This is a genomic window from Pseudomonas sp. MUP55, from assembly GCF_034043515.1.
GTDB lineage: Bacteria > Pseudomonadota > Gammaproteobacteria > Pseudomonadales > Pseudomonadaceae > Aquipseudomonas.
Window position 1 is genome coordinate 5,197,565 of record NZ_CP138214.1, and the last position, 56,467, is coordinate 5,254,031.

Consider the following 56,467-nt stretch of genomic DNA (forward strand, 5'->3'; position numbering starts at 1 on the left):
TCCGGCAACCCGTTGGTGGAAGCCCTGGCGTTGTCCTACGGCGGTTCGACCTGGATGGGCAGCTTCGTCAACCTGGTGGGCCTGGCCGGTTTGATCGCGAGCTTTTTCTCGATTATCTACGCCTATTCCCGGCAGATCTTCGCCTTGTCCCGCGCTGGCTACCTGCCGCGCAAACTCTCCGAAACCAACAAGAGCAAGGCGCCGGTGCTGGCCTTGGTGATCCCCGGCATCATCGGGTTTGGCCTGTCGCTGACCGGCCAGGGCGACCTGCTGATTCTGGTGGCGGTGTTCGGCGCAACCATCTCCTACGTGTTGATGATGGCCGCGCACATCACCCTGCGTATCCGTCGCCCTAAAATGGAGCGGCCATACCGTACGCCGGGCGGCATCTTCACCTCGGGCGTGGCGCTGGTGCTGGCCTGTGTGGCCGTGGTGGCGGGCTTCCTGGTGGATCCGCGCGTGGTGATTGGCGCGGCGATCATCTATGGAGTATTAATTGCTTACTTTGCTTTCTACAGCCGGCATCACTTGGTAGCAGGCACGCCGGAAGAAGAATTCGCGGCGATCCAGGCCGCAGAGGCCGCCTTGCACTAACTGCCGTAAACCTCGACGCGGGCGCCTTGCCCGCGTCGTCAAGGAGACACTGTATGGCAAGCTTTTCCCACGCGGTGGGTGCACAGACTTACCGCTTCGACAGCCTCAAGGACCTGATGGCCAAGGCCAGCCCGGCGCGCTCCGGCGACTTCCTGGCCGGCGTGGCTGCACACAATGATGGCGAACGGGTCGCGGCCCAAATGGCGCTCGCAAACACTCCGTTGAAACACTTCCTCGAGGAAGCGTTGATTCCCTATGAAACCGATGAAGTCACCCGGCTGATCATCGACACCCACGACAAACAGGCCTTCGCCACCGTCAGCCACCTGACCGTCGGCGGCCTGCGCGACTGGCTGCTCAGCGACGCAGCCGACGAACACTCCCTACGCGCACTGGCGCCGGGGCTGACACCGGAAATGGCCGCCGCCGTGTCCAAGATCATGCGCGTGCAGGACCTGGTGCTGGTGGCGCAGAAGATCCGCGTGGTCACCCAGTTTCGCGGCACCATGGGTTTGCGCGGGCGTCTGTCCACGCGCCTGCAACCCAACCACCCCACCGACGAGCCGGCCGGCATCGCCGCCAGCATTCTCGACGGCCTGCTCTACGGCAACGGCGACGCGATGATCGGCATCAACCCGGCCACCGACAGCATCGCCTCGATCTGCGCCATGCTGGAAATGCTCGACGCAATCATCCAGCGCTACGACATCCCCACCCAGGCCTGCGTGCTGACCCACGTCACCACCTCCATCGAGGCGATCAACCGTGGCGTGCCGCTGGACCTGGTGTTCCAGTCGATTGCCGGCACCGAAGCGGCCAACGCCAGCTTCGGCATCAGCCTGAGCCTGCTGCAGGAAGGCTACGACGCGGGCTTGAGCCTCAAGCGCGGCACCCTGGGCCAGAACCTGATGTATTTCGAAACCGGCCAGGGCAGTGCCTTGTCGGCCAACGCGCACTTTGGCGTGGACCAGCAAACCTGTGAAGCCCGCGCCTATGCGGTGGCCCGGCATTTCAAACCGTTCCTGGTGAACACCGTGGTCGGCTTTATCGGCCCCGAATACCTGTACAACGGCAAGCAGATCATCCGCGCCGGTCTCGAAGACCACTTCTGCGGCAAGCTGCTCGGCGTGCCGATGGGGTGCGACATCTGCTACACCAACCACGCCGAAGCCGACCAGGACGACATGGACACCCTGCTGACCCTGCTTGGCGTAGCCGGGATCAACTTCATCATGGGCATCCCCGGCTCCGACGACATCATGCTCAACTACCAGACCACCTCCTTCCACGACGCGCTGTACGCCCGCCAGACACTGGGCTTGAAACCGGCGCCGGAGTTCGAGCAGTGGCTGGCGAAGATGGGCATCTTTACGCAAGCCGACGGCAAGGTACGCTTCGGCAACAACCTGCCACCGGCATTTCGCCACGCCTTGGCGCAACTGGGATGAAGGAGCCGCCTGTGCAACTCGACCTGCCTGACAACCCCTGGCTGCAATTGCGCCGCCTGACCCCGGCGCGCATTGCCCTGGGCCGCACCGGCACCAGCATTCCCACCAGCGCGCAACTGGACTTCCAGTTTGCCCACGCCCAAGCGCGGGACGCGGTGCACCTGCCCTTCGACCATAAAGGGCTGAGCCGCCAATTTGCCGAGCGCGGCCGCGACAGCCTGTTGCTGCACAGCGCCGCCACCGACCGGCATACGTACCTGCAGCGCCCGGACCTGGGGCGCCGCCTGAGTGACGAGTCGGCGCAGATACTGCGCGACTACGCTGCAGCACACCCCGATGGCGTGGACCTGGCAATCGTGGTGGCCGATGGCCTGTCGGCGCTGGCCGTGCATAAACATACCGCGCCGTTTCTGACACGCCTGGAAGAACAGACCCACGCCGAAGGCTGGTCGCTGTCACCGGTGATCCTGGTCGAACAGGGCCGCGTCGCCGTGGCCGATGAGATCGGGCAACTGCTCGGCGCCAAAATGGTGGTGATCCTGATCGGCGAGAGGCCGGGGCTCAGTTCACCGGACAGCCTGGGCCTGTATTTCACCTACAACCCCAAGGTCGGCCTCACCGACGCCTACCGCAACTGCATCTCCAACGTGCGCCTGGAAGGCCTGAGTTACGGCATGGCGGCCCATCGCCTGCTGTACCTGATGCGCGAGGCGTGTCGTCGGCAGCTGTCGGGGGTCAATCTCAAGGACGAGGCTCAACTGCAGACCCTCGAGTCGGATGACCCGGACCTGATGAAAGGCAATTTCCTGCTCAGCCCGCCCGTGGACTGATCGCAGCACGATTGCGCTTTTTCGCGACGTTAGGCAGCATCGAGTCACGGCCGCGCGTGTGGTCATCCCCCATTTGGAAGTTGAGGCCTGGCATGCGGATTACTCAAGCGACCCTGGAACACCTGGACCTGCTCACCCCGTTGTTCGTCAAATACCGCGAGTTCTACGGGGCCCTGCCATTCCCGGACTCGTCGCGGGCCTTTCTGGAAAAGCGGCTGCGACGCAAGGAATCGGTGATCTACCTGGCGCTGGCCGACGATGATGACAAACGCCTGCTGGGGTTCTGCCAGCTGTACCCGAGTTTTTCTTCGCTGTCGCTCAAACGGGTATGGATCCTCAACGACATCTATGTGGCCGAAGACGCGCGCCGGCAACTGGTCGCCGACAACCTGATGCGCACCGCCAAGAAAATGGCCAAGGAAACCCACGCCGTGCGGCTGCGGGTGTCCACCAGCAGCGACAATGAGGTGGCGCAGAAGACCTATGAGTCGATTGGCTTTCGCGAAGACACCGAATTCAAAAACTACGTGCTGCCGATCAACGAAGACTAACGCTCGGTGCCCTGTGGGAGGGGGCTTGCCCCCGATAGCAGTGTGTCAGCCACTATTAATATCACTGACCCACCGCCATCGGGGGCAAGCCCCCTCCCACATTGATCGTCCCCACGCTCTGCGTGGGAACGCCTCCCGGGACGCTCCGCGTCCCGGCTGCCCCTTCACACTTTCGCGACACTCCCCGCTACAAAAGCCACACGCTTTTCACCTCTCAATCCGTATAATGCGCACCTCTCAGGGTTGTAAGAATCTCGACATACACGTGTAGCCTTATTACCCGTCGTTCCCGCACTGGCCTGCTGAGCCGGGCCATTCACACAGGTGCCATCCATGGATTTCAACCCGCTAGACCTTATCCTGCATCTCGACGTTTACCTCGACATGCTGGTAACCAACTACGGTCCGTGGATCTACGCCATTCTGTTCCTGGTGATTTTTTGCGAGACCGGCCTGGTGGTCATGCCGTTTCTGCCGGGTGATTCGCTGCTGTTCATTGCCGGCGCCGTTGCCGCGGGCGGCGGCATGGACCCGGTACTGCTGGCCGGCCTGCTGATGCTGGCGGCCATCCTCGGCGACAGCACCAACTACGTGATCGGGCGAACGGTGGGCGAGCGCTTGTTCAGCAACCCGAACTCGAAAATCTTCCGTCGCGACTACCTGCAAAAAACCCACGACTTCTACGACAAGCACGGCGGCAAAACCGTGACCCTGGCGCGCTTCCTACCGATTTTGCGCACCTTCGCACCGTTCGTCGCCGGCATTGCCAAAATGCCCTACCCGCGCTTCTTCGGGTTCAGCGTACTCGGCACCATCCTCTGGGTCGGTGGCCTGGTGACCCTGGGCTACTTCTTCGGCAACGTGCCGTTTATCAAGAAGAACCTGTCACTGCTGGTGGTGTTCATCATCCTGCTGTCCCTGGTACCGATGATCATCGGCGTAGTGCGCAGCCGCTTTGGCCGCACCTCCTCCGAAGCCAACCCGCACTGATCGCCCATGTGGTCCCTCAGCGCCTGGCGTCGCCGGCGCCTGCTGGCAAAGCACCCGATTGCCGATGACACCTGGCAGCGGGTGCGTCACCACCTGACCTTTCTCGATGGCATCACCGCCGAGCAAGACCAGTGGCTGCGCGAAGCCTGTGTGCTGTTTCTGGCGGATAAACACCTCACCGCCCTGCCCGGCGTCGAACTGCATCAGGAACAGCGCCTGCTGCTCGCCGCCCAGGCGCAACTGCCGCTGATGAACCTGGGCGACCTCGACTGGTATCAGGGCTTCCATGAAATCGTGCTGTACCCCGACGACTTCCTCAGCCCGCAACGCCACCGCGATGCCAGCGGCGTGGAACACGAGTGGGACGGCGAACACAGCGGCGAAGCCTGGCAACAGGGCCCGGTGATCCTGGCCTGGCCCGGCGTATTGGCCAGCGGCCAATGGGAAGGCTACAACCTGGTCATCCACGAGCTGGCGCACAAACTGGACATGCTCAACGGCGACGCCAACGGCCTGCCGCCGCTGCACCACGACATGCGCGTGCAGGAATGGGCCAGCGTGATGCAAAGCGCCTTTGACGACCTCAATCGCCAACTGGACGCCAACCCGGACGCCGATACCGAGATCGACCCTTACGCGGCCGAAAATCCGGCGGAATTCTTTGCCGTGACCAGCGAATATTTTTTCAGCGCCCCGGATTTACTGGCCAGCCATTACCCGCAGGTGTACGCCCAACTCAGCCGCTTCTACCGCCAGGATCCCCTGGCCCGCCTGACTCAACTGCAAGCCCACGACCCGCGCTACCAGCCACAGGGCGAATGACCGTACGACGCCTGGCGCATGGCATCTGCGTCAGAATATGCCTATAATCGCCGCCACTTTTAGGCCAATCCGGCCATGTCATATGGCCAACTACGGGGGCAACGCCCAATGAGCTACAGCAAGATTCCGGCTGGCAAAGACCTGCCGAACGACATCTACGTCGCCATCGAAATTCCGGCCAACCACGCGCCGATCAAATACGAAATCGACAAAGACAGCGACTGCCTGTTCGTTGACCGTTTCATGGCCACCCCGATGTTCTACCCGGCCAACTACGGTTTCATCCCCAACACCCTGGCTGACGACGGTGACCCCCTCGACGTGCTGGTCGTGACTCCTTACCCGGTCACCCCAGGCTCGGTTATCCGCGCTCGCCCGGTCGGCATCCTGAACATGACCGACGACGGCGGCGGCGATGCCAAAGTCATCGCAGTGCCACACGACAAGCTGTCCCAGCTGTACGTCGACGTGAAGGAATACACCGACCTGCCAGCGCTGCTGCTGGAACAGATCAAACACTTCTTCGAGAACTACAAAGACCTCGAAAAAGGCAAATGGGTGAAGATCGACGGTTGGGGCAACGCAGACGCCGCCCGCGCCGAGATCATGAAGTCGGTTGCCGCCTACAAAGGCTGATACCCGCACCGCATTGCCACGGCAATAGAAAAGCCCCGATGATTCGGGGCTTTTTTTTGGCGAAAATAAACATCGAGTTCATTTATTAACTTGCGACGTTCAACTAACCGGAACCACTGAAGAATAAGACTACAACTAAGGAAAAGCCTACACGCGCAACTCAACGCATGGTTTATTTGAATAGCTTTCCCGGCCAGTAAACTCTGCGTTCATGAATACATCAGGTGATCGTTTAAAAGCGCTACTACGGGAAGTTCATCTTTCCGCCTCCGACTTCGCCAAGAACCGCGGCGTCACGCCTCAGCACGTGAACAACTGGTTCAAGCGCGGCGTCCCCATGGGCCGACTCAACGAGATCGCAGAGCTCCTATGCGTCTCCAGCCGCTGGTTAAGCGACGGCCGCGGCCCCAAACACCCACCGGCCAATTACCTGCTGGACGGCCCCAACGCAAGGATTGCATCTGCCCGCGAAGACATCGGCAAATACCTCACAGGCCCCGCCTGCCGCCCGGAAAACCCCGACGTGGAGATCCCCCTCCACCCCACGTTCACCTCCACCGAGCGCATCCGCGTCTCCCAGCACACCCTCAAAACCCTCAACGTAGACCCCGACCGCGCCGTAGGCGCCTACATGGTCGACAACAGCATGATCGACATCATCCAGCAAGGCGCCACCCTCGCCGTCGACAAAGGCCGCACCCAGATCGTCGACGGCGAAATCTACGCCGTCGAACACGACGGCATGCTGCGCATCAAATACCTCTACAACCGCCCTGGCGGCGGCCTGCGCATGCGCAGCCACAACGCCAGCGAACACCCGGACGAATACCTCACCTACGACCAACGCTTCGAGCAGAACTTCCAGATAGTGGGCTGGGTATTCTGGTGGTCCACCCTCAACAACCGCCGCCCACCGGTACCGCTGGACGAACACCTGCTGGGCTGGGAAGGCTCTGAATCGGAACCGGAGGTGGGCAACTGAAGTGAATGTGGGTATCATGCGCCGCACATTTGGCAGGGGAATGGCTTCACGCTGTTTGCCCCGTCAGGCGATGCGGAGGAGTTCCCGCAGATGCCCTACTATTCAGCCCGACGCAATGTGGGCTGAGCGATTTGAAGGCTGGTGAGGCTTGTCAAAAACAAGCTGAGGCAGTCCCCGAGAAGCCGGCCACAAGCCGGCTTTTTAATGCCCGTCGATCTCAGCTCAATTGTCCGATAGCTGTTGGACAAGTGAATATTCAATAAGCGGGCACCTAATCTACCAACCTTCTATCCGCGTCACGGCCGCTGCAAACACCCCACAGCCCGATCCGCCACCATCTTCGCCATCTCTACCAAATGCATCACTGCCCTTTGCGGCGCTGCCATCGGTTCCCCGAGCATCTGCGACGTGGCCACCGCACAGTGCAACAGCTCAGCCACTTGCACCCAGGCGTCCTCGAAGCTCAGTTCTTCATTTACGGTAAATGGATTGGTCGCGGGTGATGATGATGACTCTGGACAAACGTTATCCATAGCAAAACTCCTAGCAGTAAGTGATTACCACCGTCCTTTCGCGACTAAACGAGCAGAGGTGGCGGCTGTACGCAGGTTAGTCGACCGGCCGCTAGGCACCGGCGCACCCGGAGGTGCCCTGCGCACAGCCACCATAAAGTGCAGGTGAGAAAACACCTGTCTTTGGGATGGCGCGTGCGCCTAGCGAAGTACGAGCGACTAAACCCGATCACTGAATAGGCAGTGACAATCCGCAGCCTAGTCACCCATCCCCGCTGGCGCAATGCGCTTGGGATTCTCTCGGAAACGTCCTGCAAATGAAAGGGATCCGCCCTGCCGGCCCTTTAAAATCAGCGCATTTTCAAGCCTGTGTTCCCCCCACCCACTTGTGTGCTCCGGTGACACGCACCTGCTCTTGCCCCCACGCCATAAACCCCAGATGAAACGTCCTACACCCATATCTAAACAAACCGTTTAAACCCGAATCGCGTGCATTCCTCGCCGCTTGGCCCAGAACCTGCTTATTGCACACCGTACAATAAAACCGGCTCGAGCCGGGCCAACACCCATCACCGCTGCTCACTGCAGCTCGGGGGAATGCTGATGTCCACATCACCGCTTCACTCTTCCAACCATGGCTTGTCGCGCTCGCTTAAAGAGCGCCACGTCATGTTGATCGCGATCGGCGGCATTATCGGGGCCGGTTTGTTTTTGGGGTCGGGCAAGGCGATTGCCACGGCGGGGCCGGCGTTGTTGCTGGCGTATGCGTTGTGTGGGGGGATGGTTTATCTGATTGCGCGGGCGCTGGGGGAGTTGTCGTTGTATCGGCCCAGCAGTGGGTCGTTTGCGACCTATGCCGAGGAGTTTCTGGGGCCGCGGGTGGCGTTTATTACGGGTTGGTCGTACTGGATGATCTGGATTCTGGTGGGGGTGCTGGAGGTGACCGGAATTGGTTTGTTGATGAAGTATTGGTTCCCGGAGTTACCGCAGTGGATTCCGGCGTTGGTCACGGTGGGCGTGTTGATGGTGATCAATCTGTTTGCGGTGAAGACGTTCGGCGAGGTGGAGTTCTGGCTGGCGTTGATCAAGGTGCTGACGATAGTCGGGTTGATTGGGGCGGGGTTGGCGATTTTGCTGTTTGGGCTGCCGACATCGGCGCCGACGACGCCTTCGGTGACCAACCTGTGGCGCCATGATGGATTTTTCCCGAATGGCTGGAGCGGCTTCTGGTTCGCGGTGCCTGTGGCCGCGTTTACCTTTGCGGGGATTGAGGTGGTCGGCCTGGTGGCGGCGGAAACGGCTGAGCCGCAGCGCACGTTGCCACGGGCGATCAACAGCATTTTGTGGCGGATGGCGATTTTTTACCTGGGGTCCATCGCGGTGATCATGGCGCTGTATCCGTGGAATCAGATCGACACGGCGCAAAGCCCGTTCGTGATGGTGTTCGACAGTATCGGCATGGGCGTGGCGGCCGGGTTTATCAACTTTGTGGTGATCAGCGCGTTGGCGTCTTCGTGCAATACCGGGCTGTTTGCTACCAGCCGCATGTTGTTTGCGCTGTCGCATATCCAGCAGGCGCCGCGTCAGTTGCAGGTGTTGAGCCCACGCCAGGTGCCGGCCCGTTGCCTGATGGTGTCGACCGCGATTTTGCTGGTGGGGGTGCTGCTCAATTACCTGATCCCGGAGAGCATTTTCAGCCTGTTGATGACCGGGATTCTGGGCCTGTTGATTTGGGTGTGGGTGGTGATCATGGCGGCGCATATGGCCTATCGCCGTAAGGTGCAGCGCTGCGCGTTGGGTGAGGTGCATTACCGCCTGCCCTGGCCCAAGGTCAGCAGTGTGCTGGTGTTGGGCTATTTGACGGTGCTGGTGGTGTTGGTGATCCGCGACCCGGAAACGCGCGCGGCGGCCTATGTGGCGGCGGCATGGTTTGGGTTGTTGATGCTAGTGTATCCGAAACCTGCCGCATCGAAGGGGGTGGGTGATGCCTGGAATGCTTGAACTCACGCGTTGCCTTCAACGCTATATCCGCGCCAATCCCAACAGTGCGCGCCAACTGGACTGGGCCGCGCGGGTGATGCCCGGCGGTAACACGCGCTCAGTGTTGTTTTATGAGCCGTTCCCGCTGGTGATGACGGGCGGCAGCGGCTGCTTTCTCAACGATCTGGACGGGCACCGCTACGTCGACTTCCTCGCCGAATACACGGCGGCGCTGTATGGGCACTCCCATCCGGTGATCACCCATGCGTTGACCGGGGCGATGGCGAACGGGCTGAACCTGAGCGCACACACCGAATTGGAGGCACGGCTGGCGAGCTTGATTGTGGAGCGCTTCGCTTGTATCGAGCAGGTGCGCTTTACCAACTCCGGTACCGAGGCGAATCTGCTCGCGCTGGCGGCGGCAAAGGCCTACACCGGACGCAGTGCAATCATCGCGTTCAACGGCGGTTATCACGGCGGCGTGTTGAGCTTTGCCGGGGCGAACACGGCGATGAATGTGCCCCATCGGGTGTACCTGGCCGACTACAACGACATGGACAGCGTCGAGCGCTTGCTGCATGAGCATGTCGATATTGCGGCGATTCTGGTGGAGCCGATGCTGGGCGCCGGCGGCTGCATCTGCGCCGAGCCGGGCTTTCTCCAAGGGCTGCGTGAAAGGAGCCAGGCCCATGGCGCATTGCTGATTTTCGATGAGGTGATGACCTCGCGTCTGGCCCCCGGCGGGCTGCAGGAAAAACTGGGTGTCAGGCCCGACCTGATGACCCTGGGCAAGTACATCGGTGGCGGCATGCCGTGCGGCGCGCTGGGCGGGCGAGCGGACATCATGGCGCAGTTCGACCCTCGCCAGGGGCGCCTGTCCCATGCCGGCACCTTCAACAATAATGTGCTGACCATGGCGGCGGGCATCGCGGGTCTTGAGCAGGTGTACACCCGCGAAGCGGCGCTGGAACTCAATGCCCGCGGCGACGGCTTGCGCGAGCATCTCAACGACGTGCTGGCGCCCCTGGCGATGCAATTTACGGGGCAAGGTTCGGTGATGAATCTGCATCCCACGAGCGTCCCGATTCGTCGCCCCGCGGATATTCCAACCCACCGCAACCACCTGCGCGACCTGTTCTTCTTTCACTTGCTCGAATGCGGTATCTACAGCGCGCGACGCGGGTTGTTCGCGCTGAGCCTGCCGCTGACTGACCGCGAGCTGATCCGGCTGATAACGGCTACGCACACGTTCGCCGAGCGCTACGGCGGGGATTGACGGCTGCTGCGCAGGAGCGACAGCGAATCGGTGAACCGCTATCCTTTCGCCGTCGCTCAACCGGAACCCACCGCCATGACCAGCAAGACCGCAAACCCAAGGGGCAGGCGTAAAAAGGCCGCTGGCGCAGACACACAAAGCCCGTTGAACAAAGACGCCATCATTGCCGCCGCACTGGCGTTGATCGACCGCGACGGCCTGGACAAATGCAGCCTGCGCAACCTGGCAAGCCGCCTGGGCGTGTACCCCACGGCCATCTACTGGTACGTCTCGTCACGCGAGTTGTTGCTGAGCGAAGTGCTGGCCAAGGTGTTGGAGCATGTCGCGCCAGAGCCTGCGCAGCGCTGGCAGGACTACCTGCGTGCGGCGATGGTCAATTGCCATGATGCCGTGCGCCTGCATCCGAACATCGCGCCGTTGTTGGGTTCGCAACTGGTGTCCAACTCCAGCACTGACTTTAAGTTAGTCGAAGGCGTGTTGGCGGCCTTGCAGCAGGCCGGCTTCAGCGGCCCTGCTTTGTCCGGGGCCTACAATACGTTTATCGCCGCCCTCGCCGGCTTCACGACGCTGGAGTACGCGCCGTTGCCGGAGAATACCGAGGCATGGCAACACCAGGTGCAGGAAAGCCTGCGCACCGTCGACCCGCAGCAGCACCCCACCCTCGCGCAGAATATGGACCAATTGAGCAATCGCGGCTTCAGTCTGCGCTGGCAAAACGGGGTGGACGCGGCGCTGGATGAGAGCTTCGCGTTTTACGTCGACACCATTCTCTGCGGCCTGGAAACCCTGGCCGCCCGCCGCTGAAAATTCGCACAGCAAAACCGGAAACGCCCACAATTGTACGACGTACAATTTGCCGCTACAGTCCGCCACGCAAGAGCACCCCATGACCCCAATAACAAAAACGTCAGAGGTTTTTTATCGTGGCAACTGCATTCCATTGTGTGGCCCAGGGCGAACTGCTCTGGCAGCCCTGCCCTGAGCGTCTTCAACGCGCCCACCTCACGCATTATCTGAATTGGCTGCGCCACGAACGCGCGCTCAGATTCGCCGATTACCACGGGCTATGGCAGTGGTCGGTCGATAAGCCGCAGGCGTTCTGGCAATCGATCTGGGACCATTTTCAGGTGCAGGCCAGCAGCTCGCACCGGGCGGTGCTGGGCGCCCGCGCAATGCCGGGGGCGCAGTGGTTTCCAGGCGCGCAGTTGAATTTTGCCGAACACATTTTGCGCAATGAACACGACGGCGACGCGTTGCTCTACCTGAATGAAACCACCGGCATGCAAGGCTTGCCCTGGGCCGAATTCGCAGGCCGGGTACGCACGCTGGCGACCTGCTTACGCGAGCTGGGCATCGTGCCGGGTGATCGGGTGGTGGCCTACCTGCCGAACATCCCCGAGGCGATGATCGCGCTGTGCGCTTGTGCGGCTATCGGTGCGGTATGGGCCAGTTGCTCACCGGATTTCGGCGCGCAGGGCGTGTTGGACAGGGTGCGGCAATTGTCGCCCAAGGTGCTGCTGGCGGTAGACGGTTATCGCTATGGCGGCAAGGCGTTCGATCGACGCGAACAGGTACGCTGTATCGCCCGCGAGATGGACAGCGTCGAGCACGTGATCGTGCTGTCGACGCTGTTTCCCGATGAACCGCTGACGCTGGCCAATGCCATCGACTGGCAAGCGTTGCACCGGCGTCCTGCGGTGTCCGCAGCCGATTTCCAGTGTGAACAAGTGCCCTTCGATCATCCGCTGTGGGTGCTGTTTTCGTCCGGTACCACCGGGCTGCCCAAAGCCATCGTGCACAGCCATGGCGGCATACTGCTGGAACAGTTGAAGACCCTGCACTTGCATCTGGACCTGCACCCCGGTGAAGCGGCGTTCATCCACACCACCACTGGCTGGATGATGTGGAACACCCTGTTCAGCACCTTGCTCTGTGGGGTGCGGCCGGTGCTGTACGACGGTCATCCCACCTGGCCAGACATCGACACGCTGTGGCACATTCTTGAGGACAGCTGCGCCAGTTTCTTCGGTACCAGCCCCACCTATATCGAACTGATGAAGCGTCACGAGGTAGTGCCCTGCGAGCGCTTCGACCTGAGCGCGCTGCGCACCGTGATGCCGGTGGGCTCGCCGGTTTCGCCAGGGTGCAACGCCTGGTTCTATCGCAACCTCGGCACCGATGTGTGGGTGACCACGGGCAGCGGCGGGACGGATATCTGCACCGGGCTGGTGAGTGGCGTGCCGACGCTGCCAGTGTATGCCGGTGAGATCCAGGCCCGCGCCCTGGGGGTGGATGCCCATGCGTTTGACGAGCATGGCCGCTCGGTGGTGGATCAGGTCGGCGAGTTGGTGGTGATTTCGCCCATGCCGTCGATGCCGGTGTGTTTCTGGAATGATCCGGAAGGCGAGCGCTACCGGGAAAGCTATTTCCAAGCCTGGCCCGGGGTGTGGCGCCACGGGGATTTCTTCCTGCTCAATGCCCGCGGAGGCTGCCAGGTGCTGGGGCGCTCGGATGCGACCTTGAACCGCTTTGGGGTTCGGATCGGTACGGCGGAAATCTACCGCGCCCTGGAGCCACTGGCGCAAATCGAAGACGCGCTGATCGTGAACCTGGACTTGCCCGAGGGCGGTTTCTTCATGCCGCTGTTTGTGCAACTGCGTCAGGGCGCGGTACTGGACGAAGCCTTGCGCGAGCGCGTGCGCGACTGCCTGCGGTCGGCCTGCACACCCCGGCATGTACCGGACCAGATCCTCGCCGTACCGCTGATTCCTCTGACACTTACCGGTAAAAAGATGGAAGTGCCGGTACGCCGAATCCTGATGGGGCACGACCCAAAAACGGTCGCCAATCCCAGCGCCATGCGCAACCCACAGGCACTCGCGTTTTTTGTCGAATACGCCAGCCAACGGTCTCAGTCATGAAAGGCCAGGCGTTTATCGTCGGCGCCTACGAACACCCCACGCGTCACGCCGTTGACCGTTCCCTGGCGCAACTGCACGCGGACGTCGCCCGTGGCGCCCTGGCCGACGCAGGGCTGAACCTCAGTGATGTGGACGGTTACTTCTGCGCCGGCGACGTACCCGGGTGGGAGGCGCCGGGTGTAGGACCTTTTTCGATGGTCGAGTATCTGGGCATCCAGCCTCGCTACCTGGAGACCACAGAGAGCTGGGGTTCGTCCTACCTTCATCATGTCGCCCAGGCGACCCGCGCCATTGCTGACGGGCGCTGCACCGTGGCCCTGATCACCCAGGCCGGGCGCCCCCGCGCAGAGCGCCAGCGACCGGATGCCAGCCATCGCAGCCACCCCCAGACCGCCTGCGAAGCGCCGTTCGAAACACCCTACGGCGCCGCCGTGACCAACCTGTATGCGATGTGCGCCATGCGCCATCAGTACGAACACGGCACTACCGCCGAGCAACTGGCGTGGATCAAGGTGGCAGCGTCACACCATGCCCAGCACAACCGGCAGGCGATGCTGCGCACGCCAGTGACGGTGGACGATGTGCTGAATTCGCCGCTGATTGCCGCGCCGTTGCGACGCTTGGACTGTTGCGTGATCAGCGACGGCGGTGGCGCGCTGGTGCTGGTTCATCCGTCCATCGCACGGGCGCTCGAGCGCCCACTGATCACACCGATTGGAGCGGGTTATTCCATCAGCCATCTGAACGGCGGCTATTTCGACCTGCTGGCTTCGGGCGCGGTGAAGTCAGGCGCCAATGCATTCGCCGAGGCCGGGCTTACGCCTGCGGATATCCGCTACGCCTCGTTGTACGACAGCTTCACCATCACCGTACTGATCCAGCTGGAAAACCTCGGTTTCTGCGCACCCGGCCGAGGCGGTGCGTTCGTCGCCGATGGCCAACTGATCAGCGGGGTGGGCAGGTTGGCCGTCAACACCGACGGCGGCGGATTGTGCAACAACCACCCAGGCCATCGCGGCGGCATGGTCAGGTTGATCGAGGCGGTGCGTCAGTTACGTGGCGAGGCGCACCCGGCGGTGCAACGGCCCGACTGCGCACTGGCCCTGGCCCATGGCACCGGTGGCTTGCTGGGCTCGCGACACGGCAGCGCCACACTGATTCTGGAGCGACGCTGATATGCACCTGACCTCACCGCACATCACGCCCGAAAGCGCGCCGTTCTGGGAGGCGGCCAATCGCGGGCAATTGCTGCTGCGCCGCTGCCTCGACACCGGCAAGGCGTTCTTCTATCCCCGCGACCACAGCCCGTTTACCGGCAGCGCGGCCACTGACTGGATCGTCGCCAGCGGCAACGCCAGCCTGTACAGCTTCAGCTACAGCGGGCAAGCCGATGAGGCGTATTGCATTGCCTACGTCACGCTCGACGAAGGGCCGACGATGTTGTCCGCCATCCGGTGCGATGACCCGCACCGTTTGCGTATCGGCCAGCGACTGAAGGTGACCTTCGCCTCGACACCCAACGGGCAAAAAGTGCCGGTGTTTGAATTGTCTCATTGCGGTTGACGGTAAGACATGCGACAGCCGATTTATCACCTCAAGCCCACCCATTAATCTGTGCCCATGTTGAACGCAACGCCTAACCCACTTAAACAAAAAAGGATTCAACCATGAGCACGCCAACCTACAGCCGCTTGAACAAAGACGACGCCATCGTTCTGCTGGTCGACCACCAGACTGGCCTGATTTCCCTGGTGCAGGACTTCTCGCCCAACGAGTTCAAGAACAACGTGCTGGCCCTGGCGGACCTGGCCAAGTTCTTCAACCTGCCGACCATCCTCACCACCAGCTTCGAACAAGGCCCCAACGGCCCGCTGGTGCCGGAGTTGAAGGAGATGTTCCCGGACGCGCCGTATATCGCCCGACCTGGCCAGATCAATGCCTGGGATAACGAAGACTTCGTCAAGGCGATCAAGGCCACCGGCCGCAAGCAAATCATCATTGCCGGCGTGGTAACCGATGTGTGCGTGGCGTTCCCGACCTTGTCGGCGCTGGCGGAAGGGTTTGAAGTGTTTGTGGTGACCGATGCATCGGGCACGTTCAACACCACCGTGCAACAAGCGGCCTGGAGCCGAATGACCCAGGCGGGTGCGCAGCTGATGAACTGGTTCTCGGTGGCGTGCGAGCTGCACCGCGACTGGCGCAACGATATCGAAGGCCTGGGGAATTTGTTGTCGCAGCGCATTCCCAACTATCGCAACCTGATGAATGGGTATGCGGCGCAGACGGCGCAGCAGAAGTAATTAAGCCCGGTTTGATGATAAGCCTGCCCTCAAAAGCAGGCTTACGGCGCTTGAGCCGGTTCTACCCCGCCAGTTCTCTCTCTATCTGTTCAATGCTGGGCAAGCTGGACTGCAGCTCTGCCGACAAAGACTCCACCCACTGATATTCCGCCACACCGATAGGCCGGTTGTTATCGCGTAACGCATATTCAGCCACCACCTCATTTTTACCCTTACACAACAAGAGGCCAATGGTCGGACCATCCTGTGGGTGCTTCAGTTCGGCATCTACAGCCGCGAGATAGAAGCTCAACTTGCCTAGATGCTCGGGCTTGAATTTACCCGCCTTGAGTTCAATCACCACGTAGCAGCGCAATTTCAAGTGGTAAAACAACAGGTCGACGAAAAACTCATCACCGCCAACATTCAGCAGTACTTGCCGGCCAACATAGGCAAAGCCTGCGCCCAACTCTAGTAGGAATTCAGTGACATGCTTGATCAAGGCATTTTCGATATCACGCTCTTTCGCGTCCAAGCCCAGGCTTAGGAAGTCAAAGCGATAAGGGTCCTTGAGAGATTCTCGTGCCAGATCGGATTGGGCCTTGGGCAGATGGCTTTCGAAGTTGCTGACTGCCTTGCCACTGCGCTCAAGCAAGCAGTTTTCGATGTGCAGTACCAGCGTGTTACGTGACCAGTTGTGTTTAACTGCTTGGGTGATGTACCAACGACGTGTTTCCGGGCAGGGAAGCTTATCGAGCAACACCACGTTGTGCCCCCACGGCAATTGTGCAGCAGCCTGTTGCACAAATTCCGAATCTGGCCATGCCTCGGCAAAAGCACGCATGTACTTGAGATTACGTGGCGAAAAGCCCTTGATGTCGGGAAACGCTGCCCGCAGATCCTGCGCAAGGCGGTCAATCACTTTGCTACCCCAGCCTTGATCGCTCTGACGGGCCAAAATTTCGCGTCCAATCTGCCAGTAGAGCAGCACTAATTCACGATTGACTGCTATTGATGCTCGCTGCTGTGCGCTATGGATACGGCTCTTGAGGCATGTCAGCCAATCGGTGTAGCCATCAGGCGGCGCGTTTAAACCGATAGAGGCCTCGTTCATATCTACCCACTCCTGTGTTTTCAGCAGGCTAGTCAGGCAGCCGGGCCGTCACAAGCGCTCTTGAATACTCAAAGAAGTGTCCCGCATGCCTTACAGAACGGTCCTGCTGGCACTTGCCGAGACCATTCCGGAGCGTCAATGCGCATAATCGGCTCATACAATGAGCCGAATAAACGTTTCATTCGGCTCACACAGCTACATTCGCCCATGAATCATCCGCAGTGATCTGGCAGCGACCCAGTCACGCATGCTCACTGGCGCGACCGAGATGGCCGCAGCGCGCGTTACCAGGCCAATGCCAACGGCGAATGACGCCCCCACCCATTTGCCCCGATTCCCCATGTCTGCTAGTGTCGCGCCGGTTTACCGTCTACCGGAATTGCCGCCATGGCCCGCAAAAAAGTTGCACTCGATTTCGAACAATCCCTCGCCGACCTGCAAGCCCTGGTCGAGCGTCTGGAGAACGGCGAGTTGTCGCTGGAAGACTCGCTGACGGCGTTTGAGCAAGGCATTGGCCTGACTCGCGACTGCCAGAGCGCGTTGGCGCAGGCTGAGCAGAAAGTGCAGGTATTGCTTGAACGCGACGGGGAGTTGGCTGAAGAACCTTTCGATGCGGAACAACCCGAATGATCGATGCGTATCAGGCCAGTAGCCAAGCCCGGGTGAACGCGGCGCTGGAGCCTTTGTTTGTTGCGCCAGGCCCGCAAATGAGCCGCCTTTACGACGCCATGCGCTACAGCGTGATGAATGGCGGCAAGCGCGTGCGCCCGTTGCTGGCGTATGCGGCGTGTGAAGCGCTGGGTGCGCCCGCTGAAGAAGCAAATGGCGCGGCCTGTGCGGTGGAACTGATCCACGCCTATTCCCTGGTACACGATGATCTGCCGGCAATGGACGACGACGACCTGCGTCGCGGCCAGCCGACCACCCATAAAGCCTTTGACGAAGCCTATGCGATCCTGGCCGGTGACGGCCTGCAGAGCCTGGCGTTCAGCGCGTTGCTGGACCCGCGCTTGAGCCGCGTGAATGCCGAGATCCGCCTGCGTATGGTCACCGCCCTGGCGCTGGCGGCAGGCCCGGCCGGCATGGTCGGCGGCCAGGCGATCGACATGGGTTCGGTCAGCCTCAAGCTGGACCAGAAAGCTCTGGAGCACATGCATCGCCACAAGACCGGCGCGCTGATCGAGGCCGCCGTGCACCTCGGCGCCCTGGCCAGCGGTCGGGCCGAGGCCGCGCAATTGGCGGCGCTGCAGACTTATTCGCAGGCTATCGGCCTGGCGTTTCAGGTGCAGGACGACATTCTAGACGTGGAAAGTGACACCGCGACCCTCGGCAAACGCCAGGGCGCCGATATCGCCCGGGACAAACCGACCTATCCTGCGCTGCTCGGGCTGGAAGCTGCCAAGGCGTATGCCCTGGAGCTGCGCGATCAGGCCCTGGACGCCCTGCGACCTTTCGACGCGGCGGCCGAGCCGTTGCGTGACCTGGCGCGGTATATCGTCGAACGTCGGCACTGATGCCTGCGGCGATCAGCGCCGCATATCGACCAAGTTCGCCCCCCTGCGTGGGCAGTTTGCGATGCTTGAGGTAAACTGCCGCCTCTTCTATACCTATAACGATTCGCCTGATGCCCACGACGTTCCAAGAGATTCCCCGCAAGCGCCCGTCCACGCCCCTGCTCGACCGTGCTGCCACGCCGGACGGCCTGCGTCGACTGGGTGAAGCCGAGCTGGAAACCCTGGCCGATGAACTGCGCCTGGAATTGCTCTACACGGTCGGCCAGACCGGTGGGCATTTCGGTGCCGGGCTGGGCGTGATCGAGCTGACCATCGCCCTGCACTACGTATTCGACACCCCGGACGACCGGCTGGTGTGGGACGTGGGCCATCAGGCGTATCCGCATAAAATCCTCACTGGCCGTCGCGAACGCATGGCCAGCCTGCGCCAGAAGGACGGCATCGCCGCCTTCCCGCGTCGCTCCGAAAGCGAGTACGACACCTTTGGCGTCGGCCACTCCAGCACCTCGATCAGCGCAGCGCTGGGCATGGCGATTGCCGCCCGCCTGCAAAACAGTGATCGCAAGGCGATTGCGGTGATCGGCGATGGCGCGCTGACCGCGGGCATGGCCTTCGAAGCCTTGAACCATGCGCCGGAAGTGGACGCCAACATGTTGGTGATCCTCAACGACAACGACATGTCGATTTCGCGAAACGTCGGCGGCCTGTCCAACTACCTGGCGAAGATCCTCTCCAGCCGCACCTACGCCAGCATGCGCGAAGGCAGCAAGAAAGTGCTGTCGCGTCTGCCCGGCGCGTGGGAAATCGCCCGTCGTACCGAAGAATATGCCAAGGGCATGCTGGTACCCGGCACGCTGTTCGAAGAGCTGGGCTGGAACTATATCGGCCCCATCGACGGCCATGACCTGCCGACCCTGATCGCCACGCTGCGCAATATGCGTGACCTCAAAGGCCCGCAGTTCCTGCATATCGTCACCAAAAAGGGCAAAGGCTTCGCGCCGGCGGAAGTCGACCCCATCGGCTACCACGCGATCACCAAGCTGGAACCACTGGACGCTCCAGCCGCCGCGCCGAAAAAGCCCAGCGGGCCGAAGTATTCCGGGGTGTTTGGCGAATGGCTGTGCGACATGGCCGCCGCCGACCCGCGCCTGGTGGGGGTGACTCCTGCAATGAAGGAAGGCTCCGACCTGGTGGCCTTCAGCGAGCGTTTCCCGCTGCGTTACTTCGATGTAGCGATTGCCGAACAGCACGCAGTGACTTTCGCCGCCGGCATGGCCTGCGAAGGCGCCAAGCCGGTGGTCGCGATTTATTCGACCTTTTTGCAACGCGGTTATGACCAGTTGGTGCATGACGTGGCGGTGCAGAACCTTGACGTTCTGTTCGCCATCGACCGCGCCGGCCTGGTGGGCGAAGACGGCCCGACCCACGCCGGCAGTTTCGACCTGTCCTACCTGCGCTGCATCCCCGGCATGCTGGTGATGACGCCCAGCGACGAGAACGAACTGCGCAAGATGCTCAGCACCGGCCACTTGTACAACGGCCCGGCGGCGGTGCGCTATCCGCGTGGTACCGGCCCGAATGCGGTCATCGAGAAAGACCTGGAGCCTATCGAGATCGGCAAGGGCATTGTGCGGCGCCAAGGCAGCAAGACGGCCTTCCTGGTGTTCGGCGTGCAACTGGCCGAAGCGCTCAAGGTAGCCGAGAAGATCGACGCCACCGTGGTCGACATGCGCTTCGTCAAACCACTGGATGAAGCCTTGGTGCGCGAGATTGCTGCCAGCCATGAGCTGCTGGTGACGGTCGAAGAAAACGCCATCATGGGCGGCGCCGGTGCGGCGGTCAGCGAGTTCCTGGCACGGGAGAATATCCTCAAGTCGGTGCTGCACCTGGGCTTGCCGGATGTGTACGTCGAACACGCCAAGCCGGCGCAGATGCTCGCCGAATGCGGGCTGGATGAAAGCGGCATCGAAGCCTCGGTGCGCCAGCGCATGGCGCTGCTCGGCCTGTAGCAACCCGCTCTAAATGTGGGAGGGGGCTTGCCCCCGATAGCGGCGCTTCAGTCACCTACGATGCTGACTGACAGCGCGCCATCGGGGGCAAGCCCCCTCCCACATTTGATTGGTGTCATCTTCAAATACCATGGGTAACCCATGAAACATCTTCGTCTCGCCCTGCCCTTGCTGCTTCTGCCAGCCTCCGACCTGCTCGCCGACACCCGCGACCAGGCCCTGAAACTCTCCGACGTGGTCATCAGCGCCAACCGCCAGGTGCAGGCGCGCAACGACAGCAGCGCCGCCAACACCGTGTTCACCCGCGCCGATATCGACCGCCTGCAACCTTCCAGCCTGACCGACCTGCTCAGCCGTGTGCCCGGCGTGCAAGTCGCGCCCACCGGTGGCCGTGGCAGTTTACCGGGCATCTACATTCGCGGCACCAAATCCGCGCAAAGCCTGGTGCTGGTGGATGGCCAGCGCATTGCCAACACCACGTCCGGCGACAGCGGCCTGCAGTACCTGAACGTTGATCAGATCGAGCGCATGGAAGTGCTGCGCGGTTCACGTTCGGTGATCTACGGCAGCGATGCGATTGGCGGGGTGATCCAGGTGTTCACCCGGCGCAACGCCGAGCAAGGCCTGCAACCGCGCTTGAAGCTGGGCGTTGGCAGCAACCAGACCTGGGAGCGCAGCCTCGGCCTGTCGGGGGGCGATGAACAGACGCGCTTCAACCTGGGCGCAAGCCTGGATGAAACCGCCGGCATCAACTCGACGCATCAGTCGTTTCCCAGCGACGGCGACCACGATGCCTACCGCAACCGGTCCCTGAGCCTGAACCTCAGCCATTCGTTCAGCGATGACCTGGAAGTGGGCTTCAACCTGCTGGATAACCGCGGCAAGTCGGAGTACGACAACAGCTTCGGGCGCTTCGACTTGGCTACCGGACAAAGCGTCGGCCAGAAACCCTACACCGACTATACCGTCAGCAGTGCCAGCGGTTATGTGGACGCCAAGCTCAGCGAAAGCTGGCAGTCACGCCTGGAACTGGGCCACAGCGAAAACCGCGACACCAAGCGCGACACCCTCAGCGATGAGTTCAGCGTGTTCAACACTTACCGCGACTCGGTCAACTGGCAGAACGACCTGACGCTCAATGAGCGCAACAGCCTGATCGTCGGCGGCGACTGGTACGAAGACCGCTTCCACGGCTCTACCACCTTTACCGAAGACAGCCGCTGGAACCGCGCCGCCTTTGTGCAACACCGCTTCCAGGGGGAGGGGTTTTCCACCGAACTGGGCCTGCGCCGCGACCAGAACCAGCAGTTCGGCGGCCAGAACAGCTGGAGTGGCACGCTGACGCTGCCGATCAATCCTGACAATGAGGTGTTGCTCAGCTACAGCGAAGGCTTCCGTGCGCCCACCTTCAACGACCTCTACTACCCCGATACGCAGTACAGCAACCCCAACCTGCAGCCCGAGACGTCAAAGAGCTACGAGCTGCAATGGCGCAGCCAACTCACCGGCAGCACCCGCGTGGAAGCCTCGCTGTACCGCACCGACCTGAGCGATGCGATCATCCTCGACGGCGGCAAACCGCAGAACGTGGCCTCGGCACGCATCAACGGCTTTGAAGCGGCGCTCAAGCAGGACCTGTTTGGCTGGCAGGGCAACCTGGGCGTGTCGCTGATCGACCCGCGTGATCGCGACAACGGCCATACCCTGGCGCGTCGCGCACGGCGTACGCTGAATCTGGATCTGGACCGGCAGTTCGATAAGCTCGGCGTGGGCGCCAGCTGGCAGGCGATCAGCAGCAGCTACGATGATGAGGCCAACCTTAATCGCCTGGGCGGTTATGCATTGCTGGGCCTGCGCAGCAGTTGGGCGCTGAACCCTGCGGTGCTGCTGTCGTTGAAGGTCGACAACCTGTTGGACAAGGCCTACTCACGGGCGCGCTACAGCTATGACGATCCGGCGTTTCTGAACAATCAGGACTACCGGGAAGAGGGTCGAGTGTGGATGTTCGGGGTGACGTGGACGCCGAAGATGTAAGGCGCCTCTTCGCGGGCAAGCCCACTCCCACCTATTTATTTGTGAATACATTCAAACTGTGGGAGGGGGCTTGCCCCCGATGGCGGCCTCAAAGGCTCGGCGCAACCACCTGACACAACCGCGTCAACGCTTCCAGCATCTGCCCACTGGGCCGTTCCAGCCCCTTGTCCGGCACCACGCGCACCCGCCCCGCCATGCCAGGCCAAACCTTCCACGCCTCCAGCTGAGCCTGATCACCCACCAGGATCAGCTCCGGATCACGCTGCAACACTGATTCGATATTGACCTGCGGCGCCGGCAGCGTGAGGTCGTCGAACACATTGCGCGCCCCGCATACCTTCAACGCATCACTGATGATCTGCCCACCGCCCACGGTGTACAGCGGCGGGTTCCATACCTGGTAAAACACCCGCACCGGCTCGGCGCGCTGATAGCGATGGCGCAGTTGGGCGAGGCGTTGGCGTAGTTTTTCGGCCAAGGCTCGGCCGGCCTCTCCACGCCCCAATTGCTCGGCAATGGCTTGGACCTGACGGGTCAGTTGATCAAGACTATGGGGTTCGGCGACGTACACCGGGATGTTCAGGCGCAGCAGCTGTTCGCGCTGAGCCGCGCCGACGCTGCCGGGCCAGAGCAGGATCAGATCGGGCTTGAGGCTGAGCAGGCGTTCGATGTCCAACTGGCCGTAGCGCCCGACCGATGGCACATCCGCCAGCGCCGCCGGACGCTCGCCGCCATCGAGCACGCCGACCAATAAGTCGGTGGCACCCAGTTCCGCCACGATTTCAGAAAGCGATGGCGCCAGGCTCACCACGCGTTCAACCGCCAGAACCTGAGCGCTGAACACCAGCAGCAGCGCCAGCCAGTAGCGCTTCATCCCAACTGGCGCGGAATGCGATAGAGGTAAAACAGCACCAGCGTCGACAGCGCCAGCAGGAACAGCGGCACCGCTTCCAGCCCGACGAACACCGCCAGCGCGCCGATCCAGGCCGGTAACGCTGCCACCAGCAAGGCCGTGCGCCGGCGCGCCGCAAGGGCGATCCAGGCGGCGGGTTCTTCGGGGGTGTCTAGGGCTTTGGAAGTGGCGATCAGCGCGTGTTTATAGGCATGAAAATAACGCAGGCTGAGAAACATCGAGGCCACGCCGGCGATAAAGAACGGCATGGCCAGCACGGGAAGCAGGGATTCGGCGCGGCCAAATACCAGGTTGATCACGAACAACGGCAGCAATGCCAGGGCCAGGTACTGCCACCAGTTGAAGGACAGTCGCCGTTTCACCTGGCCGCGGGTCACGCGCGGTCGACCTCGCCCTGATGCTCGTTGCCCATCATGTGGTCGAGCTTGCTCGCCTTGGTGGCCAGGTACAGCTTGTTGTGCGGGTTATGCCCGGTGTGCAGCGGTACGCGCTCGGCCACGGTGATGCCCATTTCGGTCAAGGCTTTGACCTTGCGCGGGTTGTTGGTCATCAGGCGCAGGGATTTCACGCCCAGGTGCTCCAGCATCGGCAGGCAGATCGCGTAGTCGCGCTGGTCGGCGGCGAAGCCCAGGCGCTCGTTGGCTTCCACGGTGTCGGCGCCGCCATCTTGCAACTCATAGGCGCGGATCTTGTTCAGCAGGCCAATGCCACGGCCTTCCTGACGCAAGTACAGCAGCACGCCACGGCCTTCACGGGCGATGGCCTGCAACGCGGCTTCCAGTTGCGAGCCGCAGTCACAGCGCTGACTGAACAGCGCGTCGCCGGTCAGGCATTCGGAATGCACGCGGCCCAACACCGGCGCACCATCAGCGATGTCGCCCAGGCTGAGCACAACGTGCTCGCGCCCGGTGGCTTCTTCGAGAAAGCCATGCATGGTGAATGTAGCGAAGGGGGTAGGCAGCTTGGAAGCGGCGACGAAAACGACGGGCACCGTGTGCTCCTGATTTCAGATTTCACAGAGGCAGGCATTGTAACAGCCTGTTCCTACACACGCTTAAGCTGAATTATCACTGATAAAGATCAATCGGTTCGATTGGCCTTCGGCCTGGTTCTATGTAGGAGCGAGCTTGCTCGCGAAAAAATGCAAGAACACCGCGTTCATTCGGGCTATCTGCATTAACGTTGACCATTTTCGCGAGCAAGCTCGCTCCTACAGTGAAACTAGAACGGATACGGTTGTTTCCAGCGTTCGAAAATCGGCTTCAGTTCGCCGTTTTTAACGAGGGCGGTCATTCGCTCATCGTAGACCTTCATCAATGCCCGCCCACGCTCGTTATCGGCAAAGCCTATATAGAGCGGCAGTTCAGCGATGTGGGTGAGCCTGAACCGGGACGGGTCCTGCGCCTGGCTGAGTACATACCTGGCTTCGGTAAGGGCCTCGATGTAGAAGTCTGCATGACCGTATTGCAGCATCGACAAAATACCGCTGCGACGCTGGACCTGGTTGAACCGGCGCACGTTCGGCAGGTATTTCTCGTATTTATAGCCACGCACCCAGGCCAGGCGGTAATCGCCGAGCGTCGCCAGGCTCGGCACCGGCATGGTTGCCAGCCCGAGGGCATAGATAGGATCGGAATCAAAGTGCCAGCGCGGGTACAGCACCTGCTCAGCTTCGTCGCGGTAGGAACCGACCCAGCCATCCACCTCGCCACGCTGAGCCAGGCCGACCGAGCGGGTATAGGGCGCAATGCGGATTTGCAGGGTGACGCCTGCCGGTTCGAACACCTGGCGCAGCACGTCCCAGGCCAGGCCGCTGCCATCACTGTTGGTGTAATCGCTCCATTCCTCACTGGCCAGCAGGACCTTGCCGGGCACCGGCACTTCGTCCGCTTGAAGCACGGAGGAAACGGCGCACAGCATGATCAGCAGCCAGCAACGCACACTCATGGTGGTGGTTCCTACGGGCAATAACATATAAAGGGTAGCGCAGGATGCCGGCTAAGGCGCCTCGCGAAAATGCTGATAGCCGTGCACGGCCGGGGTGACATCCTGACCATCGGCGTCGAGCAGTGTGACGCCTTGCCCCGCTTGCACCCGACCAATCACGTGGATCGGCCAGCCATTGGCCTGCAACGCTGCCAGTTCGGCCTGCGGTAACGTGAATACCAGCACATAGTCGTCGCCGCCACTCAGCGCGGCCACACGGGCCTGCTCACCGCCGACAAACGCCAGCAACGCCGCAGACAACGGCAAGGTGTCACGTTCGATCAGCAGGCTGACAGCCGATGCCCTGGCGATATGCCCGCAATCGGCCAATAGCCCGTCGGAGATATCCATGGCCGAGGTCGCCTTGCCGCGCAGGGCCAGGCCCAACGCCAGTTGCGGTTGCGGCGACCAATAGTGGGCGAGCAGCGGTTCGGCGATGGCGGCTTGCGCGCTGCGCTGGCCCATTACCAGCGGCAGGGCACCGGCGGCATTGCCCAACTCCCCACCGACACACAGCAGGTCCCCTGGCCGCGCACCGCTGCGCGTCAAGGCAAGCCCGGCCGGCACGCGACCGAACACGGTCATGGTCAGGCTCAGCGGCCCGCGCGTGGTGTCGCCGCCCACCAAGGCCACGCCGCAGCGTTGCGCCATGGCGTTCAAACCTTGGGCATAGCGTTGCAACCAATCGGCATCGACGGTCGGCGTGGTCAGGGCAAGGGTAAACGCGAGGGGATGGGCGCCCATGGCGGCCAGGTCGCTCACCGCCACAGCCAGCGAGCGCTGGCCGAGCAGGAACGGGTCACACGGGTCGGCGAAGTGCACGCCGGCCACCAGGGTATCGGTGGAAACTGCCAGTTGCTCCCCGGTGGGGAGCGCAAGCAAGGCGCAGTCGTCGCCGATCCCCAGGGCAATGCCCTCGCCGCCTTGCGCACAGGGCGCGGCGGCGAAGTAATTACGGATCAGCTCGAACTCGCCCATCGAGGACTCAAGCGCGGATTAGCGCTTGTGTTCCTTCACTTCGGCTTCACGCAGGCGCGGGGCCAGCTTGTCGAGCACGCCGTTGACGAACTTGTGGCCGTCGGTCGAACCGTAGACCTTCGCCAGTTCGATACCTTCGTTGATCACCACGCGGTACGGCACGTCGACGCGCTTGAGCAGTTCCCAGGTGGACAGGCGCAGAACGGCCAGTTCAACCGGGTCGAGCTCTTCGAGGGTCAGGTCCAGGCATGGCGCCAGCGCGGTGTCGATCTCGGTCAGGCTGGCCGGAACACCGTGCAGGATGTCGTGGAAGTAGCTCTGGTCGGCAAAGGTGAAATCGTTATCGACGCGAAATTGCGCTTCGATTTCGTTCAGCGACGTACCGGCCATGTGACGCTGGTACAGCGCCTGGGTCGCCAGTTGGCGGGCCGCACGGCGCTTTTCGCTTTTCGAAGGCTTGCCGGCATCGGCCGGGCGCTCGTCGCGTGGGTTGAAACGATCGCTCTCGTCGGAAATCACTTGGCCTCCAACTGCGACAGCAGGCTGACCATTTCCAGGGCGGACAGGGCAGCTTCAGCGCCTTTGTTACCGGCCTTGGTGCCGGAACGTTCGATGGCTTGCTCGATGGAATCCACAGTCAGCACGCCGAATGCAACCGGCACGCCGAACTCCATGGACACCTGGGCCAGGCCCTTGGTGCATTCGCCAGCCACGTATTCGAAGTGCGGGGTACCGCCACGAATGACCGCGCCCAGGGCGATGATCGCCGCGTATTCACCCTGCTGGGCAACTTTTTGCGCAACCAGTGGGATTTCGAAGGCGCCAGGGGCACGGATGATGGTGATGTCGCTCTCGCTCACACCGTGGCGAACCAGGGCGTCAACGGCACCGCTTACCAGGCTCTCAACCACGAAGCTGTTGAAGCGGCCAACCACCAGGGCATAGCGGCCTTTGGGGGCGATGAAGGTACCTTCGATGGTCTTCAGGGTCATTCGACAAATCTCTTAAAGAGCCGGGACGCGAAAAGTGCGTCCCTCAGTGATGATTTAACCGCGAACAAGGGGCAAAAATCGCCAGCCTTTATTCGGAGGGCACGTATTCTACAACTTCCAGATCGAAACCGGATATCGCATTAAATTTCATCGGTGCGCTCATCAGGCGCATTTTGCGCACACCGAGGTCGCGCAGGATCTGCGAGCCGGCACCGACGATGCTGTAGGTGGTCGGCTTTTTCACCGGCGTGTGGTCGGCGGTTTCGCGGATATGCGCCAGCAGGACATCGCCATCCAGCGGGTGACCGAGCAACAGCACCACGCCACTGCCTGCCTCGGAAACCGCGGCCATGGCGGCCCGCAGGCTCCAGCGGCCGGGCTGCTTGACCATCAGCAAGTCGCGCAGCGGGTCCATGTTGTGCACGCGCACCAGGGTCGGCTCTTCGGCGCAGATGTTGCCCAGGGTCAGGGCCATGTGCACGTCGCCTTCCACTGAATCACGGTAGGTCACCAAATTGAATTGGCCCAGTTCGCTGTCCAGCGGCTGCTCGGCAATCCGCTGAACGGTACGTTCGTGGATCATGCGGTAGTGGATCAGGTCGGCAATGGTGCCGATCTTGAGGTTGTGTTCGGCGGCAAACGCTTCGAGTTCGCTGCGACGGGCCATGGTGCCGTCGTCGTTCATCACTTCGCAGATCACACCGCTGGGCTCGAAACCGGCCATGCGCGCCAGGTCACAGGCCGCTTCGGTATGGCCGGCGCGCGCCAGGGTGCCGCCCGGCTGGGCCATCAGCGGGAAGATGTGACCGGGGCTGACGATGTCTTCGGCCTTGGCGTCTTTCGCTGCCGCGGCCTGCACGGTGCGGGCGCGGTCAGCGGCGGAGATGCCGGTGGTCACGCCCGTGGTGGCTTCAATCGATACGGTGAACTTGGTGCCAAAACCCGAACCATTGCGCGGCGCCATCAATGGCAGCTTGAGCAATTCACAGCGTTCGCGGCTCATGGGCATGCAGATCAACCCACGGGCGTGCTTGGCCATGAAGTTGATGTGCTCAGGCTTGCAGGCCTCGGCGGCCATGATGATATCGCCTTCGTTCTCGCGGTCTTCGTCATCCATCAGGATGACCATCTTGCCTTGGCGGATGTCTTCAACCAGTTCTTCGATGCTATTGAGCGCCACGCGGCACCCCCTTGGTCAGGATTTCAGGTAGCCGTTAGCGGCCAGAAAACTTTCGGTGATGTTACCCGATGCAGGCTCTGCGGCCTTTTCGCCCAGCAACAGGCGTTCCAGGTAACGGGCAAGCAAGTCCACTTCCAGGTTCACCCGGCGCCCCGGCTGGTAGGAGGCCATGATGGTTTCGCTGAGGGTGTGGGGAATGATGGTCAGTTCGAATTCGGCGCCATTGACGGCGTTCACGGTCAGGCTGGTGCCGTCGACGGTGATCGAGCCTTTGTGGGCGATGTACTTGGCCAGCTCCTTGGGGGCACGGATACGGAATTCCACGGCGCGCGCGTTTTCGCTGCGGGCCACGACTTCACCGACGCCATCGACATGGCCGCTGACCAGGTGACCACCCAGGCGCGTGGTCGGCGTCAGGGCCTTTTCCAGGTTGACCGGGCTGCCGGCCGCAAGATCGCTCATCGCGGTGCAGTCCAGGGTCTCGCGGCTGACATCGGCGGCGAAGCCATTGCCCGGCAGCTCCACGACGGTCAGGCACACACCGCTGACGGCGATGCTGTCGCCCAGCTTGACGTCGCCCAGGTCGAGCTTGCCGGTTTCAACCAGCAGGCGGATGTCGCCGCCTTTGGGGGTCATTGCACGGATGCTGCCGATGGACTCGATAATGCCGGTGAACATTTCGTTCTCCTGAAAACGGGGGCTGACGCTTACGCGCAGGCCGTAAATTATACGCTCGCTGCCGGAAGCGGGACGGCGGTGATTCGCCAGTCGTCGCCAACAGCGCGCATGTCGGTGATCTTGAGTTGGGGGGCGTCGGCGAGCTTCTCAAGCGGCCAGTCCAGCAATGGCCGGGCAGCGGAGCCGAGGAACTTGCCGGCGACAAAAATCACGTACTCATCCACCAGGCCCTGCTGGGCAAATGCGCCCGCCAGGCTTGGGCCCGCCTCCACCAGCACGTCGTTGACGCCACGGGCGGCCAGGGCCACCAGCGCTGAACGCAGGTCGACCTGGCCCTCCACGCCCGGCACCACCAGGCACTCAGGGCCACGCGGAAACTGGTTTTCCGGGGTCACGCAGGTGATGACCAGCGCCGGGCCCGCCTTGAAAAACGGCGCATTGAGCGGCACGCGCAGGCGGCCGTCGATCAATACGCGCAGCGGCGGGCGCGACATGACCAGGGCGGTGGTTTGTGCATCCAGGCCCAACTCGGCGGCGCGCACGGTCAGGCGGGCACCGTCGGCCAGCACGGTGTCAGCGCCGGTCAGCACCACGCTGGCTTCGGCACGCAGGCGCTGGACCGCGGCGCGCGCGGCGGGGCCGGTGATCCATTGGCTTTCGCCGCTGGCCATGGCGGTGCGCCCGTCCAGGCTCATCGCCAGCTTGACCCGCACAAACGGCAGACCGTGTTCCATGCGCTTGAGAAAGCCGGGGTTGAGCGCACGCGCTTCGGGCTCCAGCACGCCGCTGCGAATCTCGATCCCGGCCTGGGCCAAACGCTGCATGCCGCGCCCCGCCACTTCCGGGTTGGGGTCCTGCATGCCGGCCACTACGCGCGCCACACCCGCACTCACCAGCGCATCGGCGCAGGGCGGCGTGCGGCCGTGGTGGCTGCAGGGTTCGAGGGTCACGTACACCGTCGCGCCACGGGCCTTGTCGCCGGCGGCGCGCAAGGCGTTGGGTTCTGCATGGGGCTCGCCGGTGCGCTCATGCCAGCCTTCGCCGACAATCTGCCCATCGCGCACGATCACGCAGCCTACCCGTGGGTTGGGATGGGTGGTGTACAGGCCCTTGCGCGCCAGTTCGAGGGCGCGGGCCATGTAATGGGCGTCGAGCACAGCCTGTTCAGCAGTCATTGTTTGGAAGGCTCACGCGCCAGGCGGTCGATCTCTTCGCGGAACTCATTGAGGTCCTGGAAGCGTCGATACACCGAGGCGAAACGGATATAGGCGACTTCATCGAGCTTTTGCAGCTCGCCCATCACCAGTTCGCCCACTACCAGGCTCTTGACCTCGCGCTCGCCGGTCGCGCGCAGCTTGTGCTTGATGTGCACCAGCGCCGCTTCCAGCCGCTCGACACTCACCGGGCGTTTTTCCAGGGCGCGTTGCATACCGGCGCGCAGTTTTTCTTCGTCGAAAGGCTGGCGACTGCCGTCGGATTTGATCAGACGCGGCAACACCAGTTCGGCGGTTTCGAAGGTGGTGAAACGCTCACCGCAGGCCAGGCATTCGCGCCGGCGACGCACTTGGTCGCCCTCGGCGACCAGACGCGAGTCGATGACCTTGGTGTCGTTGGCACCGCAGAAGGGACAGTGCATGGTTGGCAGGCAACAAAAAATGGGAGGGCCATGGTAGCGCATCCCCGTCGCAAGACAAGCCATAGCCTTTACGGTATATAGGCTGGTTATTATGTTTCATATTTTTTAAGCCACGGATTTTGTCCTTTCTGGAGCCGTACATGCAGTTACGACCACTTGTTCTCATCACCCTGTTCAGTGTTCTGGTCGCCTGCAGCAGCGAAGCCCCCAAGCCTGCCGCGCCTCAGCCAACCCCTGCACAAGAGAAAAAAGTCCCAGGCATAGAAGACTTGGGTCCCCTGCCCGCCTACCAGCGAGAAATCAGCGGCAACCTGACCAACGTGCCGGCCGGCGCCGAAGTCGAGATGGCGTTGCTGGTGATCGACGACCGCTCGCGCCCACAGCAATTGCTCGCCAGCAGCGTGTTGACCGGCAACGGCAAGCCCCTGGCCTTTCGTCTGCGCTTCAACCCCGAAGCGTTCCCGGCCGGTGCACGGGTTGAATTGCGTGGTCGCGCCAGCCAGTCCGGCCAGTTGATCCTGCACCTGCCCGCCGTGCGCATCACCCAGGCGATCACCCAGACCACCGGCCCCCTGCAGCTCGTCAAGGCGCCATGACGCCACCGCTGCACCTGCAACGTGCCCTGAGCGAGTTGATCGGCGACGCACAGCTGGTGCCCAGCCTCCTGCCGGGCACTGAGCTGGCGTTGTGGCTGCTCGACGCCGACAACATGGACCGCGCCTTCAGCCAGGAAGAAACCCGCCGCATCCTGCACGAGCCGCCGTACTGGAGCTTCTGCTGGGCCAGCGGGCTGGCACTGGCGCGCTATCTGGCGGCGAACCCTAAGTGGGTAGCGGGCAAGCGCGTGCTGGATTTCGGCGCCGGCTCCGGCGTGGCCGGGATCGCGGCGGTCAAGGCCGGGGCACTGGAGGTCGTGGCCTGCGACCTGGACCCGCTGGCGCTGGCTTCTTGCCGGGCGAATGCCGAACTCAACGGCGTGGAACTGAATTATTCAGCGGACTTTTTTGCCGAAGCCGATCGTTTCGACCTGATCCTGGTGGCCGACGTGCTCTACGACCGCGCCAACCTGCCGCTGCTGGATCAATTCCTGACCCGTGGCCGCGAAGCGCTGGTGGCGGATTCGCGGGTGCGCGACTTCCAGCACCCCGACTATCAGCGCCTGGAGGTGCTGGAGGCCCTGACCCTGCCGGACCTGGCCGAGCCTTGGGAGTTTCGCAAGGTGAGCCTGTACCATTCGCGAAGACTTTTATAGGCGTGAGCGTGCTCACGAAGCACTCAGGCCCCCGCGTTTATTCAGAATGAACGCGTTGCCTGGACGTTTTTCGCGAGCGAGCTCGCTCCTACATTTGATCGCGCTCGCTTTCGGCCAACCGCGCCAGCCCTTATAGTTGCCCCCATTCCCGCTTTATTCGAGACGCCTCATGAGTGAGCCCACGCCGTACATCTTCGATGTCACTACCGCCAACTTCGACCAGGCGGTGATTCAGAACTCTTTTGAACGACCTGTGCTGGTGGATTTCTGGGCCGAGTGGTGCGCGCCGTGCAAGGCGTTGATGCCGATGCTGGCGCAGATTGCCGAGAGTTATCGCGGCGAGTTGCTGCTGGCCAAGGTCGATTGCGAGGCCGAGCAGGACATCGTGGCGCGTTTTGGTATTCAAAGCCTGCCGACGGTTGTGCTGTTCAAGGACGGTCAGCCGGTGGATGGGTTTGCCGGGGCGCAGCCTGAGTCGGCGGTGCGGGCGATGCTTGAGCCCCATGTGCCGATGCCGCCACCGGCTGCGGCGGACCCGCTGGAGCAGGCACAGGCGCTGTTTGCCGAGGGCCGTATCAGCGATGCCGAAGCGGTGCTGGTTGCGCTGTTGGGCGAAGACAACACCAACGCCGCCGCGCTGATCCTGTATGCACGTTGCCTGGCCGAACGCGGTGAACTGGGTGAAGCCCAGGCCGTGCTGGATGCGGTCAAGAGCGACGAGCACAAGGCCGCCCTCGCCGGCGCCAAGGCGCAAATCACCTTTTTGCGCCAGGCTGCCGACCTGCCGGACGCCGCCGACCTGAAAAGCCGCCTGGCGCAGAACCCCCAGGACGACGAAGCGGCTTATCAGTTGAGCATTCAACAATTGGCGCGCCAGCAATACGAGGCTGCGCTGGAAGGCCTGCTCAAGCTGTTCATGCGCAACCGCAGCTACAGCGAGGGCCTGCCGCACAAGACCTTGCTGCAGGTGTTCGAACTGCTCGGCAATGACCACCCGCTGGTCACCGTGTACCGCCGCAAATTGTTTGCCGCGTTGTACTAGCCTCACCTTGTAGGAGCGAGCTTGCTCGCGAAAAACGTCAACGCTAACGCGGGCAGCCTGGATGAACGCGGCGTCTACGAGTTTGTCGCGAGCAAGCTCGCTCCTACACTGGCTCAATCCACGTGTACAGCGGCGTATCCGCGCCGCTGGTCACCTTCACCTTTGCGCTATGGCGCAGGCGCACCAGCAGGCGCTTGCCCGCCGCCGCATCGCCGGCCAAACCTTCCAGTCGATCCAGTAATTCCAGGCCGCTGAGCTGCCCGGCATCGCGCAACAGCGCCTGGGCGCTCTGCCAGTGATCCTCGTTCGGCTTGGCCGGTGCCGCGCTTGGCGCACTCTGTGCCGGCGCAGCCTGCAATTGCGCGCCCAGCCGTGCCCAATCGCTGTCGTCCAGCTCCAGGGTCAAATCCACCGGCAGGTCGCCGACGGTTCCACGAATTCGCAACATCGTCCTTCCTCCAGCATTTTTTCTGACGGGCATGCTCCCATGCAGCTTGCGCAACGCCAAGCGGACGGTCAAACTCTCGGACTTATTGTTATAAGATCACATAACAAAACTTTCATCTGGAGTCCCGCCATGCGCCGTCTGCTGCTCGCTTTGCCGTTTGCCCTGCTGCCACTGGCTGTCGCTCATGCCCATGAAGACCACGAGCATGAGCACGGCAGCCTCGGCGCTCACGAACACGGCGTCGGTCGCCTGAATGCGGTGCTCGACGGCCAGTCCCTGGAGCTTGAGCTGGACAGCCCGGCCATGAACCTGGTGGGTTTTGAACACGCGGCGACCAGTGCCGCCGACAAGGCCAAGGTCGCCGCCGCGCGCAAACAGCTGGAAGATCCGCTGGCGCTGTTCAGCCTGCCCAAGGCCGCCGGTTGCGTCGTCAGCTCCCAGGAACTCAACAGCCCGCTGTTCGGCGACAAACCGCAAGCCGATCATGATGACGACGACGATGACCACGCCACCGATGGCAAAGGCGCCGCCGCCCACGAACACCATCACGACCACAGCGAAATCCACGCCCACTACGAACTTACCTGCGCCACCCCCACGGCGCTGAGCAACCTGGACCTGACCCAAGTTTTCAAGACCTTCCCCGCCACCCAGAAAATTCAGGTACAACTGATCGGCCCGAGCGGCCAGCAAGGTATTGACGCGACGGCCACTGCAGCCACCCTGAAGTTCTGAGTTCACATGACCCACGCATTGATCCAACTGTCCGACCTGAGCTTCAACTGGCCCGGTCACCCGCAGTTGCTGGACATCCCCGCGTTCCGCCTGGAGCCGGGGGAAACCCTGTTCCTCAAGGGCCCCAGCGGCAGTGGCAAAACCACCCTGCTCGGCTTGCTCGGCGGCGTGCAGACACCCAGCCGGGGCAGTATCCGCCTGCTCGGCCAGGAGCTGACCGAGCTGTCGGCCGGCGCCCGTGACCGTTTTCGTGTGGACCACACGGGCTACATCTTCCAGCAGTTCAACCTGCTGCCGTTCTTGTCGGTGCGCGAGAACGTCGAGCTGCCGTGTCACTTCTCCAAACTGCGGGCGCAGCGCGCGATTCAGCGCCACGGCAGCGTCAACCAGGCCGCGGCCACGTTGCTGGCCCACCTGGGCCTGAAAGACCCGAGCCTGCTTGAACGCCGCGCCGACTCGCTGTCCATCGGCCAGCAACAACGGGTGGCCGCCGCCCGTGCGCTGATCGGCCAACCGGAACTGGTGATCGCCGACGAGCCCACCTCGGCCCTCGACTACGACGCGCGCGAGGCGTTCATTCAACTGCTGTTCGCCGAATGCCGCGAGGCCGGGGCCAGCCTGTTGTTTGTCAGCCACGACCAAAGCCTGGCACCGCTGTTCGACCGCAACCTGTCGCTGGCCGAACTCAATCGCGCCGCCACGCCTGCAGAGGTTTGAGATGTATCTGTTCCGTCTAGCCATGGCCAGCCTGGCTAACCGCCGCTTTACCGCGATCCTCACCGCTTTTGCCATCGCGCTTTCCGTCTGCTTGTTGCTCGCGGTGGAGCGCGTGCGCGTGGAAGCGCGCAACAGCTTCGCCAGCACCATCAGCGGCACGGACTTGATCGTCGGTGCCCGCTCGGGCTCGGTGAACCTGCTGCTGTACTCGGTGTTCCGCATCGGCAACGCCACCAACAATATCCGCTGGGACAGCTACGAGCACTTCGCCGCCAGCCCCCAGGTGAAGTGGGCGATTCCGATTTCCCTCGGCGATTCCCATCGCGGTTACCGGGTGATGGGCACCAATGAGTCCTACTTTGAGCATTACCAGTACGGTCGCAAACAGAACCTCGAACTGGCCAGCGGTCGCGCCTTTGCCACCGACCCGTTCGAGGTGGTGCTCGGCGCCGAAGTCGCCGACGCCCTGCACTACAAGCTCGGCGACAAACTGGTGCTGGCCCACGGCGTGGCGGTGGTCAGCCTGGTCAAGCACGATGACAAGCCCTTCACCGTGGTCGGTATCCTCAAGCGCACCGGCACGCCGGTGGACCGCACGCTGCACATCAGCCTCGGCGGCATGGAGGCGATTCACATTGACTGGCACAACGGCGTACCCGCCCAGGGCAAGGGCCGTATCAGCGCCGACCAGGCGCGCAACATGGACCTGACGCCCCAAGCCATCACTGCGTTCATGCTCGGTTTGAACAACAAGATTTCCACCTTTGCCCTGCAACGGGAAATCAACGAGTTCCGTGGCGAGCCGATGCTGGCGATTCTGCCCGGGGTGGCGCTGCAAGAGCTGTGGAGCATGATGGGCACCGCCGAAAAAGCCTTGTTCGTGATCTCGTTGTTCGTGGTGCTGACCGGTTTGATCGGCATGCTGACGGCGATCCTCACCAGCCTCAACGAACGCCGCCGCGAAATGGCGATCCTGCGCTCGGTGGGCGCACGGCCATGGCACATCGCAACGCTGCTGATCTTCGAAGCCTTCGCCCTGGCCCTGGCCGGCGTGGTGGCCGGCTTGGGTTTGCTGTACGTGTGCATCGCCGCATCGCGCGGCTATCTGCAGGCCAACTACGGGCTGGACCTGCCCTTGGCATGGCCGAGTGAATATGAATGGGCGTTGCTCGCCGGTATCCTGGCGGCGGCTCTGTTGATGGGCAGCGTGCCCGCGTGGCGTGCCTATCGCCAGTCGTTGGCCGATGGCCTGTCGATCAGGCTGTAGAACCGCCGCTGCAAGTTTTTAGCCCCAGGCTGCAAGCGAATCGGGTTGTCCTTGAAGCTTGCAGCTTGGCGCTACCCACTGAGGAGTCTTCATGCGTCGTGCCCTGTTTGCCCTGCTATTGCTTATGGCCCTGCCCGCCTGGGCCGAGGAGCAGCCCAAGGATTTGTCGTGGCAGGAAATGATTCCACCGGATGCGCCACCGGAAGTGCCCAATATGAAACCGCTGCATGACCTGTCGAGCATGGCCGATGCCTTGTCCGTCGAGGCCGCGCCCGCCGCCAAGCAGGACTTGCCCAACGCGCCGGTGGTGCAGAGTCTCGACGGCCAGCATATTCGCCTGCCGGGCTACATCGTGCCGCTGGAGGTGAGCGAGGAAGGCCGCACCACCGAGTTCCTGCTGGTGCCGTATTTCGGCGCGTGCATCCATGTGCCACCGCCGCCGTCGAACCAGATCGTGCATGTGAAAAGCGAAGTCGGCGTGAAACTCGATGAGCTGTACCAGCCGTACTGGATCGAAGGCGCAATGCAGGTCAAGCCGTCGTCCAGTGAGTTGGCCGACGCCGGCTACCAGATGGACGCCGAGAAAATCTACATGTACGAACTGCAGGAATAACCCCTACCTGCAAACACACCGCAGATCGAAATGTGGGAGGGGGCTTGCCCCCGATGGCAGTGTTTCAGTCAACACATGTCTTGGCTGACCCACCGCATCGGGAGCAAGCCCCCTCCCACAGTTTTTGCAGCGTGGTTGGCCTTTCATTGAGCTGAGTCAAAAGATCGAGCGGAACGATCTTTACCATTGGACGTACAACTTTTAACGTCCTTTTGGAGCTCCCATGAACAAGTCTCTGCTCGGCGCGTCCCTCTTCGCGCTCGCCCTCGTCGCCCCTGTCGCCCACGCCCACCAGGCGGGTGACATTCTGGTTCGCGCCGGTGCAATCACCGTGAATCCGAAGGCCGACAGCAGCAGCGTCAAGGTTGACCAAGGCCCATTGGCCGGCACCAACCTGGGCGGCAAGGCGACCATGAGCAGCGACACCCAACTGGGCTTGAACTTCGCCTACATGGTCACCGACCACGTCGGTATCGAACTGCTGGCCGCCACGCCGTTCGAGCACGACGTGAAGATCAAGAACACCGCGCTCGGCGCCGCCAACGGCAAGCTCGGCACACTCAAACACTTGCCGCCGACCTTGAGCGTCGTGTACTACCCGCTGGACCACCAGTCGGCGTTCCAGCCCTATGTGGGCGCCGGTATCAACTACACCTGGATCTACGACGAACACGTCGGCAGCCGCGCCGAACAAGCCGGGTTCAGCAACTTCAAGGCCGAAAACTCCTGGGGCTGGGCCGCGCAGATCGGTGCCGACTACATGATCAACGACAAATGGATGATCAACGCCCAGGCGCGCTATATCGACATCAGCACCAAGGCCACCGTGGATAACAATGCCCTGGGCCAGGGCACCCGGGCCAAGGTCAACGTGGATGTCGACCCGATGGTCTACATGGTGGGCATCGGTTACAAATTCTAAGCAACACGCATTAGCAAAATGTGGGAGGGGGCTTGCCCCCGATGGCGGTGGGTCAGTCCAGGAATCTTTTGACTGACACTGCGCTATCGGGGGCAAGCCCCCTCCCACATTGGGTTTTGTGTTGTGTCAGGTGTGGATGATCTAGCCAGGGCCCGCTGTATCGATATCAGCACCAGGGCCACCGAGGATAAATACGGCATAACCAAAATGTGGGAGGGGGCTTGCTCCCGATGGCGGTGGGTCAGTCCAGGAATCTTTTGACTGACACTCCGCTATCGGGGGCAAGCCCCCTCCCACATTGGTTTTGTGTTGGGTCAGGTGCGCCGGTAGAAGCGGTCGAGCAACGCTGGCAAGCCTGCTCGCCATGCCCGTGGCTTGATGCCAAAGGTGTGCAGGATTTTCTTGCAGGCCAGCACCGCGTGTTGCGGTTCCTGGGCCGCATCCGGCCGGGCCGCATGGGCCTGGGCGGTCGGTGACTCGATGGCCAGCGGGTGGAAGTTGCGCGCTTCCGTGAGGATCGCCTGGCCCAGCGCCAGCGGGGTGGTCGCCTCGTGACCGGCGTAATGGTAGGTGCCCCACAGCGGCGCCGCGCAATCGAGTTGCTTGAGCACGGAGATGATCACCCGCGCTGCATCGTCCACCGGTGTCGGGTTGCCACGCCGGTCGTCGGCCATCAGCAGTTCATCGGGCTTTTCGGCCTGGGCCAGGAAGCGTCCGAGGGTGCCGTCGACGCTGTCGTCCAGCAGCCAGCCAAAGCGCAGCAGTACGTGTTGCGGGCAGGTGGCGCGTACGCTCTGCTCGATACGCCACAACGCCTGACCGCGCAGGCCCAGGGGCACCGGCTCGTCTTTTTCGCTGTAGGCGGTGGCGCGGGAACCGTCGAATACGCGGTAGCTGGACGGTTGCACCAGGGTAATACTGTGGTGCTGGCACAATTCGGCCAGGCGCTCGATGGCGAACTCCTGGGATGCCAGGCGGGTTTCGCTGACTGCCTCGGCCTGGAACCAGTCGAAATAGTAGGCGAGGTTGATCAACGCATCGGGACGGGTGTCGTCGAGCAGTTGGGTGAGGCTCGCGGCATCCCAGCCGTCTTGGGGCGGTTTGGGGGCGAGGAAACCGATGTCTTCCTCTGCACCGAGGCGAATCAGCGCCTGCCCGAGGGCATTCCCGCCGCCCAGTAACATAAGGCGCATTCGCATAGATTGAGCAGGCCCGGTCTGTTTGGAACGATGGTTGTGTCGGCAGGCGCATGAGCGCTGCCGTAGGTTTATTCCAGAATCGTTGCATTTTGCGGGTTTGTAGCGCAACCGTCACGGACAAAGTACGTGCGTGCAACTTGTGGGAGCAGGAGGCATCAATCACTACATGAATCTTCCCGAATCGACAGACCGTGCATTGGACGGCTTCCACCCCGCCGTCAGTACCTGGTTTCGCAGCACCTTCCCCTCGGTGACCGCCGCGCAGGCCCAGGCGTGGCCGCTGATCCGTCAGCGCCGTTCGACGCTGATCGCCGCGCCGACCGGCTCGGGCAAGACCCTGACCGCCTTTCTCGCGGTGCTCGACGACCTGGTCCACCAGGGCCTGGCCAATGGCGGCCAACTGCCCGATGAAACCCTGGTGGTTTACGTTTCGCCGCTCAAGGCGCTCTCCAACGATATCCAGATCAACCTGCAAAATCCGCTGGCGGGCATTACCGAACATCTGCACAAACTTGGCCTGCCGCCGTTGGTGATCCGCACGGCGGTGCGCACCGGCGACACCCCGCAAAAAGACCGCGCCCAGATGCGCAAGCGTGCGCCGCATATCCTGGTCACCACCCCGGAATCGCTGTATGTGCTGCTCGGCTCGGATTCCGGCCGGCACATGCTCGCCAGCACGCGCACGGTGATCATCGATGAAATCCACGCGATTGCCGCAGGCAAGCGTGGCAGTCACCTGGCGTTAAGCCTGGAGCGCCTGCAAGCGTTGTGCGCCGAGCCGCTGACGCGCATCGGCCTGTCGGCCACGCAAAAGCCCATCGAAGCGGTGTCGCGGTTTCTGGTGGGCACCGCACGCGAGTGCGCCATCGTCGACATCGGCCACGCCCGCCCGCGCGACCTGGACATCGAAGTGCCCAAGGTGCCGCTCTCGGCAGTGATGGCCAATGACGTATGGGACCTGGTCTACGATCGCCTCGCCGAACTGGCCCGTGAGCACCGCACCACGCTGATATTCGTCAACACTCGGCGCCTGGCCGAACGCTTGGCGCGACACCTGAGCGAGCGCCTCGGCAAAACCGCGGTGGCCGCTCACCACGGCAGCCTGGCCAAGGAAATGCGCCTGGATGCCGAGCAACGCCTCAAGGCCGGTGAGCTGCAGGTGCTGATCGCCACTGCGTCCCTGGAGCTGGGGATTGATATCGGCGACGTCGACCTGGTCTGCCAGATCAGCTCGCCTGGCTCCATCAACGGTTTTCTGCAACGGGTCGGTCGCTCCGGGCACCAGGTCGGCGGCACGCCCAAGGGTCGCCTGTTCGCCACCACCCGCGACGACCTGATCGAATGCGCCGCCCTCCTCGACTGCGTGCGCCGTGGCGAGCTCGACACCTTGCACATCCCGGTGGCGCCGCTGGACGTGCTGGCCCAGCAGATCATCGCCGAGGTCAGTGCGCGCGAATGGCCGGAAGCCGCCCTGCTCGCACTTATCCGCCGCGCCGCGCCGTATGCCGAGTTGGACGAGCGCCACTACCAGGCGCTGTTGCGCATGCTAGCCGAGGGCTACAACGGGCGTCAGGGCATCCGCAGCGCTTATCTGCACCGTGACGCCGTGACCCACACCCTGCGCGGTCGCCGTGGCGCGCGGCTCACCGCAGTGACCAGCGGCGGCACCATCCCCGACAACGCCGACTACAGCGTGCTGCTGGAGCCCCAGAGCCTGAACATCGGCAGCGTCAACGAAGACTTCGCGGTGGAAAGCATCGCCGGGGACATTTTCCAGCTCGGCAATACCTCCTACCGCATCCTGCGAGTTGAAGCCGGCAAGGTGCGGGTGGAGGACGCCCACGGCCAGCCGCCGACCATTCCGTTCTGGCTCGGCGAAGCGCCGGGACGCAGCCACGAGTTATCGGCGGCCGTGGCGCGCTTGCAGGGGCAGTTGGACCAGCTGCTCAGCGCCAGCCCCGGCGACCTGCTGCCGGCGCAGGCCTGGCTCACCGGTACGCTCGGCCTGAACCGCGCCAGCGCCGAACAACTGCTCGATTACCTGGCCCGTGCACGCCTGGCCCTCAGCGCCTTGCCGTCCCAGGACACCTTGATCATGGAGCGGTTTTTCGACGAGTCCGGCGGCACTCAGTTGATCATTCACACGCCCTTTGGCAGCCGCATCAACCGCGCCTGGGGCCTGGCCCTGCGCAAGCGCTTTTGCCGCACCTTCAACTTCGAGCTGCAAGCGGCGGCCAGCGAAAATGCGATTGTGCTGTCGTTGTCCACCAGCCACAGCTTCGCGCTGGATGAGGTGTGGCGTTACCTCAACAGCCACAGCGCCGAACACCTGTTGATCCAGGCCGTGCTGGATGCGCCGCTGTTCGGTGTGCGCTGGCGCTGGAACGCCGGGGTGGCGCTGGCCTTGCCGCGCTATACCGGCGGGCGCAAGGTGGCGCCGCAGATCCAGCGCATGAAAAGCGAAGACCTGATCGCCAGCGTGTTTCCCGACCAGATCGCCTGCCTTGAAAACCTCGCCGGCGAGCGCGAAGTACCCGACCATCCCCTGGTGGAACAAACCCTCGACGACTGCCTGCACGAAGCCATGGACAGCGAGGGCTGGCTCGCGCTGCTGCGGCGCATGGAAGCGGGCGAGGTGCGCATGGTCAGCCGCGACTTGCCCGCGCCGTCGCCGATGGCCGCGGAAATTCTCAGCGCGCGGCCCTATACCTTTCTCGATGACGCGCCGTTGGAAGAGCGCCGCACCCAGGCCGTGCTCAACCGCCGCTGGAGCGACCCGCAAAGTACCGACGACCTCGGCGCGCTGGATGCTGAGGCCATCGCCGGCGTGCGCGAGGAGGCCTGGCCGGCGCCGCAGGGGCCGGATGAAATGCACGAAGCGCTGATGAACCTGGCCTGCCTTGCAGAGCCGGAAATCACGCCTCAATGGGCCCAATGGCTGAACGCGTTGACCCAGGCCGGGCGCGCTTATCCGCTGCCCAATGGTCTGTGGGTGGCCGTGGAACGCTTGAGCTGTCTGCAGGCGATCTACCCGCACAACCTGCCGCTGCTGCCGGGTTTCGACGAGCCGTGGACATTCGACGAGGCCCTGGTGGAAGTGCTGCGCGCACGCCTGGGCGGTTTCGGCCCACTGACGCTGGCCGAGATCGCCGCGCCCCTGGCATTGCCGCCCCCCACCGTTGCCCAGGCGTTGGCGCGGCTGGAACTGGAAGGCTATGTGCTGCGCGGGCACTTCAGCCCCGGCGCCGATGAAGAGCAATGGTGCGAACGGCACCTGCTGGCGCGCATTCATCGCTACACCGTCAAGCGCCTGCGCCGGGAAATCGAACCGGTGGCGCTGCAGGATTTCATGCGTTTTCTGTTCGACTGGCAGCACCTGTCCGACAGCACCCGCGGCCAGGGCAGCGCGGTGCTGGCGCAGATTGTCGGCCAGTTCGAAGGCTATGCCGCCGCCACCTCGGCCTGGGACAGTGACCTGCTCAGCGCGCGTATCAAGGATTACACCTCGACCTGGCTGGATGACTTGTGCCGCAGCGGCAAGCTGGTGTGGACGCGCCTGAGCCACAAGGCCAGCGCCATCGCCTTGCGCAGCACGCCCATCGTGCTCTTGCCGCGCAGCCAAGTGCCGCTGTGGAGCGGGCTGACCGAACAGACGGACAGCACAACGCTGTCGCCCAAGGCGCAAAAAGTCCATCTGGCCCTGCGCGAACAGGGCGCGTTGTTTTTCGATGAACTGGTGCATGAAGCCCATCTGCTGCGCAGCGAACTGGAGACCGCTCTGCAGGAGCTGGTCGGCGCGGGTTTGGTCAATGCCGACAGCTTCGCCGGCCTGCGCGCCCTGACCACGCCCGCCAGCAAACGCCAGGCACGCAGCAGCCGGCGGGGGCGCGGCGCGTTTATCGGTGGCATGGACGACGCCGGGCGCTGGGCCTTGATTCGCCGCGCGCCGAATGCCGCCGGCGCGCATTCGGCCGAAACCCTGGAGCATGTGGCGATGACCCTGCTGCGCCGCTATGGCGTGGTGTTCTGGCGCTTGCTGGAGCGCGAAGCGGACTGGCTGCCGAGCTGGCGCGAGCTGTTGCGCACCTTCCACCGCCTGGAAGCACGGGGCGAGATTCGCGGCGGGCGGTTTGTCAGTGGCCTGGCGGGGGAACAGTTCGCGCTGCCGGAGGCGGTTGCGGTGCTGCGCGAAGTGCGGCGACGGCCCCATGACGGGAGCCTGATCGCAGTGTGCGGCGCGGACCCGCTGAACCTGGTGGGCACGCTGTTACCGGGGAGCAAAGTGCCGGCGGTGAGTGGCAATCGGATCGTGTATCGGGATGGGGTGCCGGCGGCGGTGATGGTGGGGGGCAAGCAGCAGATTTTGTCGCAGGTGGACCAGCAGGCGGTGCAGGAGAGGTTGGTCAGGCGTTGAGGTTGAGGGCCTCATCGGGGGCAAGCCCCCTCCCACAATTGATTGGGTTCGCAGATCAAGATGTGGGAGGGGGCTTGAACCCGATGAGGCCATAACAGACAACCCCTTATTGAGGCCTGGGCTGCTCACTCAGCATCACCGCCTCTGGCTCATCCACCTGCGACGTGCGCTTGGGCAATAAAACCTGCTGTGGATAAGTCTGCGCGAAAAACACTTCATCGCAGTTATCCACAAGCTTCTTCAACCGTTGGTTGAACGCGCGACTCACCGCATATTGCCCACCCGACACCGTGCGGAACTGCGCGGTCAGCACCACGCCGTTGAGGTCCATCTTGTCGACGCCAAACACTTCCAGCGGGCCTTGCAGGTTGTACTTGAGGAACACATCGTCGCGGATCGACTGCCCGGCCTCGCGGATCAGTTCCACCGCTTTGTCCACATCGGTGTCGTAGGTGAACTGCACCGAGAAGAACGCATACGCGAACTGCCGCGACTGGTTGGTGACCGCCTTGATCTGCCCGAACGGTACCGAATGCACAAAGCCCTTGCCGTCACGCAGGCGCAGGGTGCGTATGGTCAGGCCTTCGACGGTGCCGGCATGGCCGGAGTCGAGCACCACCCAGTCGCCGATCGACAGCGTGTCTTCGATGATGATGAACAGGCCGGTGATCACGTCCTGCACCAATTGCTGGGAGCCAAAACCGATGGCCAGGCCGACCACACCAGCGCCCGCCAGCAGCGGCGCCACGTTGATGCCCAGGTTGGCCATGGTAGTGATCGCACAAATCACTACCAGGATAATCTTCACCGCGTTACGCAGCAGCGGCAGGATGGTTTTCACGCGGGTGCTGGGCTGGCGGCCGGAGCGCTTGTTCACCGGGGGTTTGAGCGCTTCCTGAATGGCCGTGTCGAGCACCACCCAGAACAGCCAGGTCATCAGCAGGATCAGGCCGATGCTGCTGAGGGAATCGCTGATCGCTCGGCCCACCGAGTTGCGCTGGGCAAATTCGAACAACGACACGCCCCAGATACGCCCGAGGATTTCGATAAAAGCGATGGCCATGACGATGCGCAATATCGCGTGCAACAGGCTGAGGAAGCGTTCCTTGTAGGCGCTGCTGCGCTGGATCGCCACCTGGCTGCGAGACTTGAACAGGTGTTGCAGCACGGTGCTGAGAAACACCGTGCCGATCAGCAGGATCGTGGTGAACAACGCACAGCGCAGGGCCTTTTGGTTGTCGTCGCCGGCACCGATCAGGTTGATCGCCGAGACCAGCACCATCAGCAGGATCGGCCAGTACCAGAGGCCGGAAAAGACCCGCAGTGACTGCTGCAACGCCGGGTGATTGAGGCGCTGGGCCAGCGCGCGATTTCGAATCAGATGCGCGACCGGGCGACGCAGGCGCACCACCAGCACGCCGAAGATCACCGTCGCGAACAGGCCGGTAAACACCGCGACGCTGCTGGTGATATTGCCGCCGAACTGGCGGGCGATCTGCGGGCTGGTCAGTGCGTCGCTGAGGGCGGCGAGAAAGCCAATCAGAAATAGCGGCTTGGGGCAGTAGTCGCGAATTATCCGCACCGCCGGGCGCTTGTGGCCAATGTTGAACATGACGATGACGCACAGCAGGATCGAGGTGGAAAAGATGCCGCTGCTGGTGGCGTAGGCAAAACACAGCGCCAGCGCGCGGCCCACCGAATTGGCCAGCACGTGGCTGACATACAGCGTCAACGGCAGGCAGATCAGGGCCGGGATGGTGTAAGGCAGCACATACCCCAGCACCCCCAGCAGGCGCCCGCGCCGCCGGAAAAACTCACGCTGGCACAAGCGCCGCACGGTCAGGCGACCCAGTAGCGTCAGCACCGCAAAGGCGCCGATCCACACGGCCGACAGCAACAGGAAATCCCCCGCCACGCTCCACGGCGAGCGCTCGGCCGTCTGGTTGACCAGCCGTCCGACTTCGTCGGCGGCCCGGTCGGCACGCAGGCGCCATTCATCAATGAAGTTCTGGTTGAGGTCCAGCTTCTGCTGCACATCATCGATGCTGGAACTGATGGCCCCCAGCAGGCCGCCTTCGACCAGCAATTCCGGCTTGGCCGGGGCCTCGGGTTCAGGCGCGGTGGCCGCGGCTTGCAGTGCGCCGCTGCCGCAGAACAGCAGCGCGCCGAGCAGTAATGCAGTCTTTATATTCAGCAAAACACCGGGCTCCTTAAGGGGGGTCTGTAAGGAACTGACGGGTTTGCGCCGTGATCGTTCCCCTGATTCAGCCCACCTGCGCCTGCGTCTGGATCCTCTGCCGTGTGCTTTACCGTCTGCTCTACCGTCTGTAGGCGCGTGGAAACTTTCAGCCAAAGATCGCAGTCATCCCAAAACGCAGGTCAATCGACCTTACATCCACGGGAGCAAGCATGGCGGCGATTCACATCGGCATTTCCGGCTGGCGCTACACGCCCTGGCGGGGCGATTTCTACCCCGAGGGCTTGACCCAGAAACGCGAGTTGCAGTTTGCGTCACGCGCCGTCAACGCTATCGAAATCAATGGTTCGTTCTACGCGCTGCAAACGCCCAAGCGTTACGCCGAGTGGTATGCCGATACGCCCGAGGGATTCGTGTTCAGCGTCAAGGCCCCCCGCTATATCACCCACATCCTGCGCCTGCGGGATGTGCACAAGCCCATGGCGAATTTCTTCGCGTCCGGGGTATTGGAGCTCAAGGAAAAGCTCGGGCCGATCCTTTGGCAATTTCCGCCCAGCTTCAAGTTCGACCCGGATTTATTCGAAGCCTTCCTCGCCGAACTGCCCACCACCACCCAGCAGGCCGCCGCCCTCGCCCACCAGCATGAGCCACGCCTGAATGGCAAGGCGAGCATGAAAGCCTATGGCAAGCAGCCCTTGCGCCATGCCGTGGAAATTCGCCACACCAGTTTCGCTGTGCCTGAGTTTGTGCATCTGCTGGATAAATACGGCGTCGCCCTGGTGGTGGCGGACACCGCCGGCAAGTGGCCGTATGCCGAAGACGTCACCGCCAACTTCATGTACCTGCGCCTGCATGGCGACAAGCAACTTTATGCCAGCGGTTACACCGACGATGCGCTCAAGCGCTGGGGCGACCGCATTGAGCGTTGGCAGCACGGCAAACAGCCTGCCGATGCGCAGTTGATCGACCCAACACACAAGCCGCGCGCGCGCAAACAGCGCGACGTGTTCTGCTTTTTCGATAACGACATCAAGGTGCGCGCACCTTTCGATGCCCGCCAACTATTGCAGCGCTTCGGGCTGGATAAGCACCTGGCGACTGAGCCGGGGCGACTGCCCGAGCCGGGAGTGATGCCATGACACAGCCGGAATTGATCCCCATCACGCCGACCGCCGCCGTCAATCGCTTCACCGTGCTGACGGTGAATATCCACAAGGGTTTCACCGCCTTGAACCGGCGTTTCATCCTACCCGAACTGCGCGAAGCGGTGCGCAGTGTCGGCGCCGACATGGTGTTTCTCCAGGAGATCCACGGCACCCACGAACGCCACCCCCAGCGCTACAGCGATTGGCCGAAGATGCCGCAGTACGAGTTCCTCGCCGACAGCATCTGGCCGCAATTCGCCTACGGGCGCAACGCGGTCTACCCCCACGGCGATCACGGCAACGCGTTGCTGTCCAAATTCCAGATCATCCGTTACGACAACCTCGATATCTCCCAAAGCGGCCATGAAAACCGTGGCCTGCTGCATTGCGTGTTGCGCCTGCCAGGCAGCGGGCAGGAAGTGCATGCGATCTGCATCCACCTGGGCCTGCGCGAGGTGCATCGCCAGCAGCAATTGCGCCTGCTGGAGCAGCGCATCGGCGAAATTCCGGCAGACGCACCACTGGTGGTGGCCGGCGATTTCAACGACTGGCGCCAGCGCGCCGACCTCAGCCAAAGCGGCCTCAAGGAAGTCTTCGTGCACACCCAGGGCAAGCCCGCACGCACTTTCCCGGCACGCCTGCCGCTGCTGGCGCTGGACCGCATTTACGTGCGCAACCTGACGGTGCATAACCCCCGCGTGCTGACCACGCGCCCCTGGTCCCATCTTTCCGATCATGTGCCGCTGTCGGTGGAGATTGAGCTATGAACGTTGCTGTAGAACATATCGCCACCGACCAGCCGCCGGATGATGCCAAGGCGCGTGACCTGGATTACGGCTGGCAGAGCGGCAACCACGTCGAGTTGCTGGAGAACGGCGAGGCCTACTTTCCCAAGGTGTTCGAGGCCATGCGCGCGGCACAGCGGGAGATCCTGCTGGAGACCTTTATTCTCTTCGAAGACAAGGTCGGCTTTGAGCTCAAAGGCATCCTGATCGAAGCGGCGCAACGCGGCGTGAAGGTGGTGGCCAGCCTCGATGGCTTTGGTTGCGGCGAATTGAGCGCCGCCTTTTTGCGCGAGCTGGCGCAGGCCGGTGTGGCGGTGCAGATGTTCGACCCGGCCTCGAAGGTGTTGGGTATTCGCACCAACTGGTTCCGCCGCCTGCACCGCAAAATCGTGGTGGTGGATGCCGCTGTGGCGTTTATCGGCGGCATCAATTTTTCCGCCGACCACCTGGGCGATTTCGGCCCTGAGGCCAAGCAGGATTATGCGGTACAGATCGTTGGACCGGCGGTGGCCGACCTGCACCACTTCGCCCTGGCGCAAAGCGGTCGCCAGGTGCGCGCCCGGCGTGGCTGGCGGCGGCGCCCGCAACGCCCCGGGCTGTCGGCAACGTCGAATGAGGACGGCCTGGTCCGCTTGATTTACCGCGACAACGTGCAGCACCGCGACGACATCGAAGAAGCCTATATCGACGCCTTGAGCAAAGCCCGCACGCGGGCGGTGATTGCCAACGCGTATTTCTTCCCCGGCTACCGCCTGCTGCGCGAGATCCGCAACGCTGCGCGCCGTGGCGTGCAGGTTCAACTGATCATGCAGGGCCAGCCGGATGTGCTGCTCGCCAAGCTGGCGGCGCGCATGCTCTATGACTATTTGCTCAAGGATGGCGTGGTGATTCATGAGTACTGCCAGCGCCCGCTGCACGGCAAGGTGGCGTTGGTGGACGATGACTGGAGCACCGTGGGTTCCAGCAACCTGGACCCGCTGAGCCTGGCCCTGAACCTGGAAGCCAACGTGCTGATTCGCGATCGGGCCTTCAATCAGCAGCTGTACGCAAGCCTGGAAGCGCTGGCCAGGGACCATTGCCAGACCATGCCGGAAAAGCGCAAGCCACGCCTGTGGTTGTGGCGGCTGACCGTGGGCTTCCTGGTGTTTCATGTGATGCGCCACTTCCCCGCACTGACCGGCTGGCTGCCGGCACACAAGCCGCGTTTGAAACCCATCGAGAGTCCGGCCCATGACGTCTGAAAAAAACGGCTCACGGTTCCAGCGCTGGAAGAAGCCGCTGACCATTGCGTTCTTCCTGTTGCTGATCGTGCTTTTCACCCTGCTCGCCCGACGCATCGACTGGAGCGAAGTGCTGCACACCTTGAGCGAGTTCAAAGTGCGCACCTTGCTGATCGCCAGCGCGCTGACCCTGTGCAGCTTTATCGTCTACGCCTGCTTCGACCTGATTGGCCGCACCTACATTCGCCAGCCGCTGCGCTGGAAGCAGATCCTGCCGGTGGGCATCATCAGCTACGCGTTCAACCTCAACCTCAGCGCCTGGGTGGGCGGCATCGCGATGCGTTATCGGCTGTACTCGCGGCTGGGGGTGAGCACCGGCAATATCGCCAAGATCCTCGGGCTGAGCCTGGCGACCAACTGGTTTGGCTACATGGCATTGGCCGGTGCGGTGTTCAGCAGTGGGCTGGTGAGCATGCCGCCGGGCTGGAAGGTCAGCACCACGGCACTGCAAGGCATCGGCGCGCTGCTGGTGCTGGCCAGCCTGGGTTACCTGGCCGCCTGCCGGTTTTCGAAAAAACGCGCGTGGACGATCCGCGGCATGGAGATCAACCTGCCGTCGCTGCGCATGGCGTGTTTGCAATTGGTTCTGGGCGCGTTGAACTGGTCGCTGATGGCAGCGGTGATTTTTACCCTGCTGCCGGCGAAACTCGATTACCCGCTGGTACTCGGGGTGCTGCTGATCAGCGCGATTGCCGGTGTGCTCACGCATATTCCGGCCGGGCTCGGCGTACTCGAGGCGGTGTTCATCGGCCTGCTGCAGCATGAGGCGTCACGCGGCAGTTTGCTGGCCGGGTTGATTGCTTATCGGGCGATCTACTTTATTTGCCCGCTGCTGATCGCGCTGGTGATGTACCTGGCGGTGGAGGCCAAGGCGAAGGCGTTGCGGGTCAAGAAGACCGCCTGATACCTGTGGCGAGGGAGCCTGTCCCGCTGGACTGCGCATCAGTGCCATTGTTTGGGGCCGCTTCGCGGCCCAGCGGGAGCAAGCTCCCTCGCCACAGGTTACTTCTCTTCCCGCTACTACCAGGTACAGAGGATCATTGCGACTGAATGATGCTCAGCCGTTCCCCCACCACCATCTCGGTAATCCAGCTCACCAGGATCGAGGTGTAGGCTTGCTGCGACACCGGATCGCTCAGGGAATGGTCAGCGCCATCGATGATGCGGTGGGTCAGGGAATGGGTTTGCTGGCACGCCGCGCGGTAACTCATGATGGTGGCGTGGGGCACATGGTCGTCGATTTCCGATTCGACGATCAGCACGTCACCGGTAAATTTCGCGCAGGCATGCAAGGCGCGGTTGGTTTCGGCCTGGACCAGCGTGCTGCGGTAATCCATCAAGTCGACTTTATCCAGGTCACGCTTGGGTTTGAGCCATTCCTGGTCGCGGTACAACGCGGGCACACGCAGCGCCAGCCAGCGCACCGGGCGCAACGAGGTGAGGATCGCCGCCAGGTAGCCGCCATAGCTGGTGCCCACCACCGCCACCGCCGAAGTGTCGATCGCCGGGTGGGACAGCAGGCGGTCGTAAGCGGCGAGCAGGTCGCGCAGGTTGTCTTCACGGGTGACCCGGGAGAGCGGGATGCCGGTGCCGGCATGGCCGCGCAGGTCGAAGGTCAAACACACGCAGCCGAGCCCCGCGATGCCTTTGGCGCGTTCCAGGTCGCGCTCCTGGCTACCGCCCCAACCGTGTACGAACAACACCCCCGGCACTTTGGATTTGGGGCTCAGGAAGGTCCCGCTCATCTGTTCGTCGTCTATATCGATCGCAATGCTCTCGCTTCTAGCCGTCATAAGAATCAACCGTCACATATTTGAGAAGAAAGTCGCTGTTCTCGGCCGGGCCTCGGTACACCTCGATGGCATCCGCCGGCAGCGCCTGGTCCACGTAGGTTTCCACCGAGGCCACCCAAATGGCCTTGAGGCTCGGGTTGTTGATGAAGCTCTGCAGCGCCGCGACTTCCGCGCTGCTGGCCCCGCCCATGCGCCAGGATTGCTCAAGCACGCCACTGCGGCGTTGGCCGTCGCTGTCCAGGCCCTGGGCAATGTCGTAATTGCGCCGCGACGCGTAAAAGCCCGGATAGGCTTCATCGGCAGCCCTGTCGAAAACCTGGGCTTGCCTGATGGCTTCCCGTCTATCGTCGGTCAGGTTCAGCGTGAGCAGGTCGTGGTAGTCACCGTGCACCACCAGCAATCGGGAGCCGCCATAGACCTCTTCACCCTGCCCGTCCCGGGTCAGGTATTGCTCGCCGCAGTAGCTGAGCACGTGATCGCCGATAAAACTCTGGCCCACACTGTGAGTGACTACGTCGTGCAGGTCTTGTTCCAGCACGACGCCCTCGCTGAAGGTCCCAGCGGCTTCGGGGCGCGCCAGCAGGGCGTCGAATTCGTCGAGGCTGCGGATGACTTGCTGGCCGCGCCCAGCGCTGGCGTACAGGGGTTTCAAGCGAATCGGCCCGCTGTAGAGCAAGCGAGTGGCGCCAAGCCGTGCGTCCTCCAGCGCGAAGACGCTCAAGCCGTCGAGGACGACGTCGCGTACGCGCTCACTGAACAGCGGCGACCAACCCTCTGGCGCCTTGGCTTCAGGGCCTAACAGCCCGTGACTGATGGCTTTGGTGCAGATGAACGGGTGATCGACATACCCCCCCCACAGGTCGTCTGGGCCTTTGATATTCAGCGCCCGTGCCTGGGCAGTCCCCACCACGGTTTGTGTGGGAAGCAGGTACAGATCGCGGCCAGCGTGTGTGTGCGGGTCGTAACTGCCGCCGAATTTTAACCCCATTATTTGCGCCAGCCATCGCGCCAGGGCGAGGTTGGTTTGGACTTCATGTTCGGGCGCGTCGACTCGGGTTGAGTGAGCGACCACCTGTTTTTTACGTGAAATCGGGGTCATGCGTCCCCCTTGGCATCCGGCCATGTGTGTAAGGGAAGACTAGCAGGGATCACGCCAAGCTCGCGTTGAGCAGGAGCGCTTGAAAATCAACCCGTTGCTGAAAACGCGATAGCAGTTAGCCTGCGCCATTCTGCACGACGCGCCGATGGGCACGCGGCGTTCTGCACGATTCACACGCCGAAGCGGTTGCGGTAGTCACTGGGGGCCAGGCCGGTGATTTTCTTGAAGGTGGCGCGAAAGGCGCTGGGGTCCTGGTAGCCCACCGTCCAGGCGATGTGGTCGATGGTGCCATTGGTGAACTCAAGCATTTGCCGCGCCCTGCCCACCCGCAGGTGCTGACAGTACTCGGTAGGCTTCAAACCGGTGGCGTTGCGAAAGCGGCGCAGGAAGGTGCGCTCCTCCAGCCCCGCTTCCTGCGCCATGGCGGCAACCGAAACATCCACCGCGCCGCTGGCTTGCAACCAATGCTGAACCTTGAGGATTGCTGCGTCACCGTGCCCCAGGATCGGCGCGAAGTTGCTGCCGCACTGGCTGGCGCTGTCGCTGTGTTCGATCACCAGAAAGCGCGCAGTACCGGCCGCGATGCTCGGCCCCAGCAGACGGTCGACCAGGCGCAGGCCCAGCGCGGACCAGGCCATCAGCCCGGCGGTGGTGATCAGGTCGCCGTCATCGACGATGGGTTTATCCGCTTCCAGGCGCACGGCCGGGTAACGGATGGCGAAGCTCTCGGCGGACGACCAGTGGGCAGTGGCGCTGCGCCCATCGAGCAGGCCGCTGCGGGCAAGCATGATCGAACCGATGCACACGCCGCCCAGCACAGTGCCCGCCGCGTGCTGCTGGCGCAGCCAGTGGAGCAACGCCGGGGGCGTCTGTTCTTCGCTGAATTCGCCCACCGAGGGCGGCACCAGCACGGCAGCCATGGGGGCATCCGGACCAGGCTGGGTGTCGAACACGCGCACCGGCGTGCCCTGGGTATCCACCTGCCAATGACTGACCCGCAACGTCGGCAACTGCGCGGATTGGTGCTCGGCGGCAATGCGATTGGCGACGCCGAACAAATCGGTCAAGCCGTGCACGGCGGCCAATTGCGCGCCCTGGTAGATCAATATGCCCAGCTCAACCACGGCCATTGTCAGTTTTCCCCCTGTTATTGTCGGTGCAGCCAATGTCCGGCGACGGCGCCAGCTAAGATACTGAGCCCATCAACCCATCACGAGGCAATACACATGGCCAAGCAAGCGCTCATCCTAATCGATATCCAGAACGACTACTTCCCCCAGGGCAAATGGCCGCTTGAGGGTGTGGAGGCCGCAGCGGACAAGGCGGCGCACGTGTTGCAGGCGTTCCGTCAGGCCGGTGATGCGGTGATTCATGTACGCCATGAATTCGCAGGCGATGACGCGCCCTTCTTCGCACCGGGCTCCGAAGGTGCGCATTTGCATGCCAAGGTGATGAACCAGGGCGATGAGCCGGTGGTGCTCAAGCACTTTGTGAACGCATTCCGCCAGACCAACCTGCGCCAATTGCTGGAACAGCGCAGCATTACTGACCTGGTCGTAGTCGGCAGCATGAGCCATATGTGCATCGACGCGGTGGTGCGGGCAGCAGCAGACCTGGGCTATACGGTCACCGTCCTTCACGACGCCTGCGCGACCCGCGACCAGGAATTCAACGGCCAAGTGATCCCCGCCGCGCAGGTGCACGGCGCGTACATGGCTTCGCTGGCCTTCGGCTATGCCGCCGTGGTGTCCACGGATGAATTCTTGAAGGCCCAAGCGGCGGTGGCCTGACCGCCGCTGAATGCCGTCAGCGGGTGGCTATGATGAACAGGCGCGGGAATGGCAGCAGTACCGTGCCATTGGCCAAGGCTGGATAAGCCTGGGGAATCCTTGCCTGATACTCCTGCAGGAAAGCAGCTTTTTCGCCCTCGTTCAGTGGGGCCAGGAACGGCCGCAGCGCTGACGCCTTGAACCACTCCACCACCGCCGCGTGGTCCGCCAGCGGGTGTTGGTAGGTGGTGCGCCATACGTCGACAGTGCTGCAATGCTGGCTCAGCAGCTCGTAGTAATAGCTCGCCGAATGCCGCTCGTTATGTTTGACCGCGCCGATCTTTTCGGCCCATGGGCCCTGGGCAGCGACCTCGCGGGCCAGCCGGTGGGCGGGCTCGTCGAGATTGTCCGGGGTCTGCACCGCCAGCGTTCCGCCGGGGTTCAACTGTTTGACCAGGTGCGGATAGAGCGTGGCGTGGTCCGGCAGCCATTGCAGGGACGCATTGGCCAGAATCACGTCGAAGGTTTGCCCGGGGTTCCAGGCACCAATGTCCGCCAGCTCGAAGTTCAGCGTGGGCAGGCGCTTTCGCGCATCGGCCAGCATGTCATCGGAACTGTCCATGCCGGTGACGTACGCCTGCGCAAAACGCTGGGCCAGCACCTCGGTGGAATTGCCGGGACCGCACCCCAGATCGACGGCCGTACGCACGGTCGAATCTGGAATGGCCGCAACCAGGTCACGGACCGGACGGGTGCGCTGTTGCTCGAACATCGTGTATTGCTTGGCAGACCAGGTCATTGCGACTTCCCTTTTCCAGGTGGACCACAGCCTGCGAATATAACCGATTAAAACCCAGAGGGCCGAGGTTGCCATTGCGGCGTGCCCAGAGGGTTGTCCAGCTCCATCTGCATCAACTGGCCAATGGTCTGCCCGACCTTTTGCACGGCCATCTCGACCTTGCGCGTGGGCGGGTTGGCGAAGTTCAGCCGGACGCAATTGCGGTATTTTCCCGCCGCCGAAAAGATATTGCCGTTGGCCACTTGAACGTCCTGGGCTTCCAGCAGGCGGTTGAGGGCATAGGTATCGAATTCACCGGGCAACTCGACCCACAGGGTAAAGCCACCCTGGGGCTGGCTGACGCGGGTACCCGACGGGAAGTAACGGTTGACCCATTCACTCATCAGATCGCCGTTGCGCTTGTATTGCTTGCGCATGCGGCGCAAGTGCAGCAGGTAGTTGCCCTTGGCGATAAACTCGGCCACCGCCAATTGCGGCTGGGTGACGGTGGCGCCAGAACCAATGAATTTCATGTGCAGCACCTGGGGCAGATAGCGCCCCGGGGCGATCCAGCCGACGCGAAGGCCAGGGGCAACCGTCTTGGAAAACGAACTGCACAACATCACCCGGTTGTCCTCATCAAAGGACTTGAGCGAGCGTGGCCGAGGGTAGCGATGGGACAGGTCACCGTAGATATCGTCTTCAATGATGGGCACGTCGAAGCGCTGTGCCATGCGAATCAGCTTGAGCTTGCGCTCGTCGGGCATGATGTAGCCCATGGGGTTGTTGCAGTTGGCGGTGAGTTGGATCACCTTGATCGGCCACTGCTCCAGCGCCATTTCCAGGGCTTCCAGGTTGATGCCGGTCACCGGGTCGCTGGGAATTTCCAGCGCCTTGAGGTCGGCCGCCTTGAGGATCTGCATCATCCCGTAGTAGCTCGGCGAGGCGATCGCCACGATGTCGCCGGGCGAGCACACGGCGCGGATCGCAATGGACAGGGCTTCCTGACAGCCGCTGGTGACAATCAGGTCGGCCGGTGTCACGCGAACGCCCGAGTCGATGGACAGCCGGGCGATCTGTTCACGCAGCGCCAATACACCCTGGATGTGGCTGTATTGCAGGCTGAAACTGTCACTGCGTCGACTGATACGGGCCATCGCGGTCAGCAATGGCTTGAGGGTCGGTACGCTGATGTCCGGCATACCGCACCCCAGCTGGACGATATCGGCGCCTTGATCAAGTCGCATCAGCTCCTGGACCATGTCCCACTGGGAAATGTCCACCGGCCGCAGAATGGGCCGGCCCATCTGGGGCAGCGGCGCCACGCGGCGGTCCGACGGCACGAAATAGCCCGACTTGGGGCGCGATACCGCCAGCCCCGAACATTCCAATACACGGTAGGCCTGTTGCACGGTGGTCAGGCTGACGCCGTGCTCATGGCTAAGGGTGCGCACAGACGGCAAGCGCTCGCCAGGCCCGTATAGCCCCTGCTCGATGCGGCTGCTGATGAATTCGGCGAGGTTCAGATAAAGAGTCATGCCTCTGACTGTAGCCGCTGATCTGTGGCTTAAGAAGTTACAGATTGGCCTTTTTTTGAAAAATTTTCAGCGCAAAAACCCGATCTGTATTTAAAAGATCGAGTTCCGCTGTATCTGCAATACACATCGTCGCCTTGGGATGATAGGCCCCATAACGGTGCGCAACACCTTGGACACCTTAGGCGCAAAATAGCAAAGCAGCACTGTACGCACCAAGTTTTCAGAAATGCCCTACAAAAACAGACACAGGGATCAAGCGCTATGACGGCAAGGACGACGCTCACACCGCAGATGGCCGAGTACGAACAGAAGTTTACCGATGCCGGCGACGTTCGATGGCTGCCCTATTTGATGTACTTCCACCCCACTGACCACGCCTCATCCGTGGTCAATACAGATGCATCCGGTTTTCGTTATTCCGAGTCATTGGGCACGCGCTATTCGGTGGTCGATGGCATCAAGGGTAATGGCCCGGTACGCCTCCTGGCGGGCAGCTCCACCGTGTTCGGCATTGGCGCCAGCGCCGACAGCCTGACCCTGGCTTCGCGCCTGACGCACAACGATCCTCGTGCCCAGCGCTGGGTCAATTTCGGCGGGCGCAGTTTCAACTCTACGCAAG

The 56,467-nt window shown here is 62.6% G+C and carries 55 protein-coding genes (2 of these 55 cut by a window edge); 34 read left to right on the forward strand and 21 right to left on the reverse strand.

All coding sequences use genetic code 11. The annotated features are described in order from the left end of the window. The 8 genes from eat to SC318_RS23430 all read left to right on the forward strand — a co-directional run. A protein-coding gene (gene eat, locus SC318_RS23395; RefSeq protein ID WP_320428631.1) for an ethanolamine permease crosses the window boundary here: on the forward strand, positions 1 to 594 show its end. 840 nt of this gene lie to the left of the window's left edge; 594 of the gene's 1,434 nt are visible here — the last part of the coding sequence; its start codon lies off the left edge, out of view; it ends in the stop codon at positions 592 to 594. A 53-nt stretch (positions 595 to 647) separates the two neighbouring features. Next, positions 648 to 2,042 (forward strand): ethanolamine ammonia-lyase subunit EutB, encoded by a 1,395-nt coding sequence (locus SC318_RS23400; protein WP_320428632.1) that lies wholly within the window; start codon positions 648 to 650, stop codon positions 2,040 to 2,042. Then, the gene (gene eutC, locus SC318_RS23405; RefSeq protein ID WP_320428633.1) at positions 2,039 to 2,872 is read left to right on the forward strand and encodes an ethanolamine ammonia-lyase subunit EutC; all 834 of its coding nucleotides are present in this window, start codon (positions 2,039 to 2,041) and stop codon (positions 2,870 to 2,872) included. Before SC318_RS23400 ends, eutC begins: the two co-directional genes overlap by 4 nt. Before the next feature lie 92 nt (positions 2,873 to 2,964). Then, a complete protein-coding gene (locus tag SC318_RS23410) occupies positions 2,965 to 3,423 on the forward strand; it encodes a GNAT family N-acetyltransferase (RefSeq protein WP_057703190.1) in 459 nt (152 codons plus the stop codon). Positions 3,424 to 3,756: 333 nt separating this feature from the next. Beyond that, entirely contained in the window at positions 3,757 to 4,413 is a 657-nt protein-coding gene (locus tag SC318_RS23415) for a DedA family protein (protein WP_046069710.1), read from the forward strand. A gap of 6 nt (positions 4,414 to 4,419) precedes the next feature. Continuing rightward, positions 4,420 to 5,235: a M90 family metallopeptidase gene (locus SC318_RS23420; RefSeq protein ID WP_320428634.1), complete on the forward strand. Its 816-nt coding sequence runs from the start codon at positions 4,420 to 4,422 to the stop codon at positions 5,233 to 5,235. A 108-nt stretch (positions 5,236 to 5,343) separates the two neighbouring features. Further along, on the forward strand, positions 5,344 to 5,871 hold the full coding sequence (gene ppa, locus SC318_RS23425; protein WP_320428635.1) for an inorganic diphosphatase: 528 nt from the start codon (positions 5,344 to 5,346) through the stop codon (positions 5,869 to 5,871). A gap of 211 nt (positions 5,872 to 6,082) precedes the next feature. Further along, positions 6,083 to 6,853 carry a LexA family transcriptional regulator gene (locus SC318_RS23430; RefSeq protein ID WP_320428636.1) on the forward strand — a complete coding sequence of 257 codons (771 nt, stop codon included), beginning with the start codon at positions 6,083 to 6,085 and terminating at the stop codon, positions 6,851 to 6,853. Positions 6,854 to 7,149: 296 nt separating this feature from the next. On the opposite strand, the gene SC318_RS23435 is transcribed toward SC318_RS23430, so the two are convergent. Then, on the reverse strand, positions 7,150 to 7,386 hold the full coding sequence (locus SC318_RS23435) for a hypothetical protein (protein ID WP_320428637.1): 237 nt from the start codon (positions 7,384 to 7,386) through the stop codon (positions 7,150 to 7,152). Positions 7,387 to 7,968: 582 nt separating this feature from the next. On the opposite strand from SC318_RS23435, the gene SC318_RS23440 reads away from it, so the two are divergent. The 7 genes from SC318_RS23440 (at position 7,969) to ycaC (ending at position 15,842) form a co-directional block, all read left to right on the forward strand. Beyond that, complete coding sequence (locus SC318_RS23440) at positions 7,969 to 9,366, forward strand: amino acid permease (protein WP_320428638.1); 1,398 nt, start codon at positions 7,969 to 7,971, stop codon at positions 9,364 to 9,366. After that, positions 9,350 to 10,621, forward strand: a complete 1,272-nt coding sequence (locus SC318_RS23445) for an aspartate aminotransferase family protein (RefSeq protein ID WP_320428639.1) — start codon at positions 9,350 to 9,352, stop codon at positions 10,619 to 10,621. The genes SC318_RS23440 and SC318_RS23445 overlap by 17 nt, the downstream gene beginning before the upstream one ends. 30 nt (positions 10,622 to 10,651) lie before the next feature. Next, positions 10,652 to 11,425, forward strand: coding sequence for a TetR/AcrR family transcriptional regulator C-terminal domain-containing protein (locus SC318_RS23450; RefSeq protein WP_320428640.1), 774 nt, complete (start codon positions 10,652 to 10,654; stop codon positions 11,423 to 11,425). Positions 11,426 to 11,544: 119 nt separating this feature from the next. Next, positions 11,545 to 13,542, forward strand: a complete 1,998-nt coding sequence (locus SC318_RS23455; protein WP_320428641.1) for an acetoacetate--CoA ligase — start codon at positions 11,545 to 11,547, stop codon at positions 13,540 to 13,542. Beyond that, entirely contained in the window at positions 13,539 to 14,717 is a 1,179-nt protein-coding gene (locus SC318_RS23460) for a thiolase family protein (protein WP_320428642.1), read from the forward strand. The genes SC318_RS23455 and SC318_RS23460 overlap by 4 nt, the downstream gene beginning before the upstream one ends. Before the next feature lies 1 nt (position 14,718). Beyond that, entirely contained in the window at positions 14,719 to 15,105 is a 387-nt protein-coding gene (locus SC318_RS23465) for a Zn-ribbon domain-containing OB-fold protein (protein WP_320428643.1), read from the forward strand. 104 nt (positions 15,106 to 15,209) lie between these two features. Further along, the gene (gene ycaC / locus SC318_RS23470; RefSeq protein WP_320428644.1) at positions 15,210 to 15,842 is read left to right on the forward strand and encodes an isochorismate family cysteine hydrolase YcaC; all 633 of its coding nucleotides are present in this window, start codon (positions 15,210 to 15,212) and stop codon (positions 15,840 to 15,842) included. Positions 15,843 to 15,903: 61 nt separating this feature from the next. On the opposite strand, the gene SC318_RS23475 is transcribed toward ycaC, so the two are convergent. Further along, on the reverse strand, positions 15,904 to 16,935 hold the full coding sequence (locus SC318_RS23475) for a PDDEXK nuclease domain-containing protein (RefSeq protein ID WP_320428645.1): 1,032 nt from the start codon (positions 16,933 to 16,935) through the stop codon (positions 15,904 to 15,906). A 387-nt stretch (positions 16,936 to 17,322) separates the two neighbouring features. Between SC318_RS23475 and SC318_RS23480 the strand changes: the two genes are divergently transcribed. From SC318_RS23480 to SC318_RS23495, 4 genes are all read left to right on the forward strand, one after another. After that, positions 17,323 to 17,565 carry an exodeoxyribonuclease VII small subunit gene (locus SC318_RS23480; RefSeq protein WP_003194556.1) on the forward strand — a complete coding sequence of 81 codons (243 nt, stop codon included), beginning with the start codon at positions 17,323 to 17,325 and terminating at the stop codon, positions 17,563 to 17,565. Further along, on the forward strand, positions 17,562 to 18,449 hold the full coding sequence (gene ispA, locus SC318_RS23485; protein WP_320428646.1) for a (2E,6E)-farnesyl diphosphate synthase: 888 nt from the start codon (positions 17,562 to 17,564) through the stop codon (positions 18,447 to 18,449). The genes SC318_RS23480 and ispA overlap by 4 nt, the downstream gene beginning before the upstream one ends. 110 nt (positions 18,450 to 18,559) lie before the next feature. Next, a complete protein-coding gene (gene dxs, locus SC318_RS23490) occupies positions 18,560 to 20,458 on the forward strand; it encodes a 1-deoxy-D-xylulose-5-phosphate synthase (protein ID WP_320428647.1) in 1,899 nt (632 codons plus the stop codon). Between the two features lie 141 nt (positions 20,459 to 20,599). After that, complete coding sequence (locus SC318_RS23495) at positions 20,600 to 22,492, forward strand: TonB-dependent receptor domain-containing protein (RefSeq protein ID WP_320428648.1); 1,893 nt, start codon at positions 20,600 to 20,602, stop codon at positions 22,490 to 22,492. An 88-nt stretch (positions 22,493 to 22,580) separates the two neighbouring features. Here SC318_RS23495 and SC318_RS23500 read toward each other — a convergent pair whose 3' ends face one another. The 11 genes from SC318_RS23500 to nrdR form a co-directional block, all read right to left on the reverse strand. Then, the gene (locus SC318_RS23500; RefSeq protein ID WP_320428649.1) at positions 22,581 to 23,366 is read right to left on the reverse strand and encodes a cobalamin-binding protein; all 786 of its coding nucleotides are present in this window, start codon (positions 23,364 to 23,366) and stop codon (positions 22,581 to 22,583) included. Continuing rightward, positions 23,363 to 23,782 carry an MFS transporter gene (locus SC318_RS23505; RefSeq protein WP_320428650.1) on the reverse strand — a complete coding sequence of 140 codons (420 nt, stop codon included), beginning with the start codon at positions 23,780 to 23,782 and terminating at the stop codon, positions 23,363 to 23,365. The genes SC318_RS23500 and SC318_RS23505 overlap by 4 nt, the downstream gene beginning before the upstream one ends. Continuing rightward, positions 23,779 to 24,396: a GTP cyclohydrolase II gene (ribA, locus tag SC318_RS23510; RefSeq protein WP_057724861.1), complete on the reverse strand. Its 618-nt coding sequence runs from the start codon at positions 24,394 to 24,396 to the stop codon at positions 23,779 to 23,781. Before ribA ends, SC318_RS23505 begins: the two co-directional genes overlap by 4 nt. 230 nt (positions 24,397 to 24,626) lie before the next feature. Then, positions 24,627 to 25,352: a substrate-binding periplasmic protein gene (locus SC318_RS23515; protein ID WP_320428651.1), complete on the reverse strand. Its 726-nt coding sequence runs from the start codon at positions 25,350 to 25,352 to the stop codon at positions 24,627 to 24,629. A gap of 51 nt (positions 25,353 to 25,403) precedes the next feature. Then, positions 25,404 to 26,369 carry a thiamine-phosphate kinase gene (gene thiL / locus SC318_RS23520; RefSeq protein WP_320428652.1) on the reverse strand — a complete coding sequence of 322 codons (966 nt, stop codon included), beginning with the start codon at positions 26,367 to 26,369 and terminating at the stop codon, positions 25,404 to 25,406. A gap of 18 nt (positions 26,370 to 26,387) precedes the next feature. Next, positions 26,388 to 26,888, reverse strand: coding sequence for a transcription antitermination factor NusB (gene nusB, locus SC318_RS23525; protein ID WP_320428653.1), 501 nt, complete (start codon positions 26,886 to 26,888; stop codon positions 26,388 to 26,390). Then, the gene (gene ribE / locus SC318_RS23530) at positions 26,885 to 27,361 is read right to left on the reverse strand and encodes a 6,7-dimethyl-8-ribityllumazine synthase (RefSeq protein WP_003176356.1); all 477 of its coding nucleotides are present in this window, start codon (positions 27,359 to 27,361) and stop codon (positions 26,885 to 26,887) included. Before ribE ends, nusB begins: the two co-directional genes overlap by 4 nt. 88 nt (positions 27,362 to 27,449) lie before the next feature. Then, positions 27,450 to 28,541 (reverse strand): bifunctional 3,4-dihydroxy-2-butanone-4-phosphate synthase/GTP cyclohydrolase II, encoded by a 1,092-nt coding sequence (ribBA, locus tag SC318_RS23535; protein ID WP_306494790.1) that lies wholly within the window; start codon positions 28,539 to 28,541, stop codon positions 27,450 to 27,452. A 15-nt stretch (positions 28,542 to 28,556) separates the two neighbouring features. Further along, positions 28,557 to 29,219 carry a riboflavin synthase gene (locus tag SC318_RS23540; protein WP_124359998.1) on the reverse strand — a complete coding sequence of 221 codons (663 nt, stop codon included), beginning with the start codon at positions 29,217 to 29,219 and terminating at the stop codon, positions 28,557 to 28,559. 47 nt (positions 29,220 to 29,266) lie between these two features. Next, positions 29,267 to 30,394: a bifunctional diaminohydroxyphosphoribosylaminopyrimidine deaminase/5-amino-6-(5-phosphoribosylamino)uracil reductase RibD gene (gene ribD / locus SC318_RS23545; protein ID WP_320428654.1), complete on the reverse strand. Its 1,128-nt coding sequence runs from the start codon at positions 30,392 to 30,394 to the stop codon at positions 29,267 to 29,269. Then, complete coding sequence (gene nrdR, locus SC318_RS23550) at positions 30,391 to 30,855, reverse strand: transcriptional regulator NrdR (RefSeq protein ID WP_019818855.1); 465 nt, start codon at positions 30,853 to 30,855, stop codon at positions 30,391 to 30,393. Before nrdR ends, ribD begins: the two co-directional genes overlap by 4 nt. A gap of 140 nt (positions 30,856 to 30,995) precedes the next feature. Here nrdR and SC318_RS23555 point away from each other — a divergent pair, with 140 nt between their 5' ends. From SC318_RS23555 to trxA, 3 genes are all read left to right on the forward strand, one after another. Further along, positions 30,996 to 31,451 (forward strand): YbaY family lipoprotein, encoded by a 456-nt coding sequence (locus tag SC318_RS23555; RefSeq protein WP_320428655.1) that lies wholly within the window; start codon positions 30,996 to 30,998, stop codon positions 31,449 to 31,451. Next, positions 31,448 to 32,107 (forward strand): class I SAM-dependent methyltransferase, encoded by a 660-nt coding sequence (locus SC318_RS23560; RefSeq protein ID WP_320428656.1) that lies wholly within the window; start codon positions 31,448 to 31,450, stop codon positions 32,105 to 32,107. Before SC318_RS23555 ends, SC318_RS23560 begins: the two co-directional genes overlap by 4 nt. Positions 32,108 to 32,276: 169 nt before the next feature. Continuing rightward, complete coding sequence (gene trxA / locus SC318_RS23565) at positions 32,277 to 33,149, forward strand: thioredoxin (protein ID WP_124388388.1); 873 nt, start codon at positions 32,277 to 32,279, stop codon at positions 33,147 to 33,149. A 103-nt stretch (positions 33,150 to 33,252) separates the two neighbouring features. On the opposite strand, the gene SC318_RS23570 is transcribed toward trxA, so the two are convergent. Further along, entirely contained in the window at positions 33,253 to 33,597 is a 345-nt protein-coding gene (locus tag SC318_RS23570) for a hypothetical protein (RefSeq protein ID WP_320428657.1), read from the reverse strand. Positions 33,598 to 33,726: 129 nt separating this feature from the next. Between SC318_RS23570 and SC318_RS23575 the strand changes: the two genes are divergently transcribed. From SC318_RS23575 to SC318_RS23595, 5 genes are all read left to right on the forward strand, one after another. Further along, complete coding sequence (locus SC318_RS23575; protein WP_320428658.1) at positions 33,727 to 34,332, forward strand: DUF2796 domain-containing protein; 606 nt, start codon at positions 33,727 to 33,729, stop codon at positions 34,330 to 34,332. Between the two features lie 6 nt (positions 34,333 to 34,338). Then, entirely contained in the window at positions 34,339 to 35,049 is a 711-nt protein-coding gene (locus SC318_RS23580; RefSeq protein ID WP_320428659.1) for an ABC transporter ATP-binding protein, read from the forward strand. Position 35,050: 1 nt separating this feature from the next. Then, positions 35,051 to 36,316 carry an ABC transporter permease gene (locus SC318_RS23585; RefSeq protein ID WP_320428660.1) on the forward strand — a complete coding sequence of 422 codons (1,266 nt, stop codon included), beginning with the start codon at positions 35,051 to 35,053 and terminating at the stop codon, positions 36,314 to 36,316. 91 nt (positions 36,317 to 36,407) lie between these two features. Beyond that, a complete protein-coding gene (locus SC318_RS23590) occupies positions 36,408 to 36,929 on the forward strand; it encodes a DUF3299 domain-containing protein (protein WP_320428661.1) in 522 nt (173 codons plus the stop codon). 223 nt (positions 36,930 to 37,152) lie between these two features. Next, on the forward strand, positions 37,153 to 37,851 hold the full coding sequence (locus SC318_RS23595) for an OmpW/AlkL family protein (protein WP_320428662.1): 699 nt from the start codon (positions 37,153 to 37,155) through the stop codon (positions 37,849 to 37,851). A 314-nt stretch (positions 37,852 to 38,165) separates the two neighbouring features. Here SC318_RS23595 and SC318_RS23600 read toward each other — a convergent pair whose 3' ends face one another. Beyond that, positions 38,166 to 39,050: a sugar nucleotide-binding protein gene (locus SC318_RS23600; RefSeq protein ID WP_320428663.1), complete on the reverse strand. Its 885-nt coding sequence runs from the start codon at positions 39,048 to 39,050 to the stop codon at positions 38,166 to 38,168. A gap of 166 nt (positions 39,051 to 39,216) precedes the next feature. On the opposite strand from SC318_RS23600, the gene SC318_RS23605 reads away from it, so the two are divergent. Further along, positions 39,217 to 43,464, forward strand: a complete 4,248-nt coding sequence (locus tag SC318_RS23605) for a DEAD/DEAH box helicase (RefSeq protein ID WP_320428664.1) — start codon at positions 39,217 to 39,219, stop codon at positions 43,462 to 43,464. A gap of 106 nt (positions 43,465 to 43,570) precedes the next feature. Here the strand turns inward: SC318_RS23605 and SC318_RS23610 are convergent, their stop codons facing one another. Next, a complete protein-coding gene (locus SC318_RS23610; RefSeq protein WP_320428665.1) occupies positions 43,571 to 45,661 on the reverse strand; it encodes a mechanosensitive ion channel domain-containing protein in 2,091 nt (696 codons plus the stop codon). Between the two features lie 212 nt (positions 45,662 to 45,873). On the opposite strand from SC318_RS23610, the gene SC318_RS23615 reads away from it, so the two are divergent. Genes SC318_RS23615 through SC318_RS23630 form a run of 4 tightly spaced genes read left to right on the forward strand, consistent with a single transcriptional unit; the run spans position 45,874 to position 49,775 of the window. Next, positions 45,874 to 46,800, forward strand: coding sequence for a DUF72 domain-containing protein (locus SC318_RS23615; RefSeq protein WP_320428666.1), 927 nt, complete (start codon positions 45,874 to 45,876; stop codon positions 46,798 to 46,800). After that, on the forward strand, positions 46,797 to 47,573 hold the full coding sequence (locus SC318_RS23620; protein WP_320428667.1) for an endonuclease/exonuclease/phosphatase family protein: 777 nt from the start codon (positions 46,797 to 46,799) through the stop codon (positions 47,571 to 47,573). Before SC318_RS23615 ends, SC318_RS23620 begins: the two co-directional genes overlap by 4 nt. Further along, entirely contained in the window at positions 47,570 to 48,832 is a 1,263-nt protein-coding gene (gene clsB, locus SC318_RS23625; protein ID WP_320428668.1) for a cardiolipin synthase ClsB, read from the forward strand. Before SC318_RS23620 ends, clsB begins: the two co-directional genes overlap by 4 nt. Beyond that, a complete protein-coding gene (locus SC318_RS23630) occupies positions 48,822 to 49,775 on the forward strand; it encodes a lysylphosphatidylglycerol synthase domain-containing protein (RefSeq protein WP_320428669.1) in 954 nt (317 codons plus the stop codon). Before clsB ends, SC318_RS23630 begins: the two co-directional genes overlap by 11 nt. A gap of 133 nt (positions 49,776 to 49,908) precedes the next feature. On the opposite strand, the gene SC318_RS23635 is transcribed toward SC318_RS23630, so the two are convergent. The 3 genes from SC318_RS23635 to SC318_RS23645 form a co-directional block, all read right to left on the reverse strand. After that, entirely contained in the window at positions 49,909 to 50,664 is a 756-nt protein-coding gene (locus tag SC318_RS23635) for an alpha/beta hydrolase family protein (RefSeq protein ID WP_320428670.1), read from the reverse strand. Further along, positions 50,654 to 51,763, reverse strand: a complete 1,110-nt coding sequence (locus tag SC318_RS23640; protein ID WP_320428671.1) for a DUF3182 family protein — start codon at positions 51,761 to 51,763, stop codon at positions 50,654 to 50,656. The genes SC318_RS23635 and SC318_RS23640 overlap by 11 nt, the downstream gene beginning before the upstream one ends. 170 nt (positions 51,764 to 51,933) lie before the next feature. Next, positions 51,934 to 52,893, reverse strand: a complete 960-nt coding sequence (locus SC318_RS23645) for a GlxA family transcriptional regulator (RefSeq protein ID WP_320428672.1) — start codon at positions 52,891 to 52,893, stop codon at positions 51,934 to 51,936. Between the two features lie 96 nt (positions 52,894 to 52,989). Between SC318_RS23645 and SC318_RS23650 the strand changes: the two genes are divergently transcribed. After that, positions 52,990 to 53,553 carry a cysteine hydrolase family protein gene (locus SC318_RS23650; protein ID WP_320428673.1) on the forward strand — a complete coding sequence of 188 codons (564 nt, stop codon included), beginning with the start codon at positions 52,990 to 52,992 and terminating at the stop codon, positions 53,551 to 53,553. Between the two features lie 16 nt (positions 53,554 to 53,569). On the opposite strand, the gene tam is transcribed toward SC318_RS23650, so the two are convergent. Then, positions 53,570 to 54,331 (reverse strand): trans-aconitate 2-methyltransferase, encoded by a 762-nt coding sequence (tam, locus tag SC318_RS23655; protein WP_320428674.1) that lies wholly within the window; start codon positions 54,329 to 54,331, stop codon positions 53,570 to 53,572. A gap of 47 nt (positions 54,332 to 54,378) precedes the next feature. After that, positions 54,379 to 55,848, reverse strand: a complete 1,470-nt coding sequence (locus SC318_RS23660; RefSeq protein ID WP_320428675.1) for an aminotransferase-like domain-containing protein — start codon at positions 55,846 to 55,848, stop codon at positions 54,379 to 54,381. Between the two features lie 261 nt (positions 55,849 to 56,109). Between SC318_RS23660 and SC318_RS23665 the strand changes: the two genes are divergently transcribed. Continuing rightward, positions 56,110 to 56,467, forward strand: partial view of an SGNH/GDSL hydrolase family protein gene (locus tag SC318_RS23665; RefSeq protein WP_320428676.1) — the 5' portion only. 650 nt of this gene lie beyond the right edge of the window; only the first 358 of its 1,008 coding nucleotides appear in the window; its start codon is at positions 56,110 to 56,112; its stop codon lies beyond the right edge, outside the window.

What these genes read in the sequence shown, in the direction of transcription:
- SC318_RS23400 (WP_320428632.1), top strand. Translation starts at nt 648, where the DNA reads ATGGCAAGCTTTTCCCACGCGGTGGGTGCACAGACTTACCGCTTCGAC.
- eutC (WP_320428633.1), top strand. Translation starts at nt 2,039, where the DNA reads ATGAAGGAGCCGCCTGTGCAACTCGACCTGCCTGACAACCCCTGGCTG.
- SC318_RS23410 (WP_057703190.1), top strand. Translation starts at nt 2,965, where the DNA reads ATGCGGATTACTCAAGCGACCCTGGAACACCTGGACCTGCTCACCCCG.
- SC318_RS23415 (WP_046069710.1), top strand. Translation starts at nt 3,757, where the DNA reads ATGGATTTCAACCCGCTAGACCTTATCCTGCATCTCGACGTTTACCTC.
- SC318_RS23420 (WP_320428634.1), top strand. Translation starts at nt 4,420, where the DNA reads ATGTGGTCCCTCAGCGCCTGGCGTCGCCGGCGCCTGCTGGCAAAGCAC.
- ppa (WP_320428635.1), top strand. Translation starts at nt 5,344, where the DNA reads ATGAGCTACAGCAAGATTCCGGCTGGCAAAGACCTGCCGAACGACATC.
- SC318_RS23430 (WP_320428636.1), top strand. Translation starts at nt 6,083, where the DNA reads ATGAATACATCAGGTGATCGTTTAAAAGCGCTACTACGGGAAGTTCAT.
- SC318_RS23435 (WP_320428637.1), bottom strand. Translation starts at nt 7,386, where the DNA reads ATGGATAACGTTTGTCCAGAGTCATCATCATCACCCGCGACCAATCCA.
- SC318_RS23440 (WP_320428638.1), top strand. Translation starts at nt 7,969, where the DNA reads ATGTCCACATCACCGCTTCACTCTTCCAACCATGGCTTGTCGCGCTCG.
- SC318_RS23445 (WP_320428639.1), top strand. Translation starts at nt 9,350, where the DNA reads ATGCCTGGAATGCTTGAACTCACGCGTTGCCTTCAACGCTATATCCGC.
- SC318_RS23460 (WP_320428642.1), top strand. Translation starts at nt 13,539, where the DNA reads ATGAAAGGCCAGGCGTTTATCGTCGGCGCCTACGAACACCCCACGCGT.
- SC318_RS23465 (WP_320428643.1), top strand. Translation starts at nt 14,719, where the DNA reads ATGCACCTGACCTCACCGCACATCACGCCCGAAAGCGCGCCGTTCTGG.
- ycaC (WP_320428644.1), top strand. Translation starts at nt 15,210, where the DNA reads ATGAGCACGCCAACCTACAGCCGCTTGAACAAAGACGACGCCATCGTT.
- SC318_RS23475 (WP_320428645.1), bottom strand. Translation starts at nt 16,935, where the DNA reads ATGAACGAGGCCTCTATCGGTTTAAACGCGCCGCCTGATGGCTACACC.
- SC318_RS23480 (WP_003194556.1), top strand. Translation starts at nt 17,323, where the DNA reads ATGGCCCGCAAAAAAGTTGCACTCGATTTCGAACAATCCCTCGCCGAC.
- ispA (WP_320428646.1), top strand. Translation starts at nt 17,562, where the DNA reads ATGATCGATGCGTATCAGGCCAGTAGCCAAGCCCGGGTGAACGCGGCG.
- dxs (WP_320428647.1), top strand. Translation starts at nt 18,560, where the DNA reads ATGCCCACGACGTTCCAAGAGATTCCCCGCAAGCGCCCGTCCACGCCC.
- SC318_RS23495 (WP_320428648.1), top strand. Translation starts at nt 20,600, where the DNA reads ATGAAACATCTTCGTCTCGCCCTGCCCTTGCTGCTTCTGCCAGCCTCC.
- SC318_RS23500 (WP_320428649.1), bottom strand. Translation starts at nt 23,366, where the DNA reads ATGAAGCGCTACTGGCTGGCGCTGCTGCTGGTGTTCAGCGCTCAGGTT.
- SC318_RS23515 (WP_320428651.1), bottom strand. Translation starts at nt 25,352, where the DNA reads ATGAGTGTGCGTTGCTGGCTGCTGATCATGCTGTGCGCCGTTTCCTCC.
- thiL (WP_320428652.1), bottom strand. Translation starts at nt 26,369, where the DNA reads ATGGGCGAGTTCGAGCTGATCCGTAATTACTTCGCCGCCGCGCCCTGT.
- ribE (WP_003176356.1), bottom strand. Translation starts at nt 27,361, where the DNA reads ATGACCCTGAAGACCATCGAAGGTACCTTCATCGCCCCCAAAGGCCGC.
- SC318_RS23540 (WP_124359998.1), bottom strand. Translation starts at nt 29,219, where the DNA reads ATGTTCACCGGCATTATCGAGTCCATCGGCAGCATCCGTGCAATGACC.
- ribD (WP_320428654.1), bottom strand. Translation starts at nt 30,394, where the DNA reads ATGACTGCTGAACAGGCTGTGCTCGACGCCCATTACATGGCCCGCGCC.
- nrdR (WP_019818855.1), bottom strand. Translation starts at nt 30,855, where the DNA reads ATGCACTGTCCCTTCTGCGGTGCCAACGACACCAAGGTCATCGACTCG.
- SC318_RS23555 (WP_320428655.1), top strand. Translation starts at nt 30,996, where the DNA reads ATGCAGTTACGACCACTTGTTCTCATCACCCTGTTCAGTGTTCTGGTC.
- SC318_RS23560 (WP_320428656.1), top strand. Translation starts at nt 31,448, where the DNA reads ATGACGCCACCGCTGCACCTGCAACGTGCCCTGAGCGAGTTGATCGGC.
- trxA (WP_124388388.1), top strand. Translation starts at nt 32,277, where the DNA reads ATGAGTGAGCCCACGCCGTACATCTTCGATGTCACTACCGCCAACTTC.
- SC318_RS23570 (WP_320428657.1), bottom strand. Translation starts at nt 33,597, where the DNA reads ATGTTGCGAATTCGTGGAACCGTCGGCGACCTGCCGGTGGATTTGACC.
- SC318_RS23575 (WP_320428658.1), top strand. Translation starts at nt 33,727, where the DNA reads ATGCGCCGTCTGCTGCTCGCTTTGCCGTTTGCCCTGCTGCCACTGGCT.
- SC318_RS23580 (WP_320428659.1), top strand. Translation starts at nt 34,339, where the DNA reads ATGACCCACGCATTGATCCAACTGTCCGACCTGAGCTTCAACTGGCCC.
- SC318_RS23585 (WP_320428660.1), top strand. Translation starts at nt 35,051, where the DNA reads ATGTATCTGTTCCGTCTAGCCATGGCCAGCCTGGCTAACCGCCGCTTT.
- SC318_RS23590 (WP_320428661.1), top strand. Translation starts at nt 36,408, where the DNA reads ATGCGTCGTGCCCTGTTTGCCCTGCTATTGCTTATGGCCCTGCCCGCC.
- SC318_RS23595 (WP_320428662.1), top strand. Translation starts at nt 37,153, where the DNA reads ATGAACAAGTCTCTGCTCGGCGCGTCCCTCTTCGCGCTCGCCCTCGTC.
- SC318_RS23600 (WP_320428663.1), bottom strand. Translation starts at nt 39,050, where the DNA reads ATGCGAATGCGCCTTATGTTACTGGGCGGCGGGAATGCCCTCGGGCAG.
- SC318_RS23605 (WP_320428664.1), top strand. Translation starts at nt 39,217, where the DNA reads ATGAATCTTCCCGAATCGACAGACCGTGCATTGGACGGCTTCCACCCC.
- SC318_RS23615 (WP_320428666.1), top strand. Translation starts at nt 45,874, where the DNA reads ATGGCGGCGATTCACATCGGCATTTCCGGCTGGCGCTACACGCCCTGG.
- SC318_RS23620 (WP_320428667.1), top strand. Translation starts at nt 46,797, where the DNA reads ATGACACAGCCGGAATTGATCCCCATCACGCCGACCGCCGCCGTCAAT.
- clsB (WP_320428668.1), top strand. Translation starts at nt 47,570, where the DNA reads ATGAACGTTGCTGTAGAACATATCGCCACCGACCAGCCGCCGGATGAT.
- SC318_RS23630 (WP_320428669.1), top strand. Translation starts at nt 48,822, where the DNA reads ATGACGTCTGAAAAAAACGGCTCACGGTTCCAGCGCTGGAAGAAGCCG.
- SC318_RS23635 (WP_320428670.1), bottom strand. Translation starts at nt 50,664, where the DNA reads ATGACGGCTAGAAGCGAGAGCATTGCGATCGATATAGACGACGAACAG.
- SC318_RS23640 (WP_320428671.1), bottom strand. Translation starts at nt 51,763, where the DNA reads ATGACCCCGATTTCACGTAAAAAACAGGTGGTCGCTCACTCAACCCGA.
- SC318_RS23645 (WP_320428672.1), bottom strand. Translation starts at nt 52,893, where the DNA reads ATGGCCGTGGTTGAGCTGGGCATATTGATCTACCAGGGCGCGCAATTG.
- SC318_RS23650 (WP_320428673.1), top strand. Translation starts at nt 52,990, where the DNA reads ATGGCCAAGCAAGCGCTCATCCTAATCGATATCCAGAACGACTACTTC.
- tam (WP_320428674.1), bottom strand. Translation starts at nt 54,331, where the DNA reads ATGACCTGGTCTGCCAAGCAATACACGATGTTCGAGCAACAGCGCACC.
- SC318_RS23660 (WP_320428675.1), bottom strand. Translation starts at nt 55,848, where the DNA reads ATGACTCTTTATCTGAACCTCGCCGAATTCATCAGCAGCCGCATCGAG.